General features: G+C 40.4%; 43 protein-coding genes (1 of these 43 only partly in view). 20 read left to right on the top strand and 23 right to left on the bottom strand.

Annotated elements, in window-relative coordinates:
* The 6 genes in view from HUW51_RS20520 to HUW51_RS20495 are tightly spaced (at most 44 nt apart) and all read right to left on the bottom strand, a layout consistent with a single transcriptional unit that may run on beyond the window.
* A protein-coding gene (locus tag HUW51_RS20520) for a glycosyltransferase family 2 protein (RefSeq protein ID WP_185271482.1) crosses the window boundary here: on the bottom strand, positions 1-968 show its 5' portion. Its footprint begins 28 nt before the window's first position; only the first 968 of its 996 coding nucleotides appear in the window; its start codon is at positions 966-968; the stop codon falls past the left edge of the window.
* A gap of 18 nt (positions 969-986) precedes the next feature.
* Positions 987-2,621, bottom strand: coding sequence for a T9SS type A sorting domain-containing protein (locus HUW51_RS20515; RefSeq protein WP_185271481.1), 1,635 nt, complete (start codon positions 2,619-2,621; stop codon positions 987-989).
* 44 nt (positions 2,622-2,665) lie between these two features.
* Entirely contained in the window at positions 2,666-3,688 is a 1,023-nt protein-coding gene (locus HUW51_RS20510; protein ID WP_185271480.1) for a glycosyltransferase family 2 protein, read from the bottom strand.
* Complete coding sequence (locus tag HUW51_RS20505) at positions 3,685-4,710, bottom strand: hypothetical protein (protein ID WP_185271479.1); 1,026 nt, start codon at positions 4,708-4,710, stop codon at positions 3,685-3,687. Before HUW51_RS20505 ends, HUW51_RS20510 begins: the two co-directional genes overlap by 4 nt.
* Positions 4,711-4,718: 8 nt before the next feature.
* On the bottom strand, positions 4,719-5,465 hold the full coding sequence (locus tag HUW51_RS20500; protein WP_185271478.1) for a DUF268 domain-containing protein: 747 nt from the start codon (positions 5,463-5,465) through the stop codon (positions 4,719-4,721).
* A gap of 13 nt (positions 5,466-5,478) precedes the next feature.
* Positions 5,479-6,756, bottom strand: a complete 1,278-nt coding sequence (locus tag HUW51_RS20495; RefSeq protein WP_185271477.1) for an oligosaccharide flippase family protein — start codon at positions 6,754-6,756, stop codon at positions 5,479-5,481.
* A 745-nt stretch (positions 6,757-7,501) separates the two neighbouring features.
* Here HUW51_RS20495 and HUW51_RS20490 point away from each other — a divergent pair.
* From HUW51_RS20490 to HUW51_RS20480, 3 genes are all read left to right on the top strand, one after another.
* Positions 7,502-8,515 (top strand): hypothetical protein, encoded by a 1,014-nt coding sequence (locus tag HUW51_RS20490; RefSeq protein ID WP_185271476.1) that lies wholly within the window; start codon positions 7,502-7,504, stop codon positions 8,513-8,515.
* A 235-nt stretch (positions 8,516-8,750) separates the two neighbouring features.
* Positions 8,751-9,899 (top strand): Gfo/Idh/MocA family protein, encoded by a 1,149-nt coding sequence (locus HUW51_RS20485; protein WP_185271475.1) that lies wholly within the window; start codon positions 8,751-8,753, stop codon positions 9,897-9,899.
* A 591-nt stretch (positions 9,900-10,490) separates the two neighbouring features.
* Positions 10,491-11,609, top strand: coding sequence for a fatty acid desaturase family protein (locus HUW51_RS20480; RefSeq protein ID WP_185271474.1), 1,119 nt, complete (start codon positions 10,491-10,493; stop codon positions 11,607-11,609).
* Between the two features lie 166 nt (positions 11,610-11,775).
* Here the strand turns inward: HUW51_RS20480 and HUW51_RS20475 are convergent, their stop codons facing one another.
* Complete coding sequence (locus HUW51_RS20475; protein ID WP_185271473.1) at positions 11,776-12,666, bottom strand: carbohydrate kinase family protein; 891 nt, start codon at positions 12,664-12,666, stop codon at positions 11,776-11,778.
* A 33-nt stretch (positions 12,667-12,699) separates the two neighbouring features.
* Positions 12,700-14,034 (bottom strand): sugar porter family MFS transporter, encoded by a 1,335-nt coding sequence (locus HUW51_RS20470; protein WP_185271472.1) that lies wholly within the window; start codon positions 14,032-14,034, stop codon positions 12,700-12,702.
* A 382-nt stretch (positions 14,035-14,416) separates the two neighbouring features.
* On the opposite strand from HUW51_RS20470, the gene HUW51_RS20465 reads away from it, so the two are divergent.
* From HUW51_RS20465 to HUW51_RS20455, 3 genes are all read left to right on the top strand, one after another.
* Positions 14,417-15,199 carry a phosphatidylinositol-specific phospholipase C/glycerophosphodiester phosphodiesterase family protein gene (locus HUW51_RS20465; RefSeq protein ID WP_185271471.1) on the top strand — a complete coding sequence of 261 codons (783 nt, stop codon included), beginning with the start codon at positions 14,417-14,419 and terminating at the stop codon, positions 15,197-15,199.
* A gap of 386 nt (positions 15,200-15,585) precedes the next feature.
* Entirely contained in the window at positions 15,586-15,885 is a 300-nt protein-coding gene (locus tag HUW51_RS20460) for a hypothetical protein (protein WP_185271470.1), read from the top strand.
* 91 nt (positions 15,886-15,976) lie between these two features.
* Entirely contained in the window at positions 15,977-16,870 is an 894-nt protein-coding gene (locus tag HUW51_RS20455; protein WP_185271469.1) for an AraC family transcriptional regulator, read from the top strand.
* A 10-nt stretch (positions 16,871-16,880) separates the two neighbouring features.
* Here HUW51_RS20455 and HUW51_RS20450 read toward each other — a convergent pair whose 3' ends face one another.
* The 4 genes from HUW51_RS20450 to HUW51_RS20435 form a co-directional block, all read right to left on the bottom strand.
* Positions 16,881-18,533, bottom strand: a complete 1,653-nt coding sequence (locus HUW51_RS20450) for an ArnT family glycosyltransferase (protein WP_185271468.1) — start codon at positions 18,531-18,533, stop codon at positions 16,881-16,883.
* Positions 18,534-18,581: 48 nt separating this feature from the next.
* On the bottom strand, positions 18,582-19,283 hold the full coding sequence (locus HUW51_RS20445; protein WP_185271467.1) for a lipid-A-disaccharide synthase N-terminal domain-containing protein: 702 nt from the start codon (positions 19,281-19,283) through the stop codon (positions 18,582-18,584).
* Complete coding sequence (locus HUW51_RS20440; RefSeq protein ID WP_185271466.1) at positions 19,276-20,043, bottom strand: glycosyltransferase; 768 nt, start codon at positions 20,041-20,043, stop codon at positions 19,276-19,278. The genes HUW51_RS20445 and HUW51_RS20440 overlap by 8 nt, the downstream gene beginning before the upstream one ends.
* Before the next feature lie 61 nt (positions 20,044-20,104).
* Positions 20,105-21,157 carry an NAD-dependent epimerase/dehydratase family protein gene (locus HUW51_RS20435; RefSeq protein ID WP_185271465.1) on the bottom strand — a complete coding sequence of 351 codons (1,053 nt, stop codon included), beginning with the start codon at positions 21,155-21,157 and terminating at the stop codon, positions 20,105-20,107.
* A 298-nt stretch (positions 21,158-21,455) separates the two neighbouring features.
* On the opposite strand from HUW51_RS20435, the gene HUW51_RS20430 reads away from it, so the two are divergent.
* Complete coding sequence (locus tag HUW51_RS20430; protein ID WP_185271464.1) at positions 21,456-21,833, top strand: dihydrofolate reductase family protein; 378 nt, start codon at positions 21,456-21,458, stop codon at positions 21,831-21,833.
* A gap of 293 nt (positions 21,834-22,126) precedes the next feature.
* On the opposite strand, the gene HUW51_RS20420 is transcribed toward HUW51_RS20430, so the two are convergent.
* Both HUW51_RS20420 and HUW51_RS20415 read right to left on the bottom strand, forming a co-directional pair.
* Positions 22,127-24,481 carry a M1 family metallopeptidase gene (locus tag HUW51_RS20420; protein WP_185271463.1) on the bottom strand — a complete coding sequence of 785 codons (2,355 nt, stop codon included), beginning with the start codon at positions 24,479-24,481 and terminating at the stop codon, positions 22,127-22,129.
* 16 nt (positions 24,482-24,497) lie between these two features.
* A complete protein-coding gene (locus HUW51_RS20415; RefSeq protein ID WP_185271462.1) occupies positions 24,498-25,085 on the bottom strand; it encodes a HupE/UreJ family protein in 588 nt (195 codons plus the stop codon).
* Between the two features lie 65 nt (positions 25,086-25,150).
* Here HUW51_RS20415 and HUW51_RS20410 point away from each other — a divergent pair, with 65 nt between their 5' ends.
* Positions 25,151-25,636 (top strand): DUF6702 family protein, encoded by a 486-nt coding sequence (locus tag HUW51_RS20410; protein ID WP_185271461.1) that lies wholly within the window; start codon positions 25,151-25,153, stop codon positions 25,634-25,636.
* 8 nt (positions 25,637-25,644) lie between these two features.
* Here the strand turns inward: HUW51_RS20410 and HUW51_RS20405 are convergent, their stop codons facing one another.
* The 7 genes from HUW51_RS20405 to HUW51_RS20375 form a co-directional block, all read right to left on the bottom strand.
* Positions 25,645-27,093: a DUF1501 domain-containing protein gene (locus HUW51_RS20405; protein ID WP_185271460.1), complete on the bottom strand. Its 1,449-nt coding sequence runs from the start codon at positions 27,091-27,093 to the stop codon at positions 25,645-25,647.
* 11 nt (positions 27,094-27,104) lie between these two features.
* Positions 27,105-30,350: a DUF1553 domain-containing protein gene (locus HUW51_RS20400; protein WP_185271459.1), complete on the bottom strand. Its 3,246-nt coding sequence runs from the start codon at positions 30,348-30,350 to the stop codon at positions 27,105-27,107.
* 11 nt (positions 30,351-30,361) lie between these two features.
* Positions 30,362-31,747, bottom strand: a complete 1,386-nt coding sequence (locus tag HUW51_RS20395; RefSeq protein WP_185271458.1) for a c-type cytochrome domain-containing protein — start codon at positions 31,745-31,747, stop codon at positions 30,362-30,364.
* A gap of 267 nt (positions 31,748-32,014) precedes the next feature.
* Positions 32,015-33,151 carry a tetratricopeptide repeat protein gene (locus HUW51_RS20390; RefSeq protein ID WP_185271457.1) on the bottom strand — a complete coding sequence of 379 codons (1,137 nt, stop codon included), beginning with the start codon at positions 33,149-33,151 and terminating at the stop codon, positions 32,015-32,017.
* Between the two features lie 36 nt (positions 33,152-33,187).
* Positions 33,188-35,725 (bottom strand): DNA gyrase subunit A, encoded by a 2,538-nt coding sequence (gene gyrA / locus HUW51_RS20385; protein ID WP_185271456.1) that lies wholly within the window; start codon positions 35,723-35,725, stop codon positions 33,188-33,190.
* A gap of 80 nt (positions 35,726-35,805) precedes the next feature.
* Complete coding sequence (locus HUW51_RS20380) at positions 35,806-36,054, bottom strand: hypothetical protein (protein WP_228466787.1); 249 nt, start codon at positions 36,052-36,054, stop codon at positions 35,806-35,808.
* A gap of 239 nt (positions 36,055-36,293) precedes the next feature.
* On the bottom strand, positions 36,294-37,142 hold the full coding sequence (locus HUW51_RS20375) for a prephenate dehydrogenase (RefSeq protein WP_185271454.1): 849 nt from the start codon (positions 37,140-37,142) through the stop codon (positions 36,294-36,296).
* A gap of 621 nt (positions 37,143-37,763) precedes the next feature.
* Here HUW51_RS20375 and HUW51_RS20370 point away from each other — a divergent pair.
* From HUW51_RS20370 to argH, 9 genes are all read left to right on the top strand, one after another.
* Positions 37,764-38,414: a GNAT family N-acetyltransferase gene (locus tag HUW51_RS20370; protein WP_394353965.1), complete on the top strand. Its 651-nt coding sequence runs from the start codon at positions 37,764-37,766 to the stop codon at positions 38,412-38,414.
* 100 nt (positions 38,415-38,514) lie between these two features.
* Positions 38,515-39,702 (top strand): argininosuccinate synthase, encoded by a 1,188-nt coding sequence (locus HUW51_RS20365; protein WP_185271453.1) that lies wholly within the window; start codon positions 38,515-38,517, stop codon positions 39,700-39,702.
* A 1-nt stretch (position 39,703) separates the two neighbouring features.
* Positions 39,704-40,690 (top strand): N-acetyl-gamma-glutamyl-phosphate reductase, encoded by a 987-nt coding sequence (gene argC, locus HUW51_RS20360; RefSeq protein ID WP_185271452.1) that lies wholly within the window; start codon positions 39,704-39,706, stop codon positions 40,688-40,690.
* A gap of 44 nt (positions 40,691-40,734) precedes the next feature.
* The gene (locus tag HUW51_RS20355; RefSeq protein ID WP_185271451.1) at positions 40,735-41,877 is read left to right on the top strand and encodes an aspartate aminotransferase family protein; all 1,143 of its coding nucleotides are present in this window, start codon (positions 40,735-40,737) and stop codon (positions 41,875-41,877) included.
* Entirely contained in the window at positions 41,874-42,824 is a 951-nt protein-coding gene (locus HUW51_RS20350) for a Rossmann-fold NAD(P)-binding domain-containing protein (RefSeq protein WP_185271450.1), read from the top strand. The genes HUW51_RS20355 and HUW51_RS20350 overlap by 4 nt, the downstream gene beginning before the upstream one ends.
* A 9-nt stretch (positions 42,825-42,833) precedes the next feature.
* Entirely contained in the window at positions 42,834-43,628 is a 795-nt protein-coding gene (argB, locus tag HUW51_RS20345; protein WP_185271449.1) for an acetylglutamate kinase, read from the top strand.
* Positions 43,629-43,707: 79 nt separating this feature from the next.
* The gene (proC, locus tag HUW51_RS20340; RefSeq protein ID WP_185271448.1) at positions 43,708-44,535 is read left to right on the top strand and encodes a pyrroline-5-carboxylate reductase; all 828 of its coding nucleotides are present in this window, start codon (positions 43,708-43,710) and stop codon (positions 44,533-44,535) included.
* 42 nt (positions 44,536-44,577) lie between these two features.
* On the top strand, positions 44,578-45,645 hold the full coding sequence (locus tag HUW51_RS20335; RefSeq protein ID WP_185271447.1) for a M20 family metallo-hydrolase: 1,068 nt from the start codon (positions 44,578-44,580) through the stop codon (positions 45,643-45,645).
* 198 nt (positions 45,646-45,843) lie between these two features.
* Positions 45,844-47,175, top strand: coding sequence for an argininosuccinate lyase (gene argH, locus HUW51_RS20330; protein WP_185274608.1), 1,332 nt, complete (start codon positions 45,844-45,846; stop codon positions 47,173-47,175).
* A gap of 475 nt (positions 47,176-47,650) precedes the next feature.
* Here the strand turns inward: argH and HUW51_RS20325 are convergent, their stop codons facing one another.
* The gene (locus HUW51_RS20325; RefSeq protein WP_185271446.1) at positions 47,651-49,291 is read right to left on the bottom strand and encodes a PAS domain-containing sensor histidine kinase; all 1,641 of its coding nucleotides are present in this window, start codon (positions 49,289-49,291) and stop codon (positions 47,651-47,653) included.
* Between the two features lie 613 nt (positions 49,292-49,904).
* Complete coding sequence (locus tag HUW51_RS20320) at positions 49,905-51,068, bottom strand: hypothetical protein (RefSeq protein WP_185271445.1); 1,164 nt, start codon at positions 51,066-51,068, stop codon at positions 49,905-49,907.
* A gap of 258 nt (positions 51,069-51,326) precedes the next feature.
* Here HUW51_RS20320 and HUW51_RS20315 point away from each other — a divergent pair, with 258 nt between their 5' ends.
* The 3 genes from HUW51_RS20315 to HUW51_RS20305 all read left to right on the top strand — a co-directional run bounded on the left by HUW51_RS20315 (position 51,327) and on the right by HUW51_RS20305 (position 57,356).
* A complete protein-coding gene (locus tag HUW51_RS20315) occupies positions 51,327-54,323 on the top strand; it encodes an AsmA-like C-terminal region-containing protein (RefSeq protein WP_185271444.1) in 2,997 nt (998 codons plus the stop codon).
* A 592-nt stretch (positions 54,324-54,915) separates the two neighbouring features.
* Entirely contained in the window at positions 54,916-56,331 is a 1,416-nt protein-coding gene (locus HUW51_RS20310) for a Gfo/Idh/MocA family oxidoreductase (RefSeq protein ID WP_185271443.1), read from the top strand.
* 104 nt (positions 56,332-56,435) lie between these two features.
* Positions 56,436-57,356, top strand: a complete 921-nt coding sequence (locus tag HUW51_RS20305) for a sugar phosphate isomerase/epimerase family protein (protein WP_185271442.1) — start codon at positions 56,436-56,438, stop codon at positions 57,354-57,356.
* Positions 57,357-57,671: the final 315 nt, after the last annotated feature.

Here is a 57,671-nt window from a genome sequence, read left to right as displayed (position 1 = left end):
CCATAAAATAATATCTTACCTAAATCAATAACCGGGAAATACTTATTTTTAAAAATATGATAAACAGCCCCCATAAAGGAGGATTCTTCGGTTACAATTTTTATTTTATCCTTAAATGAAGAACCTTTACCTAAAAAAAGGTCATACAAAGCAATTGAAATTAATATTTTTTTTAATTTTATTAATTGCGCATCAATAGTTTCTTCTATTTCCTTGTCATGAACCTGTTTTTTTAAATTTAATTTCATTTCATATTCTACATACCGCATAGACCAAATACTTTTACTCATACTGGTGCTATGAACACGGACTAAGGCCAAAGATTTTGGGAAGTCTACATATTGAAAATTTAGGTTATTTAAAGCGCATCTTAACCAAAATTCCCAATCTTCTAAAAACTTATATGATTCGTTAAAATAACCTGCCTTACTAAACACAGATTTCCTGATTAAAGGACAGTTGGAAGCAAAAATATTATTTTCAATTAAATGATTAATTACTTCTTTACCGGAACCCGATACATTCGGCATCCAATATTTATTGATTCTATTCATTGAGTACAGCCTTTCTTGAGGAAAATCTGTTCGAAAATAGCGAACAGAACTGTAAACAATATCTACTTCCGGATTATCATTCAGAAATTTATTATGAACTTCAAGTTTACAAATTTCTATAAGATCATCAGCATCAAGTAGTTGTATGTAAATGCCTTTGCTTTCTAAAATACCGGAATTGCGAGCAGAAGAAAGACCTTTATTAGTCTGATAAAGGTATCGAAATCTATGATCATTCTCGCCATAGCTTTTTATAACAGCGGAAGAATTGTCCGTTGATCCATCGTCCACAATAATACATTCCCAATCAGTAAAAGTTTGCTCTAAAAGGCAATCTAAGGTTTTAGATATAAATTTACCATAATTAAAGCAAGGAATAATTATTGAAATAGTTGGCATAGAAAACAAATCCATTTATCTAAAATACAGAAATCAAACTTTGAGTATTTTTAAGGCTTTAACTTTATTATTAGTTAGTAATATACAGGTATAAATACCTGGAGAAAAAAATGATAAATCCAGATTAGTATAATAATCTCCTGCAGCCTCCTTTTTACCTTGAACTAACAATTTAACTTCTTTGCCTACTGCGTTAATAACTTTTAAAGTTATATCACCTGGCTGATCCAACGAATATTTAACAATAGCCTGGTCTTTTATAGGATTAGGAATACAATAAAAACCTGCTGTATTTATATTAACTAAATTATTGCGGTTTAACTGGGATGAAAAATTAAAATTTGTTTCTAAAACTACCATTCCCCCTCCTTCTATTTTATCTATGTTTGTAACATATTTATTCATGCTATTTACATGAGTAAAATAAATTCCGGTTTTACCACTAGTTCCTTCTCCATGATTGATTGAACTGTACTTATAAATATCTACTAAATTACTAGCTTTGATATAAACATCTACATTATTTATTGATTCAAGGGATTTGTTTACTAAATAAATATAGAATTTGTTGCTATTCTTTTTGTCTTTGAAAATTCCTAATAAAACATTATCGTTAGATACATGGGAAATAATTGGCGTTCTTGGATTTAATACTTGATAATTCGGGTATTTATCATATTTATCTTGATTAGTTAAATGGAAGGTTCCCAAATACTCACTATTCATAGTAATAGGTCCTACAATGTCTTTTAAAAAACTGTTAATATTTTTTACAATGAAATACTTTTTAGTAGGCTTACCATTTCGATCAACAAGAGCATCCGAATATTTAAATTCATCTAAGGCGGGCACCGTTTCATAAGAAAAATGCAGAATGCCTTTAGCCCCATAAGCTAAAGGACAAAAAGACATAAATTTTAAATGTTTTTCTTCAGGCTCTAAATAATCTAAATGCTTTGAAGTATTTGTGTAAAACCAAAAAGGCCGGTCATTGGCATATTTTCTAATTTGCTCAATATTCTGAAAATATCCTAAACGGATTGATTTACTTAAAAAAGGATAAAAATCGTATGAAGCAACTTGAATATTAGAAGATAGCCCGGCAGAATCAGCCAAATAAGTTCTTAAATACTTATCATAATCTTTACTTTTTGTAAATGCATAGCCAGGCAATAGATTAACATAAGACATTTTAACCGGGTCAATATTATTAAAATATTTTACCCAAGGTTTAACAAATAAAGAATCAGATATTTGCGGTTCATCAATTAGTCGATATCCATACAATGCACTCCTTTGCGTTGGACTTAAATTTAAATAAAATTTTTTTACTAGATCCGCGGCTAATGGATTAAAAGGCTTTAAATGAAAAAAACGATCGTCAGCAACAATCATTTTCAATCCTAATTTATGCGCCAAATCTAATTGATACATAGTTTCCTGTTCGCTTCTATCTACTGTTTGATACCGATCATCTCTATATCCTGTTAATAAATTAAAATGGGCATTCTTGGCTAATAAAAAAGATAAAGAATCTTTTACATGATCTTTATCCGAAGATAATGATGGATCCAAGTATGTACCAATAACAAATTCTTCTTGCTTCCATTGAGCGGCCAATGGTAAACTAATTTGAATAAACCATATGAATAACAAATGTAACTTCATAAACCGAGTTAATTTGATAAACATTAATATACAATCTAAAAATTTTACATGGTTTTAGTTTGATACTTAATCAAACTTTTTAGAAGTATTTTACCTAGATCTTTATAGCCAATGTTGGCTAATCTAAATAAAGGAAAATTTAAAAATTTAAAAAACCCTTTTAAACCTGTACCAGAATTTCCGCAAATTACCATATAACGTTCAAGTATTACTTTGTGAAAAGCAGTAATAGGAAATTTATTATTTCTTAAATTAGCTTCGTATATTTTAATTAGCCAATTTTTGCTATGCTCAATAAATTCTAAACTTCTTTCTACTTTAAAACCAGCCACCTTTATATGAAGGTCAAACTCTTTTTCGGTTGGTGTAATTCCTAGTTCGCGTAATTGGTATAACAATATTTTTTTTACTGCCTCATCTGCTACTTTAGCCTTAGTAATTGAAATATTAGAATCATGCACTCTGTAATAAGTTAAGTTTTGTTGAATAATCTTAAACTTAGCTATTTCAGCTAACCGGACCCACAAATCATAATCTTCTGCAGGCGGGAACTCATCACGATAAATGATGCCCTTTAGAGCTTTTTTTCTGATCATTACCGAGGATTGGGCAATATAGTTATTAAAAAAAAGTTGTGCTTTAATATATTCTGAAGAACCTGTATACTTTATAGTTTTAACTTGATTATTGTTTGAGTCAATTATAATTATATTCGAACTAACTAACCCGCAATCAGGGTGACTATCCAGAAAATCTACTTGGATTTTAAGTCTGGCTTTTAAAGCTAAATCATCACAATCTAAAATAGCTATGTATTCTCCTCTGGCTTCCCGTAAGCCTTTATTCCTGGTAGAAACTAAACCTAAATTTTTTTCATTATGTATAATTCGTATTCGGGGATCATTAAAGCTCTCCACAATTTTGATACTATCATCAGTTGAACCGTCGTTAATTATTAGTAATTCAAAATTTTTAAAAGTTTGCTGTAGTACACTGCTAACAGATTGATGAATGTAAGCCTCTCCATTATAAACAGCCATTAAAACTGTTACTTTAACTGTATTCATCTATCTATTTTGGAATTAATAATATTTACTTTATCCTGCTTTCTTTCTACATATTCTAAAGCAACGTACTGGTGAACACTGGTATTAACAAAATGTTGCAATTTTAAAAAATCAATCTGATAACCTTCATTCCACTTTTTAAGAAAATACGCTACGTCTTCTTCCGCCGAAATATTATTATTTTCTTCTTGAACTTTATTGCATGGAATATTTAAAATTTTAGCTTTCCAGTACGCAACACCTTTTCTTTTTAAATACAAGGGAGCAAATGTTTGCATTTCTTCTTCCAAAGAATTTGGCGCTTTAAAATTCATTAACGGGAGCATACTTTTGATTTCAAATGTTGAAAATAAATGTCCATCTACCGAAAGGGGATAATGCCAATCCAAAGTACCTTCATCCCAGTTCCAGTAAATCTTATCGTCTGCAATCCCCGCTTCTTTTTCTTGAAAGAACAAAGGTAATGGTTGTTCTTTTTGCAACGTGTAACAGAAGTTTAAATGTTTGCCTAACCTTAGGGAAGCTACATACTGGTTTGTATTAATACTTACAAAATCCCTAATATTTAAAGGCTCAGTAAATACGATGTCATCTACCAGGAAAAAGATTTTTGTGGATTTAATATTTTGAATTAACTGTATTAAATCTTGCCGGAAACTTTGTTCTTTTACAAAATTAAAATTATGGCCAGCTACGCATTTTCTTACTTCTTGATAGCTTTTTTCTTGTTGATCAGAAGATGATCTATATAAAATATGAGTTTTAATTGGTTCTGAAAAATTGTAAATTATACTTTCTAATAAAGCATACAATTGCATCGCCCTATCTTTGGAAAAGATAATTAACTCTACTGATAAAGGTTCTTCTAAATTATGTTGAAAGTGCTCTGGATTAGAATTTAAAACTAAACTTTCTAAAAAGGAAATGTATTTGTTTTCGGCAGCTATTTGCTGACGACCTCTTACCTGAAGATGTGTTTCTTTTAAAATTTTATTTAAAATACGAAGAATAGATGCTTTCATAGATGAGTTTACTTCTTTTTAAACCAAAAGCAACCGCAGCCATATTCTTGCTTATCTGACATTTCTTGGGTAGCATTTGTTATTAATCCGGCAACTTTCGGATCATCAGGTACTAGCGAAAAACCAACTAATTCTAATTCTTTAAAATAACTCTGTATTTGCGAGAAAGAGTAAATACGATGGGCATTAAACATGATTTTGGGCTTACCAACTGGTGTTACAAACAATAATGTTCCATCTTTCTTTAAAACGCGTTTAAGTTCATTAATTGCTTTTAAATCTCCCTGCGGATCAATGGGTTCACCATATCTTCCCAAGCCAATATGCTCAATTACATGCATACAAGATAAAGAGCTTACGCTGTTATCAGCAAACGGCAGATTATGTAAATCGCCATGTTGTGAATCTAAATTAGATAAGTTTAAATGGGCTGGCCTGTAATCATAAAATTTAACAGGTATAAAAGCAGAAAGCATGGTACAAAAACTCAAACTGGAAGATATATCAATATGAAACTCCGGGTTTGTTTCTTTAATAATTCTGGCTGCCCAGGCCGGATGTAGGATGTAATGCCGGTCAAAATCAGTAGCAACTGTCCGGTCGTTCATACAAGGATAAATATTACTGGCACTTATTTCAAAACGGTTATCCGCTAGTAATTCAGTTTTCTTGCGAAACAATTTAAACTCATTCCAGAACGCAGGCGCTCGTTTAATAAATGCTATATTAGCGCAACGTAAAACTAAATCTCTCATTTTAGGTTAAAAATTAGTGGTAAACAGCAGCAAGTTTTAACTTCTGTTTTAATTTATAATTTTGAAAAAACGTAAGCAGAAACCAGGTAAAATTACTTAGTAAAAAAGCAGTAGCAACACCAAACAATCCAAAATATTTAATAAAAATGCAATTGATAAAAATATTAATTAACGATGAAATTAACACATTTTGAACCAGTAACTTAGATTTATTTTGATATATCATTAGGGCAGCAAAAACCTGAGCTAATAAACTAAAGGCAAACCCGAGTACTAATATAGGAATAAGGGATAAGGATTCACTAAAACTTTCATCTATCATTAAGTTTGCCCCTAAATAGCTTATAATACTTAGTAAGAAAAATATACAAATTACACCAACTATTAATTTTAAAGAATTTTGATTTAGGTTGTTTCTTTTAAATTTTTCAAAGATATAAGGATTATAAACACTCAATATTGGAGCAATCAAAAGAGGCTCAAACACTATTGCGAACTTAAAGGCAACAGAATAAATACCTACGCTTGAAGGTTGTAGAAAATAAGCAATCAACCAACGATCTGCTGCAATCATTAACCAGGACGAAAGCGAAGAGAGAATAAAAGGAATGCCCATTTTTAGAAGATCAGCTACCTCCTTTTTCTGAATTTTGTTTATACTGGCAAAGCTAAAATATTCTTTATTTTTGGTTATAATAAATAAAGCCGTTAATAGTAGTACTGCAAAGTTTGAAAATAATATTCCTGATATACCCAACCGATAGTAGTAGACTAATATGACATTAAGGACAAGTACCAGTATTCCGGAAAGTAATTTAAAATTAGTGAGAAATACGGCCTTTTTTTCTAATTGTGAAATTGAAAAAAAATTAAGTTGAAAAAACGTTAAAAATGCTGATAATAAAATTAACGTTATAATGCTAAACGAATTATTAGGTAAAGAAAAAATATTATTATTTAACAAAAAGATGGCAGTTAATGCAAATAAAGGCACAGCTAATCCTATATAGATTAAATTAATTTTAGTTAAAAAAGTCTTTTTTTCTTCTTTATTTAATTTAAAATATTTAATAAAAACGAGTTGTGTTAAACCAAACCCATAGATAATACTCAGGATACTAATTACTGTGTTAATTAATTCTAGTTGGCCAAATTCTTCTGGTTTTAATATTTTAGTGTATATGGGTATTAAAAAAAAAGTAACTCCTTTTAAAAAAATTGCACCAAATGAGTATACAAAAAAGTTTTTTATAACTTCACTTTTTATATACTTCTTTATTAAATCAATCATTAAAATTAAGATGAATTAGACTTTTCTATTGAAAAATCATTTTTATAAATTTTAAATTCGAACTAGTATTCAAATTATTTATTAACTTAAAATCTGTTTTATAGCTATAACTTTTTTAGAACTCTTTGCTTCGATATTTGCCTGTTACTAACTATTAAATTACTTTAAAGATGCCAGTGTTTTTGTGTGCTTTCCACTAAGCTCATGTAAATATTCTGGTGACTTTATTATTAAAAAAATTAATTTATTTGACAACTCTTGAAGTATTAGGTAAAAGGTTATATTATACTATTATTTTATAAAATTATTACCTATACTCTAGCTATAACATTTTAAACTAATTACTTTAAATTTAGCCTGAGTTTTTTAGTTAAATTAGTTGCAGGTTATTTTTGAGTGTAAGCTGCAAAGCTACTATACATTATGGATTTTTTAAAAATTTAATAATAAAGCACTTAAGCTATTAAAATATGTTTGTTTCATTATATAACAAATTATAAATATTAAATCTCCTTTAAAATCTAATACTTAATAATTTAGCTGTTTTAAACAATAATCTTTTGCTCTTTAATTAGTTCGTCGCTTATACCTTGAAATCAAATAAGGTTTAGTTTGCAACAGCTTAAACTATCAACTGTATTTTGCCATCGTAAAAGTGTAAAATTAAGTAATTTCCTAAGGATTTTTAAAATCCTATGTTTTCAGGCGGAAAAAACTATAAATTCGTATTTCATTTATTTTCCTAATGAATCATCCAGAGAATACTAAATCTAAAAGTCCGGATTCCAGTGAAGAAGAAATTGACCTCGGTAAACTATTCGTAGCCGTAGGTAAGGCTATAAGTAATTTTTTTAAAAATTTACTGAGGTTCTTCTTTTTAACTATTGATATAACTTTTGCTAAATATAAAATAATTCTTGCCTTAATTGTATTGGGGGCTTTGTCAGGAATAGGTTATTACTTTTATGTAAAGCCTTATTACGAATCCCGGATGACTTTAAATTCAGCCTATTACCGGGGTGAGTTTTTAGGTAACTCCATTCAGAACCTGGATCGGTTATGCGGTGAAGGCAATTACCGGGTATTGGCTAACCTATTAAAAATAAGCCCCGAAAAAGCTAAAACCCTTCGTAAAATTGAAGTGGATAAAATGATTTCGCCCAACATGAAAATGCTGATTGACCTTTATAAGAATAACGAGGGAAGTCAGCGCCGGCTAGATTCACTTATCTTAAACCACAGCGACTCTACTTTTCAGATTAAAGTGCAAGTGTATGATACTACCACGTTGGTGGGTTTAGATACTACACTTGTTAACTATATTAAAAACAACAAGTTTGTTAATAAACGTATTGCCATCGAAAGAAAAAACTTACTTAACCGCAGGGCCAAATTAGCTCGGGAATCCCAAAACTTAGATACCTTAAAAAGATACATGGCACTAAGTTATATTACCCGAGGATCCGGAAAAGAAGGAACCAACGTCACTTTAAATGACAAAGAATCTGATCCAATAAATGTTTACCGCGAGGATTTCCGGATTTATGACCAACAATTGCAAATAGACCGGCTTTTATATATAAATTCTGAAATCGAGATTATTGATCGGTTTATTACTTTCGGTAAACCTGCCAGCGGCACTATTGAAAAACAAGCAATTAAAGGTGCTATTGCCGGACTTTTAGTTGGTTTCTTATACGTGTTTTACCTTATTCTTCGAGATGGTTTAAGAAGGCTGCGCACTGTGGTAGAGGATTAATCTCATAATCTATAATTTACATACTGCTTTGCTTATTTAATGGAAAGTAAGCTTTAGGCTTCAGACGGATTTTTAAATATTTTTCAATTTTTTAGAAAAATATAGCTCGCTATTACGGCTATTACAATTTTTCTAAAGCCAAACCGCATTTCTACTTTTAAACTTAAAATTTATTGTTTGCAATCAGAGGAAAAGAATATATTTGAAGGTTCGTACCAATCCTTTATTCTAAATTATGAAAAAAATTAAAGTAGGTGTAGCAGGTTTAGGCTTTATTGGCCCTGCCCACATCGAAGCGCTCCGCCGCCAACCGGATATAGAAGTAATTGCTATTAACGATTTTAGCGAAGAATATGCCCGCTCCAAGGCCGATAGCTTAGGCATTGAAAAATCGTACGGCGACTTCGACAAAATGCTGGCTGACCCGGAAATTGAAGTGGTGCACATCTGTACGCCTAACTTTCTGCATTATCCAATGGCAAAAGCTGCTTTGTTGGCCGGTAAGCACGTGGTTTGCGAAAAGCCTTTGGCCAACACCGTAGCCGAAGCCGAAGAACTAGTGGAACTAGCCGCTAAAACAGGTTTAGTAAATGCAATTCACTTTAACCTGCGTTATTACCCATTAATCCGCCACATGCGGGCAATGCGGGTAAAAGGCGAATTAGGCAATGTGCACTCGGTAATTGGTTCTTATTTGCAGGATTGGCTTTTTTATGCCACCGATTATAACTGGCGGCTGGAACCAGATAAATCCGGCGAATCGCGGGCTATTGCGGATATTGGCTCGCACTTAATAGACTTAATCGAATACATTACCGGCTTAGAGATTACGGCCGTTATGGCTGATTTTGCTACGGTACACCCTAACCGGAAAAAGCCAACCAAACCTATCGAGACGTATTCCGGCAAAATGTTGCAGCCCGAAGATTACCAGGAGGTGCCCATCAATACCGAAGATTATGCTACCGTTATGATCCGGTTTAACGATGGCAGCAAAGGCGTAGTAACGGTAAGTCAGGTTTCGGCAGGACGTAAAAACCGCTTGGCCCTGGAAATTTCCGGATCAAACCAAACGGTATCCTGGGTTTCAGAATCACCAAACAGCTTATGGATCGGAAAACGTGATAGTGCCAATGAAGTGTTAATGCGCGATCCGGCCTTGGTTCACCGCGAAAGTGCCGCTTTAATATCTTTCCCAGGTGGTCATAACGAAGGTTTCCCGGATACTTCTAAGCAATTATTTAAAGAAGTATATGCCGCCGTACGCGAGGGCAAACAACCCGCTGAGCCAAGCTATCCTACCTTTGCCGATGGCTTACGCGAACTGGTTTTATGCGATAAAATTATTGAAAGCAACAAAAAACAAGCTTGGGTACAGGTTTAAAAATATAAAAAATTTAAAAAAGGCATATTCTGCTAGTCGGAATAGGCCTTTTTTATGTAGAAGCGGTTTAGCATTCTAAAATCGAGTTATTAAAGGTACCAACTAGTAGCAAGTAGTTATTTATGGAGCTATCCCGTTTTGGTAATGCAGACACCCCCAAAGGCAAGGTTGCCTCTTGTTTTATAAAGGTTTAACAGCTTCACAGTTAGCCCTAATAATTTTAAGTTAGTTATAACGTAAAAAATTTAATTAAACTTTAGCTACCTTCTTTATCATAAAGCGGCATTTTTTACGTTCTAGCAATGGAACCGTATTAATACGTAATTAAATGAATTAATACTTCTGTATCCTTGTTACTATAACTTATCCTTACACTTAAATTTTATTCACTTTCTAACTCTAAACTGTAAATTCCAACACCACTTTCGTAATGAGTTAAGCTTTTAAGTTTGCTCCACTATAAAAAGTCTTATACTTATTTCAGATTAAAAAGTGCCTGGCAGTTTAACTCCGCCTCCGCCCGCTTTATAAGTTGCAGTATTGTAATTCTTTCTATGATTACCCTTTTACTTTACAACGCAACTATTATTTATGTCATCAAAAATCAAGTTTACCAATACCCATAAATCCACTTTTTTTGCTACCACCCGGCTACGGGTCGAAAAGCATTTTCAGGAAAACGCTACTTCCAGGCACGCTAATATGGCCATGTGGGGAAAAACTATTTTTTACCTCACCGGATTTCTGGGGCTTTACTTGCTTATAATTTCTAACTATTTTTCTATCTGGCCCATGTTTTCCTTAGCTATCTTGCTTGGGGTGTTTAGTGCTTTTATAGGTTTTAACATTTGCCACGATGCTATTCACGGCTCTTTTTCTTCTAATACTAAAGTAAATAAAGTATTTAGCTTTTTATTTAATTTGATTGGCGCCAGCCCTTACATCTGGAATATTTCGCATAATGTAGTGCATCATACCTACACCAATATTCCGGGCCACGACGAAGATATTGAGGTGGCACCTGGCCTTATCCGGATTTCGGAAGAAGAAAAAGTTTTTAAAATTCAACGTTTTCAGCATTTATATGCTTTTGGACTGTACAGCTTAGCGTCCCTGTCGTGGGTTTTCCGGAAAGATTTTGTTAAGTTTTTTCAAAAAAAGATTGGTGAACATCCTACCGTAAATCATCCGAAACGGGAATATTTTAATTTGTTTTTTTATAAAGCCATTTATTACTTCTTATTTATCGCTTTGCCCTTATTGCTGATTGATATTACGTGGTGGCAGTTTGTGATTGGCTTTGTAGGCATGCACCTGGCGGAAGGCCTTACCATGGGTTTAGTATTTCAATTAGCGCACGTGGTAGAGGGTACTGATTTTCCGGTACCCAACGAACAAGGCAATATAGAAGAAGCCTGGGCAGATCACCAGATGCGCACCACAGCTAATTTTGCTACTAATAGTAAATTAGCGGGCTTTTTCTTAGGAGGCCTTAACCGGCAAATTGAGCATCATTTATTCCCGAAGGTGTGCCACATTCATTATCCGGTAATTGCCAAAATTGTAAAACAAACAGCTTTAGAGTTTAATATTCCCTACATCGAAAGCCCTACTTTTTTTGCTGCCTTGCAATCGCATTACCGCATGCTAAAGAAATTTGGCCAAACAGCCTATAAAGAACAAAATTCATTAATCCGGGTGGCCGCTTAATGCATAAGTTGGTTTGATCTAAAATTTTAAATTTAGCCTAAATAAAAACCTCTTTATTCTACATAAAGGGTTTTTATCTGGGCTTTTGCCTTTACAAATCCCTTTGCTGTATACTTTGGTTTGTAAGCCGAACCATAACGGTAAATAAACTATTCTGCATTAAAATTTAAATAATACTACCAGCAAAGGATTTTACCACTTCTTGCGGAGTATACTGCGGCGTAGCGCCCTGACAAGTGGCTACATAAGCGCCAATTAAACAAGCTTGGCGTAAGCAAACAGCCAAAGGTTGGGCTTGCAGGTAATTACTCAGGAAGGTAGCTAAAAAAGCATCGCCGCTGCCAATAGTATCTTCTACTTCTATTTTAAACCCCGGATGTTCCAGGTATTCTTCCGAAGATAAAACGGCCGCTCCATTTTCGCCGCGGGTTAAGATGAGCAATGGGATGTTAAAGTTCTTTTGAAGATAAGATAATTTTTGTTGCTCATTACCAGTAACTTGTACCCATGATGATAATATTTGTAACTCCTGATGATTGAGCTTTAGCACATCGGCAAATTGTAACAGCACCTGGATACGTTCCGGGGTAAAGTGTGGCGGACGCAGGTTTACGTCAAATACTTTTAATTTGGCTAGCGGCAAGTAGTGCAACAAGGTTTCGCGGGTGGTAGCGCTACGAGCGGCCAAACTTCCGTACACAAAAACGTCTGAATCTTTTACGAGCCCGGCGGCTTTTGGCTCGTATTGGATGTAATCCCAGGCAACGGGTTCTACTATTTCATAAGTTACTTCATTCCGGTTATCGACGTTAACTTTTACTACTCCGGTTAAATGCGTTTGGCTTACCTGCACGTAAGCGGTACTCACTTGCTTTGATTTTAAAAATTGCAATAAAGCTGCGCCTAAATCATCGATTCCTACGCTGCTAATAACCAGAGGCTCGTAGTTATTGTATTTTAGATGAATGGCAACATTCATGGGCGCTCCTCCGGGTAATTTGCCACTGGGTAACATATCCCATAAGGTTTCCCCGAAACAGATAATTTTATGATTCATGATATCCTGAGTATTTAAGTAGAAAGTTGCCAATTAATGCATTACCACGGTGTGCCCGATTTCTTCCAGCGAAGTTCCCTTGGTTTCGGGCATCAGGCGCCAAACAAACAGCAATTGCAGGATCATCATGCCGGTAAAAATCAGGAAAGTATTGCCGCCGCCTAGAGTTTCGGTAATATACGGAAAAGAAAAAGCAATAAGAGCGGCCATAATCCAATGCGTAAAGCTACCTAAAGCCTGACCCGAGGCGCGAACCTGGTTCGGAAAAATTTCGGAAATAAATACCCAAATAACAGCCCCCTGCGAAAAAGCAAAAAAAGCAATATACACAAACAGGTAAATAGGTACAGCTATGCCGCTAAACTCTTCTAAATAAAAAGCTTTTGCTACTAAGCCTAAAGTTATTATTAAACCTACAGAACCAATAAACATCAGGGTGCGACGGCCAAACCGGTCAATGAAATTTACGGCTAATAATGTAAACAAAAAGTTTACTAACCCGATACCCGCTGAAGAAAGTAAAGCAGAACTTTTGCCTAAACCTACCATTTCGAAGATGCGGGGCGCGTAATAAATAATGGCGTTAATACCCGACATTTGATTAAAAAAGGCAAACAACACGGCCAAAGAAATAGGCGTGGCATAAGCTCCGGAAAACAAACTGGTTTTGCTGACCTGACTTGATGCATTTTGCCCGGAAGCTTGTATCTCCGCAATCATTTGGCTAATGTCGGCTTCGGGGTTGGCGGTGCGTAAGGTTTTTTGGGCTTCGGCTAAACGGTTTCTTTTTAAAATTAGCCACCGCGGACTCTCCGGCACAAACAATACCGCTACCAAAAATATAAAGGAAGGCACCGCCTGGATGCCCAGCATCCAGCGCCAATCTTGCTCGCCGGTGCCGGCGAATAAGTAATTAGATAAATAAGACACTAAAATGCCAAACACCACATTAAACTGAAACATGGCCACCAGTTTACCTCGGGACTTAGCCGGCGCTATTTCTGAAATGTACAAAGGAGCAGTAACCGACGATACTCCTACGCCAATGCCGCCTAAAAATCTAAAAATTAAAAAAATGATCCAGTTAGGCGCCAGGGCCGTACCTAACGATGAAAGCAGATACAAAACGGCAATCCCCAATAAGGTAACCTTGCGGCCAAATTTATCCGACGGAAAGCCGCCTACAAGTGCCCCCAAAACAGTACCGATTAAAGCAATGGCAACCGTAAAACCATGTTCGAAGGTAGTTAACTGCCAGAGTTGCTGAATAGATTTTTCGGCCCCCGAAATTACTGCGGTATCAAAGCCAAATAAGAAGCCACCCAAAGCCACTATAATTGACCAGAAAAAAACCTTTTTGTTTGACATTTTAAGATGTATGTTAAAATTAGGGAACGCACTTTAGGGATAGAAAAATTATTTCTGGCTTTAGCTATTACCTGATTGTATTTACAAGTAAAGCCAGAAAAATTAAAAATTTAAAAATAAAGACACCAGCCGTATTTTACATTTGGCTAAAAAAAGCAAATTACCGGTTGCTGTAATAGCCCGCCATTGTTAGCAGGAATTTATGGGATTTAAATGGTAATTCGAAATTTTTTAAACCGCGCTGTTTAAGCATTTTAATTTAAGAACTATTAGGGCAGGCAAAATTAATAACAGAAACTTCATTAAAATAAAAGTAGCAGATAGGGTTTGCTTTTAGTTACTTGCAACTAGGCAAGCATTACTAACAAAGCACCCAATTCCGATGAAAAAACTCAGTGGCATTACTTTGTTTCTCTTACTTTTTGGGCAAATAGCACAGGGCCAGGCACGCTATACCTCAGCCAACGTGCATTCGCATAACGATTACCAGCAACCTGTTCCTTTTCATAATGCTTACCAGCACAAAGTAGGCTCTATTGAGGCAGATGTTTTTTTAAAAAATAACGAATTATACGTTGCCCACGAGCTAAAAGAAATTGCCCCAGAACGGACCCTGGATGCACTGTATTTAAAACCTTTGCAGCAGCAAATCCAAAAAAATAACGGAACAGCCTACCCTAATGCGCAAGCTGTATTACAAATATTAATAGATTTAAAAACGCCCGGGGCTTCTACTTTGCCCGTTCTGGTGCGAAAGCTGGAAAAATATCCCGAAATCAAAAATAACCGCACCATTCAAATTGTTATTAGCGGCGATAAGCCCGATCCATCAACCTGGGCTACGTTTCCAGGGTTTATTCATTTTGATGGTCTGCCGGGGCAGGTTTACAATCCGGAACAAGCCAAACGAGTATCGCTGGTGAGTGCTAATTTTCGGAAATACTCGCGCTGGAACGGTAAAGGCAAAATTGAAGCGGCCGAACTTACCAAAATTAAGCAGCTTATTGACAGCGTGCACCACCAAAATCAAAAAATGCGTTTTTGGGCTACGCCGGATAACGAAGATTCCTGGAAAACCCTCATGAACCAGGGCGTGGATTTTATTGGTACCGATGCTGTTACGGAGTTAACCACTTTTTTAAAAAATTACCGCCCAGCAAATTAAAATCTGCTTCGCCGGGCCATTCTATTTATCGGCCCCAATACCCGAGTAACCACCCACTGAAAATAGTAAAAGTCTTAACATTGTTGAGCGGTACCCTAAGCCAAGTTTACGTTGCCGGTAATTATAAAACCTGTAATCCTGCTTCTTTACTGGCTCCGGTATTTACTTCCGGCCTATTTTTAAATTTATAGAAGAGTTTACGAAAACACGGCCTTATTCAAAAAATAATGCGAGTAATCCGAAAATACCCTTAACTTTAAGAAACCTCTCCCCTCTGCGTTAAATTTAAAAAGCAGTGTGGGATATACTCAGAGCAAAAATTTTTAAAATAATTTTAATTTAGTCAAAGGGCATCAATGCTTCTATCGACTAAAAATGCTGTTTCTATGGATAAGGGCGCCGAAATGGAGAGAATAAAATTTCAGATTAATTTTTTACGGTACAGTCGGGGCAATATATTAGTACTTCGTAGTTTAATTGAAGATGCGCTGCAATTGCTCACGCCCCTTGAAGATCAGCTACAAAATTTTAGCCCGTTTACTACGCTTACCCGCAACCCGGAAAAATACTTATCGGTGGCAGCCATCAAAAACGAAGCTCATTTACAAGACAATTTTATTTTATCGCAACAACAAGCCTTGCAAGACATCGATCAGCTTCTTCATTATTTAAAAGAACATCATTAAACCAGTTCGGGTTATACTTAATTTGCCCGTAAATATTATTTTTAAATTTCAGCAATAATTATCCCGATTACTATTTACCGTAGCTACCCCTATGAAGCGCTACATTCAATACGAACCATTTAATATTTATCTTTTTACAGCCGAAACGTGGCAGCATCCGGTGCATAAGCACAGCTACTTCGAGATTATTTTTATCCGGAGCGGTACAGGTCAGCATTTTATTAACGGCAATACCTTTGACTATGCGTCCGGCGATGTTTTTCTGCTGGGTCCGGAAGATTACCATTATTTTGAAATTGAAGAAAAAACTACTTTTTGCTATTTGCGCTTTACCGAAGCTTTTGTACAGGACCCAGTTTCGTTTGCCGGTTCTAACTGGTCGCGCCCCATTCAATTATTATTAAACGCCCCGTACCAATCCTGCGGCAGCCTGGTTTCGGATGCCCAAGAAAAAGAACTGCTCGAACATTTACTTACGGTATTGTTGCAGGAATACGAACGAAACCTGGATAGTTCCTATGAGTTGATTATGAATGGTTTAATGAAAGCTATTCTGGGGATTTTAGCCCGTAATGTGGTGCAGGAAAAAGGCATTGCCACCAAAGATCCCAAAAGTGCTCAGCTCATTGAAGAAATTCTCTCGTATATCAGCCAGAATATTCAACAACCTGATTTATTGCGCGTTGACCAGTTAGTAGAAAAGTTTAATTATTCGCCGGCTTACTTAAGTATATTTTTTAAACGGCAAACCGGCGAGTCGCTGCAACAGTATATTTTAAAATATAAGTTAAAAATGATTCAGCATCGGTTACAATTCAGCAACCGGAGCATTTCGCAAATTACCTACGAGTTTGGTTTTACGGATGGCAGCCATTTAAATAAATTATTTAAAAAATATTACGGGGTAACACCTGGGGAGTTCCGCAGCAAGTTAGCCGAAAAAGCGAAATCCGAAACTCCTGCCCTAAATAGCATGGCCGGCTAAGTGGTTTTATCTATTTATTGGGAGTTAATAAATACAGATAATATACTTGCTCCGGATGCCTGCGGTCGTACTGATAACGGCCAATTTCTTTTAAGTGAACAGTAGTATTGGGTAAATGCGTGGCTTGTAAGGCGAATTTAGAGAACAATGCAGCCGGCAAAGTTTCAGGATTTTCGACGTGCTGCTGATCCCATGCTAAGGCATTTACTTTTTTACCCACTTCCCAAATATGCTCCGGCGACATTTCCTGCACCACATAAAACGGAATTGATTTTAATTTTACTTGTTGCCTTACCTGGTTTAAACCATAAAATTTTTTTAATGGCCGAACCATGTCGCCGAAACGCGGCATTAACACGTAAAGCGCTGCCACATGTAACACCACCGCTGCGATTACAAATTTTTTAAAATTTTGCTGATACCAGATTACCGCAAAGCAAAACGCCAGCATCAGAAACAAGGCGCTAAAGAAAATTAAAAATGCGGGTGCTATTAATTGGTTTTTAAAGGCAAAAAAGTAAAGCAGCACCGGTATACCAATACAAAGAATGATATAAACGATTGCGTTAATCCGAAATAAAATGCGATCAGGTTTGGTAGTGGTTTTATTCTGAAATGCTTCCCACAAATACCGCAGGTAATACGCCGTAAGTAAAGCCAGAGGCATTAATAAAGGCAGTAGGTACCTTTCTTTTTTTTCGGGAATTAAAGAAAGTAAGATAAAACAGCTAATTACCCAGCCGCTCAAAAAACGGTAATTGCCAAAAGAACTTATCCGGCGTTGGGCATACGGAATAGCTAAAGCAGCTACTGCAAAAATGGCCCAAATACCCACTTGCCACGGAAAACTAATATAAAACCAGAAAGGCTTTACGTGCCGGTTTACCCAAGCGGTACTCTCATTGGAAATATTGGTGGCCATGCGGGCCGGCTCCTGGAAGTACACGTAAATGGGCCAGGCAAAGCTTACCACTAAACAAACAATTACCGTAATTAAAATACCAGAACCTTGTTTCCTAAACACTTTAGAGCCGTAAGCCCAGGCATAACTAATTAAAAAGGGCAATAACAAAGCGTAAAATGATACGGGACCTTTACTTAAAAAAGATAATCCCATTAAAAATCCGCTACCAGCAAATAAACCAATACTGTTCCGTTCTTTTTTTAAACCAGCCATAAGCAACCATAACCCTCCCATCATAAACGAGTGGCAGTAAATATCCCAGGTGCCTTGCCGGCCAATGTTAAAAAACGAAAACGAAGTAGCTAAAATTAAACTCGCCAGAAAAGGAATAATGCGGTCGTTGGTGAGCATACGGGTAAATAAATATAAAAAGATTACCAGCAACGCCGAGATACAAGCAGCCGGAAACCGCAGTGCCGCTAAGTTGTACAAATCGCCATCTACTAAAACCGAAATAGCTGTAAGCCAGGTGGGTAAAGGTGGTTTAGCTAAACGGGGTTCCCCGTTTAAAGTAGGTATCAGCCAGGTGCCATTTTCCATGATTTCCCGCACGGTAATAAAATTGCGGGCTTCCATTAACGATGGTTCCAGGGCTTGCAGGTTCTGAAAAAAAGTAGCGTAGAGCACTACCAAAATTAATAATACCTGTACCGAAGTTTTGTGCAGTAAAGAATAAGGTGAATTTAATACCTGGGGCATTTAGTGAAAAGTTAATAAAAAAGTGCCATACCACTGGCCAAGTAAAAATTATTTTGGTACCCGAACAGAAGTTTTTTTCGCGATCGTTTCAGCAGTTGAAACATCAGACAGGTTTATCTCTTTGGTTGGTTCTCGGGAGCCAATTATAAAATTCCGTACGTAAGCCACTACCCCAAATATCTGCCCAATAAAAAGAATGGGATCTAGCCGGAAAACGGCATACGACATAATCATTAAGCTGCCTACCAAACTGATTAGCCAAAAGCCATTCGGGATAACGGACTGATTCTTTTTTTCGGAGTAATACCACTGGTAAACAAACCGTAAAGTAAAAATAACCTGCCCCAGGCCTCCCCAGGCAATTAAAACTCCGGAGATTTTACTGTGCTCCATTAAGTTAGACCAGGTATGATTATCGTAAAAAAGCAGCCAGGCAAAACTAATAAACGGAAAAAGAATGGCTAACCACCGGATAACAAATGGGATATCTTGCCAGAGATTTTTTAATTTTAAATTGCGGAGGTAAATAAAATACGAAATAACCTGTCCGCCAATGATAACTACATCGTTGCGCAGGGCGCCGTACAACATCAACAGAACCGAAGCCAGGATGCTGGTAGTCCAGAACGAACCCGGCGACAATACCTTCCCGGCTTTTTCAGATTGTACCCATTGCACTAATAATCGCGCCGAAAATAACAACTGCGCCAGCAAACCAATGCCAAAGATAAGGTAGTTGGTTTTAGTCATGTTGCGGTTGCAGGGTTGTCTTGGGCATTTGTTCAGCTATCTGGTAGCGAATGTACCGTTTCCGCATCCACCGGAAGGCAAAAGTATCTTGCAGTGGCCCCCAGAGCCGGTTAAATAAATGGTATTTAGAATAACCCGCCAAACGCTCAAAGTGCTGAACCGGGATTTGTTTTACTTTGGCGCCCTGTAATTGAAACAAAGCGGGCAAAAAGCGGTGCATGCCCGTAAAAAAAGGTACGCGCTTGGCGTAAGCCGCATCCATAATTTTCAACGGACAACCCGTGTCAGCAATGCCATCCTGAATCATGCGTCGCCGGAAACTATTCGCAATTTTCGACGAGATTTTTTTAACGAAAGTATCTTTACGCTTTTGGCGGATGCCGTTTACCATCTGGTATTCGGGTAAATAAGGGAAATAAAGTAAAAAATCCAGCGGCGAAGTCTGTAAATCCGAATCGATGTAACCAATGTAAGTGGTTTTGGCATAATCAATGCCGGCTTTAAAGGCAGTGCTTAAGCCATAATTTTTATCCAGCGAAATATAGCTGTAGGCAGATTTGGTATTGCAGATATGCTTAATTTCCCGCAAACTATTATCCCGGGAGCCATCGTTCACAAAAAGCACCTGCGTTGGCATCGGCGATTGCTCCAGAAATGGGTCCATGGCATCGCAAAACCGCACCAGGCATTCTTCTTCGTTATAAACCGGAACAATAACCGTTAAAGAGGGCTCTTGCGTATTAGAAGGAATAAAGGTCATAAAAAACTAAATTCAACACTGCGGGTATTTAAGATCGGTAAAGGTACGTATTAATTTTTTCTTACCGTACGGGTAAATATTTGTTTTGGTAATAATGTTTATACCAGAAAACAAACTGAGAAAGACCAACTTCTAAAGTGGTGGTGGGCCGGTACTGCGTTAGAAGTTCCAGTTCCTGTACATCGGCGTAGGTAACCGGCACATCGCCGGGCGGCATGGGCTGTAAATCTAATTTGGCTTTTTTATCGAGTAGTTTTTCGAGTAAACTTACTAACTCCAGCAAGTGTTCGGGTTTACTGTTGCCTACATTTAACAATTTAAAAGGCACGGCCGGGGCAGCGCTAATTTTGGGCGGCAGGGTAATCAGGCGCGTGATACTTTCCACGACATCATCAACGTAGGTAAAGTCGCGGAGCATGTTGCCATGATTGTAAATTTTAATGGGCGTTTCTTCCAATATAGCTTTGGTGAAAGAAAAGTAAGCCATATCGGGCCGCCCCCAAGGACCGTATACTGTAAAAAACCGCAAGCCGGTAGTAGGTATTTTATACAAATGGGCGTAGCTATGCGCCATTACTTCGTTGGCTTTTTTGGTTGCCGCATAAAATGAAACCGGCGTATCGGTGGGGTGTGCGGTTGTGAACGGAATATTCGCATTGTTGCCGTAAACCGAGCTGGAAGACGCGAATAAAAAGTGTTTTATTTTAAAATTCCGGCAGCATTCGAGCAAATTGGCGAACCCCACTAAATTGCTGGCTACATACGATTGCGGTTCTTTCATGCTGTGGCGCACGCCCGCCTGCGCCGCCAGATTGATAACCATATCAAAAGCCTGTTCGGTGAAAAGTTGGGTAAGGGCGGCGGTATCGGTTAAATCGAGCCTGGTAAAAAATAGGTTTTCGTGGTATTTGCTTTTAACCAGGTTACCGGCCCTCGTGTCGTCAACCTCAATCCCTTGTAGTTGTAAACGCCCCGATTTTAACTCCGGATCATAATAATGATTGAGGGAGTCTAATCCATAAATTTCGTAGGGCATTTTAACTAAGGCCATTACCAGGTGATGACCAATAAAACCGGCACTACCTGTTACTAATATGCGCTGTGGAGCGTTCATGCTATCAATTCTCCGCTAATCCAAACCGAACGGCTAGAATAAGAAATTTTTAAAATTCTACTTTTATAAAGGTGTTTACCAGCTTTATATTGCTTTGCTAGTTAAACCTGTATAATTTAAAAAGGTAATTTATTCATTTAAAAATTATAATCAGATAAAAAGCCGGATTTATCTTGCCCATGCCAAACCTGGAAAAGCGAAATTACGGATTAGATTGCCCGAAGTAAACCAGTTATTTTTTAAATTTTAAGCTAAGTTCATATTGTTCTTTTTAAACGCCTATTTAGATAAAACTAACATGGAAAAGCGAAAAGTAAAACTGTACATTGCAACAAGCTTAGATAATAAAATTGCCCGCCCGGATGGTGCTATTGATTGGCTGCCTGGAGTAGATGAAGGAGAAGATTATGGGTACCAGGAATTTCTGGAAACAATAGATACCTTGCTTATGGGGTATAAAACCTACGAGGTATGCGCTGGTTTTGGCGAAAGGCCTTATCCGGATAAAAATACCTTTGTATTTACCCGTGATGCCTATAAACCAGTTATTCCGGAAGCCGAGTTAATCACCCAGGACCCGGTAAGTTTTGTGCGCGAGCTGCTGACGCAAGACGGCAAAGATATATGGCTGGTTGGCGGCGGAGCGATTAATACCTTGCTGCACGATGCGGATTAATTGATACGTACATTCTGGCATTTATTCCTTTAGTTTTCGGCGAAGGCATTTCTTTATTCCCGAAGGTGCAGAAACAGGAAAATTTAGTTTTAGAAAAATCTAAGGCTTACCCGAACGGAATAGTTATGTTGTACTTACATAAGCAACCCGCAAACTAAACCTCAAATTTTTAAAATTTTTAGAGGCATGACTCTTGGTTAGCTGAATGCATTATTGCAGCCAGGCTATAAACAAAAACTCCCTCCTGGAGTAACCAATCCGGGAGGGAGTTTAATTTTTAAAAATTTTAAATTTTATTGTTTGGCTTCGCTGGCGTTTGGTGCCTGCCGGTTTATTTGCATCGGGTTTGGCCCAGTGGAGGATCCCCGAGGTGCAGTTCTTTGTTTAAATAACTCAAACTTAGATGGTGTGTATTCCGTTGGCCAGGAGTTATTGTTTTCTTCGATGTCGGCCGTTTCGCGATATGGATCGAGCTTCAAGCTTTTTACTTCTTTGGCTTTGGCAAACACCTTGGTAATTTTATTCTCGTTCTTCCGCCAGATGTACGCCGAAATACGTTCGGTTTCTTTGGTGCCATCTACGTAAGTCCATTCTAAAATCAAAGGAGCAACTAAACCACCCACGTTTAAAAATTCTACTTCGTAAAAATTGGTTTTGCTGTCGTATAAAGCTTTTTCTTCGGGCGTTAAACCGGCATAAAATTCGTTAAAGGCTGTGCGGGAAGCCGGAGTTACCGCAAAACGGTCCCACTTGTTGTAAAAATCCTGTAAGGCGGTGTCTTGCTCCACGGCAAACTTGGTTCCTGCCCGGCGGTTACGTTCCCGGCCAATGTTATACTCCATACGTTCCCGTTCTGCTTTGGCTTCCAGGTTTTCAACTTCTGGATTTTTGGTATCCATGCGGTAGTATTTTACACTGCCAATAGCAATATCAACCGGATCAATACCGAAGAACCAACCGCGCCAGAACCAATCTAAATCTACGGCCGAGGCATCTTCCATCGTCCTAAAAAAGTCGGCGGGTGTTGGGTGTTTAAAGGCCCACCGGCGGGCGTATTGTTTAAAGGCGTAGTCGAATAACTCCCGGCCCATTACCGTTTCCCGCAGAATATTTAAAGCAGTAGCCGGTTTAGCATAGGCATTAGGCCCAAACCGTACGATGTTCTCGGAGTTGGTCATAATGGGTTCCAGTTGGTCCTTAGGCAAGCGCATGTAGTCCACAATTTTGTGAGCTGGTCCGCGTTGCGAGGGGTATTTATTGTCCCACTCCTGCTCGGCTAAATATTGTAAAAAAGTATTTAAACCTTCGTCCATCCAGGTCCATTGGCGCTCGTCGGAGTTCACAATCATCGGGAAAAAGTTGTGCCCTACTTCGTGAATAATAACGCCGATCATGCCGTATTTGGTGGCTTCGGAATAAGTACCATCTTTTTCGGCGCGGCCGTAGTTAAAGCAAATCATCGGATACTCCATGCCATTAGCTGCTTCCACCGAAATAGCAACCGGATATGGATACGCAATGCTGTGCTTCGAGTAAGATTTTAAAGTATGCGCTACTACTTTAGTGGAATAGCGGTTATATAAAGGATAAGCCTCCGGACCGTAGTACGACATGGCCATAACTTTTTTGCCTTCTACGTTGGTGCCCATGGCATCCCACACAATCCGCCGAGATGAAACAAAGGCAAAATCCCGTACATTGGTAGCCACATAAGTCCAGGTTTTCTTTTTCGTGGACTTGGTTTTCATCATGTCTTTTACCTCGTCCAGGGTAACAACCTCTACCGGTGCAGTAGCGTTTTTGGCTTGATTCCAGCGCTTTAATTGGGCTGGCGTTAGCATTTTGCTGTAGTTCTGGCATTCGCCGGTTGCTCCTACTACGTGGTCGGCGGGTGTGGTAATATTTACTTTATAGTTACCGAAGGTTAAGGCAAACTCGCCGCGGCCGGTAAATTGTTTGTTTTGCCAACCCTGAAAATCGGAATAAACGGCTAAACGCGGGTACCACTGGGCAATGGTATACAGGTAATTACCGTCTTCGGCAAAATACTCGTAACCGCCGCGACCGCCAATGGTCATCCTATCCGAAATATTATAATTCCAGTTTACCTTAAAACGGAATCGTTCACCGGGTTTTAAGGTTTTGGGCAGTTCTATGCGCAGCATGGTTTGGTTAATGGTATACTTTAGGGCTTTGCCACTGCCATCGGTCAGTTTTTCAATCTTAACCCCTAAATCCTGATTATGGCCCATGATGGCTTTCACGTCGGCAATCGACATTTTTTCCTTCATGCTGCTCTCATCAAACTTTTGGTTATCGCTCTTGGGGTTGTGCTCGTTTTCGTCGAGTTGCAACCAGATGTAGCTAAGTTGGTCGGGTGAATTGTTGTAATACGTAACAGTTTCGGAACCAATAATGCGTTGTTTCTGATCGTCGAGTTCTACGTTGATGTCGTAGTCGGCCCGCTGTTGCCAGTAACGAGGCCCAGGCGCCCCAGAAGCCGAACGGTACATATTGGGGTCCTGGATGATTGTACCGAGTTGTTCAAATTTATTGCCGTGGTTTGATTCGGGATTGTTTCGCAACTGGGCAAATACCGGAACACTTAAACCACCTACAAACAAAAGAGTTAGAAAGCAATTTTTCATTAAAATATCTAAAAGATTAATTCAAAAGATTGGCCAGGCGCTCCAGGGCCATCATAAAAGCAACGCCAAATATGGCCGACGACAAGAATAAATTCCATTCCCGTTGCGGGGCTTTTAAAATTTGTGTAAAAATAAAAGATAAAAATAGAATAACCAGCACAATTATGAGCTGCCCCCCTTCTAAACCGAGGTTAAAACTAAATAATTCCGCTACAATATTGGAGTTACGCCCCAACAGACTTTTGAGGTAGTTGGAAAAACCAAGGCCGTGAATAAAGCCAAACAGCATAGCCATAGAGTAAGGCACCCGCATGGAATTGGCAGACTTTCTTTTTTGAAGAATATTCGTTAAACACGTGATAACGATAGTCACCGGGATTAAAAATTCGATCCAATCAGAAGAAATTTTTAAAAAATTTAATACGCTCAGCGCTAAAGTAATGGAATGACCAATCGTGAAAGCGGTAACCAGAACCAACACCGAACGCCAATCGCGCCAGGTGTAAATGCCGCACAGAGCCGAAACAAATAAAATATGATCGTAGCCTTGCCAATCCAGAATGTGTTCCCAACCTAACTGAAAGTACAATGGAAAATCTGTCATGAATTTCTTTTTGTATTTTGGCGTTAAATTAAAGAGAATACCCCAAATTACCGGATTATAAACTTATGTTATCTTATATTTTTATATTGTTCCTGAATGTAAACGCTTGGCTGCACCCATTTTATGTTAGCGTAACCGAAATCAGGCAAAACGAAAAAAGTAATAATTTAGAAATCAGCAGCCGGATTTTTTTTGATGATCTGGAAAAAGCTTTGGAAAAAAAGTACCAGGTAAAAGTAAATATTTTAAAACCCGAAAATCCCCAGAAGGTGAATGAGCTTATTGCTGCTTATTTAAAGGAACACTTACAACTGCGCGTGAATGGCAAGGTGGTACCGCTTAAATACCTGGGGTTTGAAATAGAAGAAGAAGCTGCCTGGTGTTATTTAGAAGCGCCGCAAAGCACCCCTTTAAAACGCCTGGACATAGATGACGCTATCTTGTTTGATGCGCACCCCTTACAGCAAAACATGGTACACGTAACCGTGGGCAAAAAACGCCAAAGTACGAAACTGGATAATCCGGAAAGCCGGTATACTTTTAATTTTTAAATTTTTACTTAAGCCAGCACATCTTTCACCACTTTGCCGGCCACATCGGTTAAGCGATACCGGCGACCTTGATTTTTAAAAATTAACTGTTCGTGGTCAATGCCCAGCAAGTGTAAAACGGTGGCCTGAAAATCGTGCACGTGCACCGGATTCTTGATGATGTTGTAGCCAAATTCGTCGGTTTCGCCGTAAGAAAAACCTTTTTTAATTCCAGCGCCAGCCATAAAAATAGTAAAGCAGCGCGGGTGATGGTCGCGGCCGTAGTTTTCGGGCGTTAATTTACCCTGCGAATAATTGGTGCGGCCAAATTCACCGCCCCAAATTACTAAAGTTTCGTCGAGTAAGCCGCGTTGTTTTAAATCTTTAATCAGGGCTGCCGAAGCCTGATCTACTGATTTAGCCATCAGCTTAATGTCGTTTGGTAAGTTGCCGTGCTGGTCCCAACCCTGGTGATACAGTTGCACGAAACGCACATCTTTCTCGATCAACCGGCGGGCCAGCAAACAATTGGCAGCAAAAGTACCGGGCTTCTTCGATTCTTCACCGTACATGTTATAAATATAATCCGGCTCTTTGCTGATGTCTAATGTGGCTGGAACGGAACTTTGCATGCGGTAGGCCATTTCGTACTGCGAAATGCGGGAGTTTATTTCTTCGTCGAGCACGTGTTTTACCTGAGCCTGGTGCAGTTGGGCCAAATGATCGAGCATACGCCGGCGACTTAGTTTATCCATACCGCCCGGATTGTTCAGGTAATAAACCGGATTATCGCCGGATCGGAAAATCACACCCTGGTGTTCGGAAGGTAAAAAGCCATTGCCCCACAATTTAGCATAAAGCGGCTGGTCTCCTTCCCGGGCCCTAGATAACAAAACCACAAAAGCCGGTAAATTTTGATTCTCGCTACCCAAACCATAACTCAACCAGGAACCAAAACTGGGGCGGCCAGCTTGTTGACTGCCTGTTTGAATAAACGTTACGGCCGGGTCGTGGTTAATGGCCTCAGTGTGCATGGATTTAATAAAACATAATTCATCCACGATTTTGCTGGTATGCGGCAGCAACTCCGACATCCAGGCTTGACTTTTTCCGTGCTGGGCAAACTTAAATTTACCCATTGCTAACGGGAAAGATTTTTGGTTAGAAGTCATGCCGGTGAGGCGTTGATTGCCCCGGATAGAAGCCGGTAACTCTTGTCCGAATAACTCCTGCAACTTGGGTTTGTATTCAAATAACTCTAACTGCGACGGGCCGCCACTTTGAAACAAGTATATAATCCGTTTTACCTTAGGCGCGAAATGGGGTAGTACCGGTTTGGGATTAGAGTCGGCAAAAACGCTTTGGGGCAACAGCGACGATAAAGCCGCCAATCCTACACCGGCCAAGCTGGTACGCGTTAAAAATTCCCGCCGGTTCATTTGGCTGGCAACTTGCTGATGATGGTGATGATGACACATAGCTGGTATAATTAACGCTTTATAACAAATTCATCGAAATTCATGAGAGTATTGGCAACTACCGCACAAGTAGCTACCTCCTCTTGCGGTAGTTTTTTATTTACCGGGTACGCTCCTTCTTGCAATAATTGTGTAGCCCGATTCGGCGATTTTTTAAAATCCTGGTATTCCTGTTCGTACAGATTTTTTAAAATTTTTAATTCGTCGGGTCTCGGGAAACGGCTGGTTAAAGCCCGGAAAGCGTAAGTAATCTGTTGCTCCGGAGAAGCTCCGCCTTCCTGAATCATACGTTCGGCTAAAATCCGCGCTGCTTCCACGTATTGCACATCGTTCATTAATACCAAGGCTTGCAAAGGCGTGCTGGTTTTTTGTCGCCGCACACTGCACATGTAGCGGTCGGGCACGTCAAAGTTAATCATGGCTGGGGGTGGCGAACTGCGTTTCCAGACGGTGTATAAACTGCGCCGGTATAAATCAGGGCCTTTGCTGGTTTCGTAATGCGTGGCGTTACGGGTGGCTAAAGCTTCCCATAAACCATCTGGTTGGTAAGGATACACGCTCTTTCCGCCTACTTTGCGCGTTAATAAGCCACTAGCCGTTAAAGCATTGTCCCGGATCATTTCGGCAGATAAACGGTATGAGGGTGCACGGGTAAATAACCGGTTATCGGGATCTTTTGCTTTATTTGCAGCAGTAGGTATGGATGCTTGCCGGTAAGTGGCCGACATAACCATGGTTTTTAACAAAGCTTTCACGTTCCAGTTACTTTCCCGGAAAGTAACGGCTAAATAATCCAGTAATTCCGGATGGCTAGGTAAATCGCCCTGGTTGCCAAAATCCTCCGCCGTTTTAACAATGCCTTGCCCGAAACATTGCTGCCAAAAGCGGTTAACCGCTACCCTCGGGAACAAAGGCTGCTCTTTACTTAACAACCATTGCGCTAAACCTAAGCGGTTGCGCGGCATTTTTTGATTAAAAGCCAGAATATTTTCGGGGGTATTGGGGTTCACGCGTTCCTTGGGGGCATCGTAGGCGCCCCGGTCCAGGATAAAAGCGGCACGGGGCTGAGGCAGTTCCTGGTACACCATTACTTCTTCCTGATTGGTCAGTAACTCGTTTTCCTGGCTGCGGAGCTGCTTTAATTCTTTTAATTTAGCGGCATACTGCGTATCAAAAGCTAAAAGGTAATATTCCCGTAAGTAGTTTTTCTGGTCGGCACTCAAGTTAGCTACGGGAGTTTTTAGCAGATTTTTGATTGCATCTTTCTGGCCGGCTAATTCTAAAACTTCTATGGGGGCCAGTTGTCGGTTGTACGCCCGGAACTCATCAAAAGCAACGTTGGAAATAGATTTAATCGAAGCTTGTCCTAATTTAAAATTTTGAATTCCCCAGTTGGCTTTATCTTTGGCGTACAGCATGCTTTGCTGCAGGTTATCGTTAATTGTTTTAACCGGAACTAATTTACCATCCAGGTAAAACTGAATGCCTTGCGCCCGACTGCTACCATCATACACTAAAGCTAAGTGGTGCCAGGTTTTGGGGGTAAGATTTTGAGTAGTTTGCACCTCAATGGCATTGGCCGGGTAAACGTGCACAAATTTTAAAGACATCGTGCCGTCTTTATTTAAACCGCACAGGTAACCGCGCCAATTATCAAGTTCGCCGTTGGTGCGGTTAAATAAAGGTCCTTGCTCGCCTGGTTTTAAAACGTTTACCCACAAACTAATGCTAAAAGGCTCGTACCGGTCGAAGGTTAATTCTTTACTAAACTCTACGCCCATATCGCCACTAACCTGCACTGCCTTACCAAACTTACCCGCTATCGCATTAGGATTCCGGTCTTTGTCGCCGCTGGTATAATGGGCGGTTAAAGTGTTTTTAACTTTGTTTTGGGGTTCTTTTTCATCAAAAGTAAAATGCCCCAGTAAACCATCTTGTTTCGGGAAAGCTGCCGCCGGATTATTTTGCGCCTGAATGAGCCATTTTTTAAAATTTTCTTCGTAGTTAGTTTTTGTTGAGTGGTTTTGTTCCAAAGGCTTTAACTGGGTCCGAATAAAATGTAGCTTCTCCTCTACTTCGGGTTTCGTTAAAATCAAAGTGGGACTTGCTTCGCCGGTGTAGGGTATTTCACCGGTTTCGTTATTGTTATTAAAAAATGCCGAAAGCTCGTAATAATTTTTTTGGGATATAGGATCGTACTTATGATCGTGGCAACGGGCACATTCTGTGCTTTGAGCCAAAAAAGCCTTTCCGAACGTATTTACCCGGTCCGCTACGTATTCTACCCGGTATTCTTCGTCCACAATCCCGCCTTCCTGGCTTTGCGGATGGTTGCGTAAAAAGCAGGTAGCAATGAGTTGTTCACGGGTGGGTTGCGGTAGTAAATCGCCGGCCAGTTGGTAGGTAATAAATTTATTATAAGGAATATTGCGGTTAAACGCTGAAATAACCCAGTCGCGCCACGGGTAAGCATTTCGCAAGCCATCGTCCTGGTAGCCGTGGGTATCGGCGTAGCGGGCCACATCCAACCAATCTACGGCTAAACGTTCGCCGAAATGCGGCGACTGTAATAACCGGTTTACCACCCGTTCGTAGGCTTGCGGGCTTTTATCGGCTAAAAAAGCATCTATTTCGGCAATGGTGGGAGGCAAACCCGTTAAATCAAAAGAAAGCCGGCGAATTAGAGTTTCTTTGGAAGCTTCCGGATTAGGCTTTAAGCCATTTTCCTCCAACTTTTGCAACACAAAGTAATCAATGGAGTTTTTAGCCCAGCTTTTATTCTTGATTTCGGGCAAAGACGGTTTTTGAGGAGCCACCAACGACCAATGCGGTTTGTAAACAGCCCCATCTTTTATCCATTTAATTAAAATGGCTTTCTCCGAAGCACTTAATTGTAAATGCGATTCCGGAGTGGGCATTAAATATTCCGGATCGGTGCTGACAATGCGGTGAAATACTTCGCTTTTAGCCAGATTGCCCGGTACTAAGGCTTTACGGCCCGTATCTTCGCTCTGCTTGTCATAAGCCAATGCCCCATCTAAGCGTAAACCTCCTTTTTGTTTGTTTTTATCCGGACCATGGCAGGCAAAGCAACGATCCGATAAAATCGGTTTTACGTGCAAGTTGTAATCAATTTTATCCGGAACCTGCGTTAAAGCTTGCTCCACTTCGGGCGGTAAATCCGGCTCGTGGCAAGCCAGTAAGGCCAGTAGCAAAAAGCTGCTTATTAATCCGTAAATTTTTAAAAAATTTTTCATGGCACGTGGTTTTATAAAGTGTCCATTCCAAAATTAATTTCAACTTCGCTGCCTATTTTCTGCTGCAACGCTGCAACGCCCTGGGCGGTAACTTTGGTTTGCCATAAGTAAATGGATTTTAAGTTTTTACAATCGGCTAATTGAGATATTCCTTGATCTGTAACTTGCGTTCCGTATAAGTTTAAATATTTTAACCGGGACAGGTTTTTTATAAAAGGAATGGCCGCGTCCGATATAGTAGTTTGATCTAAACTCAGGCGCGTTAAATTTTTAAAATTTTTTAATTGCGCCAAGCCATTATTTGAAATTTTAGTTTCCGACATATCCAGCCAAACTATGTTTTCGCTTAGCTCGGTTAATAAAGCCATGTCGCCATCCGAAAAATTCGGGGCATTTACCATGTTTAATCCTACATAAGCATTATCGTGGCTCAACGGACTTACGACTACCCCTAAGGCTTTGATTTTTGCCAACATAGCCGGTGTTGGTGCTTTTATTTTTACATTCGGAATCTCCGATTCTTTTGTGGTGGTAACGGTATTCGCGACGGGGTTCTTGGTTAAACTGGCTAATACTACTTTTATCTTATCGTATTGGGGTAAATCGGCCACCTTCTTATTAAAATCAGCACCTCCTTGTTCAATCCACCAATGAATTACTTTTATTTCAGATTCGGTAAGCTGGGGTTTGCCTTTTGGCGGCATGCGGTCGTCATCTTCTTCGGGTAAAATCAGGCGTTTATACAAATCGCTTTCTTCGGCTTTCCCGGCATTCACGATGGTTCCGTGTTCGCCACCTTTCAGTAAATGTTCAGGGCTATCTAAACGTAAATCGCCTTTTTGTTTTTTTGAGCTGTGGCATTGGTAGCACTTTTGTTCCAGAATAGGCTCCACCAGATCGGTGTAAACAAGGGCATTTTTTAAATCGGTAATAGGGGGGTGGGCTTTTTTACCGGGGGTTTGCCCAATTATAGCATAAATGGGTTCAGCTAAATAATTTTCTCCGTGTGTTAGGTTGCCGCCATAATGGCCGGTGCCCATTAACAATAAGGTAGCCGTGATAACCGCCGGCCAAAGCAACTTTTCAGGAAATCGACCGCTTTGAATTAAAAAAACCAACCCACTAACAATCGCCAAGGCAATTCCTAAAAACTGATGCAGGTCTACAGCTTCCGGATCGTAACCGCCGCTTAATTTTAATAAAAAACCAGCCAGACAAGCCATTACGGCGGTAATAAAACCGGTAAACCACAAAAAAGGTAAAAACGCTTTAAAAGAGGCAAAACGCGGAAAGCCAATTAATACATGCAAGGCTATAGCCAGCATGATAATACCAATAGGTAAATGAACCACTAAAGGATGTAAACGCCCAAAAAACTGAATCAGGTATTCGCTCATTTCAAAATGATAGTGGTTTAGTGATCGCTTTTAAAGTTTAAAAAAGAAAAAAATTAAAAATTGATGTAGATGCCTAAAAAGCAATATACCAAAAGCAATTAAAATCAGGAAATTATATCGATAAAACTATTGCCGGTTATAAAGCTAAACTAGTTCTATTTCCGGAATAAAACTTTTGTAAGCACAAAATTGGTTTTTGATAGACAAGGCCGTAAAACAAAAAAGGAAGCCTTGCAGCTTCCTTTTTTGTTTTGATTTTTTAAAAATTTACTTTTTCAAAGCATCCACTTTTTTGTTCATGGCTTCTGCTTCTTTGGTTTTACCCATTTGTATGTACACGCGAGCCAAAGTTTCCATGGTGCTTACATCTTGTGGGTTTGATTTATGCGCAGCTTCAAAGTAAGGAATAGCGGCATTAAAGCTTTGTTTGCTATCGGCGGCCATTTTGGCTCCTGATTTTTGCTGATTAGCGGCACTTAACTTACTTAATTTATTATTGATATCGGCGCCTTTGTTATAGTGGTATACACCCAGGTTAAAGTTTGCGTCGAAGTTAGCCGGATCAATTTTTAAAGCGGCTTCGTAGTTCTGACGGGCTTTGTCCTTCTCGCCGGTTTGGTCGTATAAAGAACCTAATACGTTATACAAGTTAGGGTTATTCGGGTCTACTTTAATGGCGTTTTCAAGTTTACCAATGGCTTCTTTGCCTTTGCCAGCTTTTACGTACAGGTTTAACTCTTCCAACATAAAGTCTTTGTTATTCGGAAAAGTTTTAACGGCATCTTGTAACAAAGAAGCAGTTTCGGCTTCGTTTTTATCCACCTCTTTCGCAAAATAAATTAAACGGTTGTAAACCATGGGTGTTTTGTGGTTCATGGCCAACAGTTTTTTATAATTTTCTTTTGCTAAAGGAAAATCTTGTTTAGCCTCCGCAGCGTAAGCTGCATAAACATATGCAGTGGTATCCTGCGGACGAATGTTCTGAGCCATAGTGTAAGCTTTTATTGCTTCGTCATAGCGTTTTTCGTTGTAGGCGTTTACCGCGTTGTTAAAAGCACCGGCATACAAATTATCTTTTTTAGCGGCGGCTTGTTTCCCCCACTCGCCGTCTTTATCTAAAGCAATGGCTTTGTCGTAAGCTTGGAAAGCTTCTTCTACGGCGTTAGGTACTTGTTTACCAAAAATAGGATTATCAATGTAGGCGGCGTAAACTTCTCCTTTGGTAAACCAAGCTTTCGGGTCGTTCGCTGTTTTTTCGTGCACAACAGCTTTATCAATCGAAGTTTTTGCTTTATCTAAGGTTCCGTTTTTTAGGGATAGAAGTGCATTCGTAACTTCAGATTTTTGGGCCATTGCCAACTGCATACTTACCATGGCAACGGTGGTTAACAAAAGTTTTTTCATACAAAAAATGACTCTTTAAGTTTAAGTTAGGGTTTATTAATTTTCATTTATTAAGTCCGGATCTGTTAAATCCGGATTTAATGATTCATCCGCCGGCAACTCCGACTGGTTCAGGACTATTTCGGTTTTGTCTTCGTATTCAATTTTAGCAACGGATGAGATTTCATCTCCTTCGTTGATTTTGATTAAGCGTACGCCTTGCGTAGCGCGGCCAATTACCCGCAAATCACTTACCCGCAACCGGATAGTAATACCCGAGCGGTTGATAATCATCAGATCATCGGTATCAATTACGCCATGTATGGCAACCAGCTTACCGGTTTTCTCCGTAATATTTAAAGTTTTAACTCCTTTACCACCCCGGTTGGTAATGCGGTATTCTTCTAAAGCCGAGCGTTTGCCAAAACCTTTTTCCGATACTACCAGCAAGTTCATATTAGGGTCGCTTACGCAAACCATGCCCACCACTTTATCCTGTTCGTTAGCTAAGGTAACGCCTCTTACACCGGCGGCATTCCGGCCCATGGAACGCACTTTGTCTTCGTTAAACCGCACCGCCCTGCCGGACTTAAGCGCCATAATAATATCGTTAGAGCCATTTGTTAAACGCACATCTAACAAACGGTCGCCTTCGTTGATGGTAATAGCGTTGATACCGTTTAAACGAGGGCGGGAATAAGCCTCTAACGGCGTTTTCTTAATGGTACCTTGCTCAGTACAGAATATGAGGTAATTATTTAAAACGTAATCTGGATTTTTTAAATCGTGCACGTTTATGACTGCCCGTACTTTATCTTCTTTATCAATATTAATTAAGTTTTGAATGGCACGGCCTTTAGCGGTTTTGCTGCCTTCCGGAATTTCGTAAACTTTTAACCAGAATACCTTACCCGATTCGGTAAAGAGCAGCATGTAGTTATGCGTGTTGGCAATAAATAAATGCTCGGTAAAATCGTCTTGCTTAGAAGCGGCCACCCCACGAGAACCAACCCCACCCCGGCTCTGGCTACGGTACTCCGTTAAAGCGGTGCGTTTAATATAGCCTTCGTGCGAAATGGTGATTACCATGCTCTCGTCCGGAATCATGTCTTCCATGGAGAAGTCGCTCGACGACATTTCGACACTAGTGCGCCGCGGATCGCCGTAACGGTCACGAATATCAGTGAGCTCGTCTTTAATAATTTGCATGCGCAGCTCTTCGCTGGCCAGAATTGCTTCTAAATGCGTTATTAACTGCTTAATTTCTTCGTATTCCTTAACAATTTTATCGCGTTCCAGACCAGTTAAACGCTGCAAACGCATTTCCAGAATAGCTCTGGCCTGAATTTCGGTTAATTGAAAACGTTCAATTAATCCAGCCCGGGCTATATCCGGATCGCGGGAAGAGCGGATTAAATTAATAACTTCGTCGAGGTTGTCCAGGGCAATTAATAAACCTTCCAGAATATGAGCGCGTTTTCTGGCTTCGGCCAACTCGTACTCGGTCCGGCGAATAACTACTTCGTGGCGATGCTCTACAAAGTACCGGATTAATTCTTTTAAATTGAGGGTAAGCGGCCGACCGTTTACGAGCGCCACATTGTTTACCCCGAATGAAGATTGTAATTGGGTGTATTTATAGAGGTTATTCAGAACCACATTAGGCATAGCGTCTCTTTTGAGATCGTATACCACTCGTAATCCATCCCGGTCCGATTCGTCCCGTAAGTCCGAAATACCTTCTATTTTTTTCTCGTTAATTAAAGAAGCGGTTTTTTCGATCATGGCCGCTTTATTTACCATGTAAGGTATTTCGGAAACCACAATTTGCTCTTTACCCGAAGGCGTAGTTTCAAAGGTAGCTTTGGCCCGCACAATTACCCGGCCCCGGCCGGTTTCGTAAGCAGAGCGTACGCCTTCGTAGCCATATATAATACCACCCGTCGGAAAATCCGGGGCAGTAATGTATTGCATTAAATCAGCAACAGTAATATCGTTATTATCAATATAGGCAATGATGCCGTTTACCACTTCGTTCAGGTTGTGCGGAGCCATATTGGTGGCCATACCAACCGCAATACCCGAAGTACCATTTACTAATAAGTTAGGCAATTTGGCCGGCATAACGCTAGGCTCTTTTAAAGAATCGTCGAAATTTGGAACAAAATCAACGGTATTTTTTTCCAGATCGTCCAGTAATTCATCGGCAATTCTTTTTAAGCGGGCTTCGGTATAACGCATAGCCGCCGGAAAATCGCCATCGATGGAACCAAAGTTACCTTGCCCATCCACCAACGGGTAGCGCAAAGACCAATCCTGGGCCATCCGCACCATGGTATCGTACACCGAGGAATCGCCGTGCGGGTGGTATTTTCCTAATACTTCGCCCACAATACGGGCTGATTTTTTGTAGGGTTTGTTGTAAGTAACCCCCAACTCCGACATACCGTACAATACGCGGCGATGCACCGGCTTAAGACCATCACGTACATCGGGTAAGGCCCGGGAAACAATCACCGACATGGAATAGTCGATGTACGCTCCCCGCATTTCATCTTCAATATTTATGGGTATTATTCGTTCGCCTTCAGTCATTTTATGCTAAAAAGTAGTGTCATGTATAGAAAACCATGGCCTGCAAGTTACAGAAAAATTAAGCTATTTTACCATTTTTGTTAAGGCTTCTTCTTTTTGAAATCGGGCTTTTCCTTTAATTCCTTCGGTACTCCTTCCCCAATATGCGGGTTTTGTTTCTTCCAAAGCGGTTGTCCCCGGTAAATTTTACCGCCATGGTGGTGCACTTTCCGGACAGCGCACGAAGCAATCGGGCAACTGGGCCGGCAACCGGAAAAAAGGAGTAGTACGATTAATAAGATTCCCAAGCGGGAGCGAAGAAACATAGCAGCAGCAGTTAACTTAACCAAAGTATTTTAGTAGGAGCAATAAGGCAAAACTAAGATTTAGTTGAGTTGCAAACTAAAAACTTAAGCTATTAACGATCATTTTTCTATTTTATTTAACAGACATTCATGTATATTTAAAACAACACTTAGTCCATTATAATTCAGATAGGTCTTGTTTTTAACCTATTGTAAGAGCAAATGCGTTGGTAACAAATTTTAGAAATTAAGATGTAAGCGAACAATCTTAAATACTATACTTATTAAATTCCCTGCAAAATCCGGCGAATTTCGTTGGCTTCTTTCATGAGCGTATAGCTGCCGGTTTCATCTTGCTGATCAATGATTTTTTTAAAAATTTGCAATTTTTCGATATAACTGGTTAAGGCTTCCGAAATGTTTTTGCCATTCTGGGTAAAGATGGGAGCCCACATTTCCGGTGAACTTTTGGCTAAGCGCACGGTAGAAGAAAAACCGCTACCCGCCATATCAAATATATTTTGTTCGTTCTTTTCTTTGTCCAGCACGGTAATGCCTAAGGCAAACGAACTAATGTGGCTTAGGTGCGATACGTAGGCTAAATGCAAATCGTGCGAAGCAGCATCCATGTAGCTAATTCGCATTTCTAATTTTCGGCAGAGTTCCTCCACCATTTGTACGGCTTCGGGGTTGCTGTTTTCTTTTTCGCAGATAATCATGGTTTTGCCGGGTAACAACGACGCAAAAGCTGCTTCCGGTCCGGTATTTTCGGTACCCGCAATGGGGTGAACCGCCACAAATTGTTTTCTTTTCGGATGGTCCTTTACTGCCGTACAGATTAATTCTTTGGTAGACCCTAAGTCGATAACTACTCCTGCGGGCGAAATCAAATCCAAAACCTGGGGCAGCAAAGAAACGATGGCATTAACCGGTGTGGCCAAAACAATTAAATCTGCTTGGGCAACGGCGGCTTTTAGAGGTAAAATTTCCTGTACAATGCCCAAATCCAAAGCTTTTTGGGCATGTTCCGGATTAGAATCTACCCCAATTACCGTTAAACCTGGAAACTTATCTTTTAAACCAAGGGCAAAAGATCCACCCAATAAACCAATTCCTACAATACAAAGTCGCATTTTACTTATTACGAATACCAGAGCGGCATTTAGTTTTAAAATCGCCAAAGTAACACATTTACTTACTAAATCTTAATTAAAAATGGTTTTACCTGCTAAAAACAAATTCCAGCATGATATTTTCTTCATCAGTAAGAAAGACTTTGTTTGTATTTTGGCAAGTAAATTGCGTAATAATTAGGGCAGGTACTGTATTATTTCAATTAAAGACGAAAGAGTAAATTTTACCCGTAATTCTAATTTTAACCTGAGTTGGTTACACCGGCACTCTTGCTGGTAAAATAAACCAGGTTAAAGTTTTACATAAAATTTACAAACAAATTAGAACCAAAACTTTGCTTTTTTAGTATTTTAATTACATTTGCACCGAATTAAAAAAAATGGAGAAATATTATTCTTACACTTTAGCAACATCTACGCTACCCAGCCTTCCGGTAGCGGCGGTTGTGGCGTCTCCATTATATAGGCCTGCTTGTAAACAGGTATTCCCCGTAAGGGCGTAGTCTGTTCCAGGGTAACTTACGCAGTAACCCGTTTTCCAATCTCTTTTTATTTTACCATTTTTTTAAAAAATCTTTTAGCAGGATTACTTCCTTTAATTCTTTTATAATCAACATGATAATGATTGAAGATAAAAAAACTGATGTTCCTCTGGTAACTTCTTTGCCAGTAGCCGACGATCAGTTTATTATAAGAGTGGCAACCGCCGCCGATACCATATGGGCGCAAACTATTTGCGACGAAATGGAAGCTTCAGCTAAATCCCGGGGCACGGGCATTGCCAAACGCTCGCCGGAATACATAAAATTAAAAATGCTGGAAGGCAAAGCCGTAGTGGCCCTTAGCAAAGACGGGGAATGGGCCGGTTTCTGTTACATCGAAACCTGGGGTCATGGCGAATACGTGGCTAATTCGGGCTTAATTGTATCTCCCAACTTCCGTAAAGGCGGATTAGCGAAGCGTATAAAACAAGAAGTTTTTGCGCTATCCCGGAAAAAGTACCCGGACTCTAAAATCTTTGGCTTAACTACCGGTTTGGCCGTGATGAAAATTAACTCGGATTTGGGTTATCGTCCGGTTACTTACTCGGAACTTACCGACGACGAAGAATTCTGGAAAGGATGCCGGAGCTGCGTAAATTTTGAAATTTTAACATTAAAGGAGCGCAAAAACTGCTTGTGCACCGCTATGCTTTATGATCCGGCCCAGGAAAGGGAACGCAAAATAAAAAATCTGCTCAGCGACTCCGAAGAATCTTCTTCTGATTTATAATACCCGCGAGAGCAGCCCACAAAGCTGCTCTTTTTGTATTCTTAAAATTAATAATTTTTAAAAATAATTTTTATATCTGATTTTCAACAAAATAACACGAATGAAAAAAGTAGTTTTAGCTTTTAGTGGTGGCCTGGATACCTCCTATTGCGTTAAATATTTAGCTGAATCCTTAAACCTGGAAATTCACGCGGCCATTGTAAATACCGGTGGTTTTAACGAAGCCGAACTAAAGGAGATTGAAAGAAGAGCCTACGCTTTAGGCGTTAAATCATTTGCTGTTCTGGACGAAACAGATAATTACTACGATTCATGCATTAAGTACCTGATTTTTGGCAATGTTTTAAAAAACAATACCTATCCTCTGTCGGTAAGCGCCGAGCGGGTATCGCAGGCGGTAGCTATTGCCAATTACTGCAAACAAGTGGGCGCCGATTACGTGGCGCACGGCAGCACCGGTGCCGGTAATGACCAGGTGCGGTTCGATATGATTTTTAACATTTTAATTCCGGAAGTTCAAATTTTGACTCCCATCCGGGATAATAAGTTATCGCGCCAGGAAGAAATCGACTTTTTGAAAAGCCACGGCGTAGAAATGAACTTTGAAAAAGCCAAATACTCCATTAATAAAGGGTTATGGGGTACCTCGGTAGGTGGCGCCGAAACTTTAACTTCTTATGGCTATTTGCCCGAAGAAGCCTGGCCCACGCAAGTTACCAAACAAGATGCTGAAGAAGTGACGCTAACCTTTGTAAACGGCGAACTAAAAGGTATTAACGAAGAAGTTTTTGAAAATTCGGTTACCGCCATTCAGAAACTCACCGAAATTGCTGCTCCATTTGGTATTGGCCGCGATATTCACGTGGGCGATACTATTATTGGCATTAAAGGCCGCGTTGGTTTTGAGGCCGCTGCTCCTATTTTAATTATTAAAGCCCACCATGCTTTAGAAAAACACGTGCTAACCAAATGGCAATTATATTGGAAAGATCAACTGGCGGTGTGGTACGGTAATCTGCTGCACGAAGGTCAGTTTTTAGATCCGGTAATGCGCAACATCGAGAAATTCCTGGCCGATACGCAAAGTACGGTTACCGGTAAAGTAACGGTTGCTTTAGCGCCTTATCGCTACCACGTGGTTGGTATTTCTTCTGACCATGATTTAATGTCGTCGAAGTTTGGTTCTTACGGCGAGATGAACAATGCCTGGACCGGCGAAGATGTAAAAGGTTTCTCCAAAATTTTTGGTAATCAAACCATGATTCATCATAAAGTAAACAGCCTTTAAGATGAATGAGCAAAAAATAAAAGTAGGCATTGTGGGGGCCGCTGGATATACCGGCGGAGAACTTTTGCGCTTGCTCATTTTTCATCCGCAGGTTACCATTGTTTTTGCCCATAGCAACAGCAGTGGCGGCAAACCCGTGGCTTCGGTGCATACCGATTTAGTGGGTGAAACCGACCTGGCATTTAGCCAGGAGATGACCGGCGATATTGACGTGTTATTTTTATGCTTAGGCCACGGAGTTTCGCAGAAGTTTTTAGCGCAGCAATCTTTCCCCGCCAGTATAAAAATAATCGACTTAAGTCAGGACTTCCGGGTAAATCCTACGTTTGGGGATCGGGAATTTACTTATGGTTTGCCCGAACTGGGCGCCGATAAAATCCGGAAGGCGCAGAACATTGCCAATCCGGGTTGCTTTGCCACGGCCATGCAGTTAGCTTTACTCCCTTTAGCGGAGCAAGGATTACTGCATTCGGATGTACATATCAGCGGCATAACCGGCTCTACTGGGGCGGGACAGAGTTTTTCTGAGACCAGCCATTTTAGCTGGCGCGATAGCAATGTTTCGGCTTATAAAGTTTTAAATCACCAGCATTTAAACGAAATGCGCCGGACCTTGGGAACTTTGCAAATCAACCAAGCTATTCCCCGCATTAACTTTGTGCCCTACCGCGGCAATTTTACCCGTGGTATATTATGCACCTCCTACTTAACATGTAACTGGAGCCTCGAAGAAGCTTACGAAAACTACAGGCGGTTTTACCAGAATGCCGCTTTCACCCACGTCACGAATAAAAATCCGCACGTGAAGCAAGTGGTAAATACAAACAAATGTTTGCTCTACCTCGAAAAACACGAAGATCAATTGGTTATTATCAGCTTAATTGATAACCTTTTGAAAGGAGCTTCGGGGCAGGCAGTTCAAAACATGAACTTGCTTTTTGACTTGCCGGAAACAACTGGACTGTTGTTAAAGCCATCCGGATTTTAAGGAAGTTGTAGGTTTATTTTTTAAAATTTTAAAATTCTGGTAAAATGAAATTATTCGATGTATATCCACTTTTTGATATTACTCCGGTAAAGGCTCAAGGATCTTACCTGTGGGACGAATCGGGCACCAAATATTTAGACCTTTACGGCGGCCACGCGGTTATTTCTATTGGCCATAGCCATCCGCAATACGTGCAAAAAATTACGGACCAGCTAGCGCAAATTGGTTTTTACTCTAATTCTGTTAAAATTCCGCAGCAAGAAGAACTGGCTACGAAGCTGGGGGAACTATGCGGTTATCCCGATTACAATTTATTTTTAATAAACTCCGGTGCCGAAGCCAACGAGAATGCTTTAAAAGTAGCCTCATTTTACAACGGACGAAAAAAAGTTTTAGCCTTTACGAAAGCGTTTCATGGCCGTACTTCGGCTGCCGTGGCCATTACGCCCGATCCCTCTATTTTGGCTCCCTTAAATGCCAATCATGAAACTGTGTTTTTGCCGTTTAATGACCTGCAAGCACTAAAAAATTTAAAAAACCCGGAAGATATTTGCGCGGTAATCATTGAAGGCATTCAAGGTGTGGGTGGCGTAAATATTCCTTCACCGGAGTTTTTGCAGGCACTACGTACTTTCTGCGATGCGCATAATGCTGTATTAATCCTCGATGAGATTCAATCGGGTTATGGCCGTTCGGGTAAATTCTTTGCCCACCAACACAGCAACGTGCAGGCCGATATTGTAACAGTGGCGAAAGGTATGGGCAACGGTTTTCCGGTAGCGGGCGTGTTAATTCATCCCAAGTTTCAGGCAAAACACGGTATGTTAGGCACCACCTTTGGGGGGAATTACTTGGCTTGTGCGGCCGCTATTGCGGTGTTAGATGTAATTAAAGAAGAAAATTTATTGGCGAATGCCGCCGAAATGGGCAACTACCTAATGCAAAATCTTAGCGGCTTTGATGGAATTGCCGAAATACGCGGTCAGGGCTTAATGGTTGGGGTAGAATTACCGGATAATGCCGCTCCTATCCGCAAACAATTACTGGAAGAGCATCATATTTTCTTGGGTTCTTCTTCAAATAAAAATACCATCCGTATATTGCCGGCCTTAAACCTGCAAAAACAAGAAGCTGATTTATTCCTGGACGCTTTTCAGGCGGTATTGGCAAAAACCTACGCACTATGAGAAATTTCACTTCGGTAGCCGATGTAACCGATATAAACGCTTTAGTAAACGAAGCTTTAGAATTAAAGAAAAATCCCTTTGCTTATTCGCAATTAGGTAAACAGAAAACTTTAGGTTTAATTTTCTTAAATCCGAGTCTACGCACCCGCTTAAGTTCCCAAAAAGCCGCTACTAATTTGGGCATGGAAGCCATTGTGATGAATATTGATAAAGAAGGCTGGGCCTTGGAAACCCGGGATGGGGTAATCATGAATGGTACCACCGTAGAACATATCCGGGAAGCGGCCGGGGTAATGGGTCAGTATTTTGATGTGTTGGGTATCAGGTCTTTTCCGGGATTACAAAACCGCGATGAAGATTACAGTGAAGATATTCTGCAAAAGTTTATTCAGTTTGCGAAAATTCCGGTGGTGAGTCTGGAATCGGGCACCCGCCACCCGCTGCAAAGCTTAGCCGATTTAATTACTATTACTGAGCATAAAATTAAAGCCCGACCCAAAGTGGTTTTAACTTGGGCGCCGCACGTAAAAGCTTTACCCCAGGCCGTGCCTAATTCCTTCGCCGAATGGATGAGCCAGGCTGACGTTGATTTTGTGATAACGCACCCCAAAGGTTATGAGCTAGCTGAAGAATTTACCACAGGAGCCACCATTACGCATAACCAGGAAGAAGCGTTGGAAAACGCTGATTTTATCTATGTTAAAAACTGGTCGGCTTTTCATGATTATGGCAAAATTCTGAGCACGGACGCTGCCTGGCTTCTTACTAATGATCGGCTGAAAACAACCAACCAGGCCAAAGTAATGCACTGTTTACCAGTGCGCCGCGACCTGGAACTTTCGGCGGAAATCCTGGATGGGCCAAATTCTTTAGTTATTCCGGAAGCGGCGAACCGGGTGTTTGCGGCACAGGTGGTTTTAAAGAAAATACTGGAAGCAAATTTTTAAATTTTGGTAATGCAACCACTTTATATTATTAAAATTGGCGGCAATATTATTGATGCCGAAAGTAAATTAAGCCACTTCTTGCAGCATTTTTCGCAAGTACCCGGCGCCAAGATATTAGTTCACGGGGGCGGAAAAATAGCGACGGAAGTAAGTAAGGCTTTGGGCATAGAACCACAGTTAATTGATGGTCGCCGGATAACCGATGCCGGTTCTTTAAAGGTGGTTACTATGGTTTACGCCGGATTAATTAACAAAAACATTGTAGCGCAGTTACAAGCAAATAAATGCAATGCCATTGGATTAACCGGCGCCGATGCAAATTTAATTCCGGCAAAAAAAAGACAGATAGGTGCCATTGATTATGGCTTTGTTGGCGATGTTGAATCCGAAAGAGTTAATGCTACTATTCTGAAATCTATCTTGAGTGCTGGTTCAACCCCGATTGTAGCTCCTATTACTCACGATGAAGCCGGTAATTTACTTAACACCAACGCCGATACCATTGCCTCTACCCTGGCGGTTGCCTTGGCTAAGTCGTATGCAGTAAGCTTAATTTACTGCTTCGAGAAAAAAGGAGTTTTGCGGGATGTGAACGACGATAATTCGCTAATCCCTGAAATTACCCCAACTAAATACCAGGAGTTGCGGGAGAATGGGATTATTGCCCAAGGTATGATACCCAAAATGGATAATGCCTTACAAGCTTTACAATCCGGGGTAAAAGCGGTGCACATTGCGCATGCCGATGATGTATTAACGATTACTAACCACAAAGAGCCGGCGGGTACGGTCCTGCACTTGTAAATGCTTCATTTAAAAGGATCACAAGGTTGAAGGTAGTTTTTACCTTATCTCAATTTTTTAAATTTTTAAAATTTTAGGAATGTCTTCTGCTACTAATCAAAACAACATAGCCATTTTGGGTGGCGGCAATATCGGAATTGCTTTGGCCAAAGGTTTGGTAAAATCCGGTAAATACGAATCAAGTCAGGTTACAATTACCCGCCGGAACGTACGTTCGCTGCAAGAATTATCCAGCCAGGGTTTTCAGGCTACGGATAATAATTCGCTGGCCGTTCGGCAATCTAGCGTAGTAGTAATTGCGGTTTTACCTCAGCAATTGGATACTTTACTGGATGCTATCCGGGAAGAAGTAAATCCTGAAACCCACGTGTTAATTTCGGTAGCTTCGGGGGTTACCGTAGCCGATATTACCAACCGTTTGGGTAAACCGGTGCAGGTAGTACGAGCCATGCCCAACACCGCCATTGCAATTCAGGAATCCATGACTTGCCTGGCCTCCAACAATGCTTCCAAAGAAAACATGGCCTTGGTTAAAGAGTTGTTTGATACGGTAGGCGAAACCATTGAAATTCACGAAGAATTAATGACCTCGGCTACGGCTTTATGCGCCTGCGGCATTGCGTTCTTTCTCCGTTCCATCCGGGCGGCCTCGCAAGGTGGTACCGAAATTGGTTTTCACGCGGCGGAAGCCTTACACATGGCGGCGCAAACCGCCAAAGGAGCGGCCGCTCTGTTATTAGCTACCGGTAACCACCCGGAAGGCGAAATTGATAAAGTTACCTCGCCTAAAGGTTGCACCATTGCCGGCTTAAACGAAATGGAACACGCGGGCTTCAGCTCGGCCATGATTAAAGGCATTCGTTTATCGGCCATAAAAGCCGGTGATTTGTACGTAAAATCAAACTAAAACAGAAAACTTCCGGATTACCTGATCCGGCAAAATTGCTACATGCCACAAGATAGCCTTTACGAGGAAGCGGTTCAATTATTAAAATCTTTAATTGCGACGGAATCGTTTAGCCGCCAGGAAGAAAATACTGCTGACATTCTTCATAATTTTTTTAAAAAAAATAACATTGAAACGCATCGCGAACGCAACAATCTGTGGGCATTTAACAAACATTACCATCCAAATAAACCAACCATCCTGCTTAACTCGCACCACGATACCGTAAAACCCAACAAGGATTGGACGAAAGATCCGTTTACGCCTATTGTGGAAGAAGATAAGCTGTATGGTTTAGGTAGCAACGATGCCGGCGGGTGCCTGGTAGCATTACTGGCAACTTTCCGGCACTATTACGATCAGGAGAACCTGGCTTATAACCTGATAATGGCCGCTACCGCCGAAGAAGAAGTATCGGGGGTAAATGGGATAGAATTGATTATCCCACAACTGGGCCCTATCGAGTTTGCCATAGTGGGCGAACCAACGCAAATGCACTTAGCCATCGCTGAAAAAGGATTGATGGTATTAGATTGCTTGGCTAAAGGTACTTCGGGGCACGCGGCCCGCGAAGAAGGCGACAATGCGATTTACAAAGCTTTACCGGATATAAACTGGATTCAAAATTTTAAATTTCCAGTGGTTTCCGAGTTATTGGGCCCGGTTAAAATGAGTGTTACCGTGATAAAAGCTGGTACCCAACACAACGTGGTTCCGGATACTTGCCAATTTACGGTGGACGTGCGGGTAACCGATGCTTATACCAGCGAGGAGGTTCTGGAAATTATAAAAGCGCACGTTGCCTGCGATGTAAAGCCCCGCTCCATGCGACTGAAACCTTCGCGTATTGGGAAGGACACTCCGGTGGTGCAAGCGGGTTTAGCTTTAGGTCGAAAATTATACGGTTCCCCCACTACCTCCGACCAGGCTTTGCTCACGGTGCCATCTTTAAAATTAGGGCCCGGCGATTCTGCCCGTTCGCATACCGCCGATGAATTTATTTATCTCTCCGAAATACAGGAAGGAATTACCTTATACATTCAACTTTTAGATAAAATTATTTATGAGTAGCAGGTAACAAGTATTAGGTAGGAAGTAGCAGGTATTAAGTATCAAAACTAAAATTTTAAAATTTCATTATTTGGAATGATCTATTTAAATCTGTTCCATAATCTTTATGAATAGCTTAGACCCAACATCTAATATTTACCACCTAATACTTATAACTTATTACCTACTACTAGTTACCTACTTACTACTTAAAACATGATGAAACTCTGGCAGAAAAATACGACCACCAAAGCAGAAGTAGAACAATTTACCGTGGGCCGCGACCGCGAACTGGATGTATTACTCGCCGAATTTGATGTACTAGGTTCTTTAGCGCATACCCAAATGCTGGCTTCTATTGGGTTGTTAGATAGCTCCGACCTCACGATTTTACAACAAGAATTAAAAAATATTTACCGGGATATTAAAGCTGGCAATTTTACCATTGAAGAAGGCGTTGAAGACGTCCATTCCCAGGTAGAACTATTGCTAACCAAACGATTAGGTGATGCCGGCAAGAAAATTCATAGTGGCCGTTCGCGCAACGACCAGGTGTTGTTGGATTTAAAGCTGTACATCCGGAGCGAAATTCAAAAAACAGTAGAGAGCACGCAGGCGCTTTTTGAACAATTAATTAAGTTAAGTGAAGAACATAAAGATAAGTTGTTGCCCGGTTATACGCACCTGCAAATTGCCATGCCATCGTCGTTTGGTTTGTGGTTTGGGGCCTACGCCGAAAGCTTAACAGATGATTTATTGATGCTGCAAGCCGCTTACCACATCAGTAATAAAAACCCGCTTGGCTCTGCTGCCGGCTACGGTTCTTCTTTCCCTTTAAACCGGCAACTTACTACCGATTTATTAGGCTTTGATTCTTTAAACTATAATGTAGTTTACGCGCAAATGGGGCGGGGAAAAACCGAAAGAAATGTGGCGTCGGCTTTAGCCTCTCTGGCGGCTACGTTAGGGAAGATGGCCATGGACATTTGCCTGTACTTAAATCAGAATTTTAGTTTCTTAAGTTTACCGGATAATTTAACTACCGGCTCCAGCATTATGCCGCATAAAAAAAATCCGGATGTTTTTGAAATCATGCGGGCCAAATGCAACAAGCTTCAAGCCTTACCCAACGAAATTGCTTTTATCATCACCAACTTACCTTCGGGCTATCACCGCGATTTGCAACTGGTAAAAGAAAGCTTTTTACCGGCCTTTCAGGAACTGCAAGGCTGTTTACAAATGGCCACTTTCATGCTGCAAAATGTAATCGTAAAAGACAATATTCTGGATGATGAAAAGTATAAGTACTTGTTTAGCGTAGAGGTAGTAAATAATGAAGTTTTAAAAGGAGTACCATTCCGGGAAGCTTACCGGAACATTGGTTTGGCCATTGAAGAAGGTAATTTTAATCCCGCCCGCGAAGTGCACCACACCCATGAAGGCAGCATTGGCAACTTGTGCAACGATCAAATACAACAAGCAATGGCTGCAACTATTGCAGGTTTTAATTTTGAACAAGTTCAGTTAGCCATTGCGAAATTGGTGGCCTAGTCAATTTTTTAAAAATCCGTAACTGAATGTTTACCAATCGGTTTACGGATTTTACCAAGGTTGCGGTAAGATTTAAAACGAATAAATGTAACGGGAATAACGGTGGCTCTATGATGAAGCGGATTTACTTCTGTCATTTGCAAATCATAAAATAAATTCTCATTCGCCTAGCTGCAGTTGTTTCGTAAAGTTGCTTCATTGCTGAGTGTATGGCTTTTTGTCTGGCTATAAATACCCTTCCGCCTACGGCACCTTCCCTAAAAACAGGGAAGGAGATGCGGGTATTCTGGAATAGTTATTCTGGAACATATGATATATCCTGATGCTAAAAACTTGCTGACCAATGGACCAATTTAGCGTCAGCTCTTGCATTTGGAACAGCTACTTGTGGCATAGTTGGTTACCAGAATTTTAAAAATTTAAAAATTTCTAACGTTACTTGGCCTTAGTACTTACCAGGTACTTAATTTGGTAATCAAACTTGATTTAAAAAAAAAACGGTGAAGGTAGACCCTACTCCTAATTCGCTGCTGACAGTGATGTAGCCGCCGCTATTTTCAATAATCCGTTTAATAATGTATAAGCCTATTCCGGAACCTTCTACGTGGTCGTGTAAGCGGGAAAACATGGAAAATAACTTATTCCCGTTTTTATTTAAATCAATTCCTAAACCGTTATCCTGAATAGCTAAAGTAACCCCATCTGCTACTCTTTCGGTATAAATTTTTATCATGGGAGCCCGGTCCGGTGATCGGTATTTAATGGCGTTGGTAATCAGGTTAGATACAATACTTTTTAAATTTACATAGGAAAAATAGATAGTATCGCAAGCCGAAAAATCATAACTTAATTGGACATCGTTTAATTGTTCCGCAATACTTTCGGTAATTTCAATTACAAGTTCTGGCAGATCAATATGTTCGGTTTGGTACTCTAATTGTTTTTGTACTTTAGCTACTTCGCCTACAGCCTTTACCGATTTTTTCAGGCGGGCCACCGATATTTCAATTTTCTCCAGTATTTCCAGAGCATCTTCGTTGGTATTGCCAATACTTGATTCTAAAATTTTAAGCAAAGCCTCCAAGTTGGTGATGGGTACTTTTAAATCGTGGGAAGCTATATGAATAAAATTATCCAGGTTAATGTTCAGTTTCTGTAAAGCGGCGTTGGTAAGGTTAAGTTCTTGATTTTTAGCTAAAAGTTCTTCGGTACGGGCTGCTACGCGCGACTCCAATAAGGTATTCGCTTCTTTTAACTTTTGTTCGGCTTCTTTTAAATCGCTGTACGCTTGCGATAATTCCCGGTTTTTGTCCAGTAAGTTTTTCCGGTTTTCCCGGCGCATGGTTATGTCCTGAATAACAATTACGGCTCCCCGCACTACGCCGTTTTTACTTACAATCTGGCGTCCGTTCGCCAGTAAAACAAAACACGTATTATCCTCTGCTTTAACCAGGATTTCCTGGTTTTTAACTTCTTCGCCTCTTAAAGCCCGGAACAAAGGAGTATCGTGCAGAGGAATGGGTTGATCGTTGCCCGGGTAATAAAACTGATAATGGTTAAACCAATTTTTCTTTCTGTCGGGTTGAGCCGAAATAAGTTTTTTATTCCGGGCTGAATGATTGAAATAGGTAATTTCCCCGTTTTCATCGCAGCCAATAATAGAATCTTCGGCGTTATCCAAGATGGCTTGTAAAAAGTCGCGCTCTTTTTCCAGGTTATCTTCCCATTTTTTACGTTCCGATACATCTCTGATTATTACCGAAGAATAAACGTGCCCATTTGCTTCTTCCCAAACGGCCAGCGATATTTCTGCCGGAATAATAGTACCATCTTTACAATAGCCCAGTACTTCCGTAATGGGGTTAAATGCCTTGGCTTTGTAATTTTTTATAAACCTCGAAAATTCAATGGCGTAAATATCGCGGTAAGGTGGAGGCAACAGAATAGTTAAAGGCTTTTGCAAAACTTCTTCGGGCAGGTAACCAAAAGTAGAAAAGATTTTATTATTGCTGAAGATGATATTATTTAAATCATCCGCAATAACTATGGTATCTGACGTATTTTCAACTAAGGCCCGGAATTTACCATCTATTTCAAACGCGCCGCTATCTGCCATAAAAAATTTTGTAAAATATTTTTAGTAAAGGAGGGGCTCACTTCTACAAGGGCAAACAATTTCAATTGCTTACCATCTTAGAATATTTTATAAATTAATTAAAATGTTTATACTATCCTAATTTTAAAAAATTTTTCCTAAATAAATTAGGTTACCCGCACCACAAATGCAAAAAGCATTAAGCCCTCTACAAAAAGTAAAAAATTGGAAAGATTAAGTTTAAATTAAAAGATCGTTTGTTTGGCTCAGTAAAATCTATTGCGTTATACCTTGCTAACTTGCGCGCTAATTTAAATGACGGAGTAAATACAATTCTTACGTATTTCTACTTAATTATACTGATTTAAAATATAAATATAAAAATATTTTAATATTTATATTTGATTAATACCATAACCAAAGCTCAGCAGGTTCTTTATTGCTACATGCGGCACCAGCCTTACGCAAAAGAACTCGTTATTTGATTATGAATGTTAACGGCGGTTTGTTCGGTGCAACCGGAATAAAAAAATCTAACCAGTAAGTACCGGTTAGATTTTTTTATTTTTTAATGATAAGCGGTATCAACCAGAAGAACCACTTTTAAATAAATTCCTTGTTTTAGTTTTGGTACTTAAATGATTGGTGCCCGTTTAAACTCCTTGGTCTCGTCGAAAAGCTTACGGTAAGTAAAGTGGGTTTTATAAATGTGCGCATCAATTTGTTCGGCCACCCGCATCATCTTCGGATTAAAATCGCCGATCCAGTTCATTACAATATCTTGATAAGGTAAATTAGGAACACTGCGATAGTACTTACTGCTGGCATAAATCATAGCGGCTTCCACTCCTTTCCGCTGATGGTCCGGGGCAATGCCAAACACAATGCCGCACATACGGGTGCAGCTTCCCTTCCATTTATGATATAAAAATTTAATTTTTCCGATTAAATCGAGCTTGCCATTTACGTACCGGAACAATTGGTTTAACTCCGGAATAGATATGAAAAAGCCGATGGGTTCATTTTTGTAGTAAGCAAACCACATAATGCGCTCGTCCAGGATAGGCTTCATTTTTTGCATAATTAACGTAGCCTGTGCCGAGCTCATTTCTTTTACGCCTTGGTGTTTGCCCCAGGCCAGGTTATAAACTTTCCGGAAATCTTCGGTGTATTGCGCTAATTTTTTGCGTTCCAGGTGCCGGAAAGAATAATCGGGATGAGCGTAAATTGCTTTGGCTTTATCAATGTACCGGTCGCTTAACGGAGCCATTACCTGGCGGTAATAGGTAAATTGCTTAAAGTAAACCTGAAAGCCGTAGTTTTCGAACAATTGGCGGTAATATGGGAAGTTGTAGTTGGTATTGTAGGAGGCCGGCGAAAATTCTTCTACCAGCAAGCCCCACCATTTATCCCGGTCACCAAAATTAATGGGCCCATCCATGGCTTCTATTCCCCGGGCCTCCAGCCAGGTTTGGCATTGTTTAAACAACAAGTTAGCTGCCGACTGGTCGTTAATGCATTCAAAAAAGCCCATGCCGCCGGTGGGCTGTTCAAATTTAGGGGCAGTCCGTTTATCAATAAAAGCGGCCACTCGGCCTATGGCCCGGCCTTGTGGGTTTAATAATAGCCAACGGATGCATTCGCCGTGCCGAAAGTATTTATTTTGCTTGGGATCAAAAACCTGCTCAATATCTTTATCTAATGGCCGGATAAAATTTGGATCGCCTTTATACAAATCAACGGCTACCTGAATAAATTGTTTGGCCAGGGCCGGTGTAGTAACTTCAACAAGCTGCATTTTAAAATTTTAAAATTGAGCGGTACCCGAGTGGTACCTGTTATTAAGGCGTAAATTACGGGTAAAAAATGAATATTTTGGATTATAAAAGTTGCTAATTATTCCTGCAGCAATGTGGCTACATAGTACCGCTTGGATGTTTAATCGAAAAAACAAGCTGCAATACGTTATTCTTTAATTTTAGCCAATTATATAGGTTTTTACGTATGATAAATTACTAACCTGAAAAACTGGTTAAATACTGATAACCTTTATTGCATGCGCCTCAATGTAAAAACTAAAAAGTATGTACTTATTTTTGTGCTATTATTAAGCATTTTAAGTATAGCTTTTGAAGTAATTGCCAGAATATACCGGCAAAAAGCCAGTTCTTATATCCGTACCCGCTTCGAGTTACAATCCGACTTAGTTTTGGAGCCGTTTTCTACTTCCTTTTCCATCTGGAAACATTTCCCGCGGGCAACTTTTACTTTTAATAATTTATCGCTGGTTGATACCGTTGGTACAGCCCGGCTACAGGTAGCCGCTGTAAAGAAGGCAGAAATCATAATACCGCTTACTCAGTTTAATTTGCACCGCATTAGAGTAGCCCGACTGGTTTTAAACGATTTTGTTTTTCGCCAGTTTATTAATGAGAACGGGAATAAAAATGGGTTACGCTTCCGGCAGGTAGTCCGGCCCGATACCACAGCCGAAAAGTTCTTATTTCGTATTAAAAATGTAGTTATAAACAATGGGCAGTTTATCAGCGAAAATCGGTTTAAAAAAAACTCCATTGCCATTAAAATAAACCAAACCAAACTGGCTGTGGAACGCACCGCCGACGAATTAAATATTAGTGGCAACTTACAAGGAGCAATCACGCATTATGTTACGAATCGCCGGAAATTGTTTCAAAACGAGGCTATTGCCCTTAATGCGCATTACCGCTACGATTTAACTAAAAAACAAGGCCAGATTTACCAGACCCAGGCCATAGTAAACAATAGTACCTTACATGTAAAAGGTACGCATACCTCATTAAGTACAGGCGTAGGCGCTAACCTGGATATTACCATAGCGGGGTATCAACCCATTTTACAAATATTCCGGCAAATTATGCCACCTACAGCAGTGCATTCCTTAAATAAATTAAGATCAAACAGCCGGGTGTATTTAATTGGCCGGTTTCAGGGAGAAAGTGGCCCCCGTTTCCGGCCCCGCAGCATTGTTAAATTCCGGCTAAATAATGGCGAATTATTCTTGCCCAGTATCAACAAAAAAATAAACAACGTAATGCTGGCGGGTATCCTGGACAACGGCACTAAACATTTGCCGGAGTCCAGCCGGTTGTTATTGTCACGTATTAGCGCGCAAATGGGTAAAGGCCAGGTGCAAATGCATATAGATTTAAAAAATTTTACTAAACCGGAATTTACCCTAGCCGGCAAAGGCCAGTTAAACTTGCCGGAGCTTACCCAGTTGCTGTCATTGCCCATCAGCAAAGTAAACCAGGGAGAAATTACGGGAAATCTAAAAATTAGCGGCGTATTACCCGATTCCTTGCAAGGAAGCTCTCCGCAAGTTTCGGCGCACGGCGAAATTGAGCTAAAACAAGCGGCTTTTCAACCGGAAGGCTTTTTAGTGATGTGCCGTAACGTAACTGGTAAAATTTTATTTACCGATAAAGATGTAAGCCTAAAAAATTTAGGCGGCCTTTTAGCTGGCAAACCATTTAATTTAAACGCTTCTATCCAAAACTACTTGCCTTACTTGTTTAAGCAGCCTGGTTTACTGCGGGCTAAAGTAGATTTTACCGCTGCCGCACTGCATGCAGATTGGATACAAGGTAATTTGTACGCATCTAATGGCGGACGCCTGGCGGCTGACTTAAACCAGGCGCAGGCCTATAACCAAAGTTCAAGCATTTACCGGCTGGCAAGCTATCGTCCAACGGGAGAAAGTGCTTACCGCTTAGTTAAAAATTCACGCCAAATGCAAAAAGGAAGTAATACCACACAAACTCGAACCGAACCAGAGGTAAACCAGGTATTACTGTCATTGCTACGAGCGGCCAGTTCGCAAATAAACGTGCGGGTTGGTGTTTTAAATGTAACCAGCAAAGAAGCGCTCCGGAATTTAAAATTTCAGGTAAATCAGTTAGGCCAGCGGGTTACTTTAACAAACATGCGGTTCACTTCGTCCGAAGGTGGTAATGCTACTGCTACGGGTGGTTTTCAGTTAACAAGAGCCGGCATCCGATCGCCTTACCTGCAAGCAAATCTGCATTACGATTTTTTAAATTTACAAACTTTTATGCTGCACCTGGCCGAGTTAAAAAAATTAGTGCCACAATCTGAAGGTAATACCCGGCAAAACAGTAAACGCCGGAAAGCAAATCTGCAAAAAAACAGCTTTTTTGCGGCTTTAAAGGTAACTGCCCATCGGGTGCAATACGAGTATTTACATGGGTCAAACTTGCTTTTGCGGGTAAATTTAAATAAAGAACGGGCGCAGCTTAGTCAGTTATCTTTAAATGCATTTGGCGGACAAATTAACAGCCATGGTAATTTACAAATAAACAATGCGCATAATATTTACCCTTTGCGGCTACAAGCCCAGGTAAAAGGCATTAATTTACAACAACTATTTGCAGTAGCAAACCAAATGAACATGGATGTGCTCAGCAGCAACAGCATCCGGGGCGAAGCAGAATGTCAAGTTTCGCTTACAACCGCGTTAGACCAAACTTTTTCGCCGGCATTTGAGCGAACGGCTGCTTATGCCAATGCTACTTTCCGAGGCATGGAGTTAATTGAAGTTGCCCCTATTCAAAATGCCCTTCGTTTTTTAAGAAATGAGCGAACCCGCCACTTGTTCTTCGACGATGTAACCACCCGGTTTGTGATGCAAAACAACCAGTTTATTACGCCAAAGGTGCGCATGAACAGCAATTTAACCGATTTTGAATTAAGCGGAAAATACAAAATGGGAGGTAGCGCCGATTTAAATATGGATATAAATGTATTTAATGTGCTTTTTGGAAATAATAAAAAACGCATCGAGAAAATCCAGGATTCTACGGCTACTTTGTCCAGCTCGAACCTGCAACATTTAATTTTAACGCGCGAACAAGACAAGTATAAAGTAAAATTGGGCAACAAAAAAGATCGGATAACGAACAACAAAGCTCTCTTGAGCGAATTTAACAACGTCCTTCGCCAGCATCAATTAGATACCTCGTTTACATTTAACCAACCCCTCACTGCTAAATAACCTAACGCTGTGTAGTTTTAGAATTACTCTAAAGTCTTGCTTAATACCTAATGGCATAATGCCTATATGGACAATCTGGCAAATGCTAAATTTTAAAATTTAAAATTTTAGAGATTTATCGTTTTAAAGTTTGATTAGGCAACCATGTAAAATGAGGTGTTTACCCAAGGTCACCAGCTGTAAATTAACTCCATAAACCTGCTTCAAGATTACCGCAGTATATCTTGAAGCTACTTATTATGGCCAGTTTTCAACTGACCAGAAGTTGAAAACTTCCCTCTATTAATGCCCGACAGCTACCCGCTGGCGGGAGATGCTACTCAATTTCCTACATCTTTCTTTTTAAGTTGATTTCTGGGTTTTACCGGCAAGTCTACGGCTGTTAAGCTATTAAAGGGCGTTAAGCCATGGCAAGTATTTCATTTTTATTTCCTGTTCTTCCGACCAGAAAAGTTGCTTCTTAAAAGTTGACTGGTAAGATAAACCCGGTATAATCTTACTTTTATTTAAATATCTTTTTATATTGGATGTTGTAAGCCCGTAGCGGGCTCTAAATTAAACAGCCCTTGTTTCATCATTTAAAAATAACAGCATGTCAGTTTTTTCTTCGCGCCGAAAATTTATTCAACAACTGGGAGCGTCTTCATTATTGTTAGCGGGTGGTTCGGTGCACGCTTTGGCCGAGTCGGAAGAAAGCCGGGAACAGCGGATTTTAGCTGCGGAAAAGAAAATTTCGGCAAACGACAAAATCCGGGTGGCTTGCATTGGCATGGGCATTATGGGATACAACGATGTCCGTTCGGCCTTACAGGTACCGGGAGTAGAGTTGGCGGCAGCCTGCGATTTGTACACCGGCCGTTTAGAAAGAGCCAAAGAATTATTTGGGCCGGATTTAATGACCACCCGCGATTATCGGGAAATTTTAGAACGCAGCGACATTGATGCCGTAATAATTGCCCCCAGCGATAACTGGCACGCCCGCATGACCATTGATGCTTTAAATAAAGGCAAAGCTGTGTATTGCGAAAAGCCCATGGTGCAGAAAATTAGCGAAGGATTACCGGTAATAGAAGCGCAAAAAAAGAGTGGCAAGCCCTTGCAAATTGGTAGCCAGTGGGTAAGCGGTATGTCGGTGCAAAAAGGCCGGGAATATTACAAAGCCGGCGAAATCGGGCAACTTACTGTAGTAGAGGCCTCCACCGATCGTCAAAGCGCTTTGGGTGCCTGGCAATACACCATGCCCTTGGATGCATCGCCCGAAACCGTAGATTGGGACCGCTACATTGCCGGTATGGGTAAAATGCCTTACGATCCGAAAAAATTCTTTTGGTGGCGTAACTACCGCGATTTTGGAACCGGCATGGCCGGCGATTTATTCGTGCATTTATTATCTACCATTCATACGGTAACGGGTTCTTTGGGGCCTAACCGCATTTTTGCTTCCGGGGGCTTAACTTACTGGAAAGACGGGCGCGATGTTCCGGATATCATGACGGCCATTATGGAATACCCGCAAACGCCGGAACATCCGGCCTTTGAAGTAATGCTGCGCGTAAACTTTGTGAGCGGCATGGGCGATGGAGGCACCTCGCGGTTTGTAGGCAGCGAAGGTGTAATGGAAATTGGCGGCAATTCGGTTAAAGTAAGTCATAGTAAAATGAGCAAAGCCCCGGGTATAGGGGGTTGGGATGCCCTGCAGACTTACCCGCAGGCCATGCAGCAAAAAATACAAGAACAATACAACCAAAAATATTCAGCAGAAGATCAAAGTCCGGCCCTTAAAACGTCTTTTGTTTACCAAACCCCTAATAGTCATAATATGCATTTAGCCCACGTAACCAACTTTTTCGATGCAGTACGCAACAATAAGCCCATTCAGGAAGATGGCGCTTTCGGTTTCCGGGCGGCCGCTCCCAGCCTGGCCTGCAACGACAGCTACTTCGAAAAGAAGATTATTAACTGGGACCCGGTAAACATGAAAATTGCTAAAACCGGTAAAAAGAGCTAATTTTTAAAAATTGTTTTTATCCACCTATCAGTTTTCGTTTATTACTAATTGATTGCAGCTTACTAAACCTGTTCATAAATTTAAATTTTAAAATTCATTTAACCATGAAATCTACCCGCAGAACTTTTCTTAAAACCAGTGCTATGGCACTGGCAGGTTCCAGTTTATGGGCGCGTGAGCTACTGGCCGCTAAACCCCCGAAAGAATTACTGGGCATTCAGTTGTATTCGGTGCGGGACGAAATGAAAGCCGACCCACGGGGTACTTTGCAGCAAATTGCCAAAATGGGTTACAAGCACGTAGAACACGCCGGATACGCCAATGGTAAATTTTACGGCTCTACTCCAGTAGAATTCAAGAAAATTTTAGCTGATTTAGGCTTAAACATGCCCACCGGTCACTCTGTTTTAGGCAAACAACATTACGATGCTGCTACCAAAGATTTTACCGACAATTGGAAAAAAACGGTAGCCGATTCAGCAGAAGTTGGGCAGCAGTTTGTAATTAGCCCCTCGATGGATGAAAGTTTACGTAAAGATTTAGATGGTTTAAAGCGATTTCTGGAGGTTTTTAATAAATGCGGGGAATTATGTCAAAAATCAGGCGTTAAGTTTGGTTACCACAATCACGATTTTGAGTTTTACACCAAGCTCAACAACATGACTATGTTTGACATTATCATGCAGAACACCGATGCAAAACTAGTTGCCCAGCAACTGGATATTGGTAACATGTACGGTGCTGGCGGCCGGGCTTTGGACATCATGAAAAAGTACCCCGGGCGTTTTGAATCCATGCACGTGAAAGACGAAATTAAAAGCGACCAAGGCTCGATGAGCGGGTACGAAAGTACGATTCTGGGTAAAGGAGTAGTTCCGGTAAAAGAAATAGTAGAACTTGGACGTAAAATGGGTGGCACCAAACACTTTATTATTGAACAGGAATCTTACCAGGGTAAAACGCCTTTGGCCTGCATACAAGAAGATTTAGAAATAATGAAAGAGTGGGGTTTTAAATTTATTTAAATTTTAAAATCAGCAGAAAACAACAGCAGTTCTTGTTGTTTTCTGTTGATTTTAAAATCCTGCTTCTAACTTCTGGGAACGCCCCATTATAGCGCGAATTAACTTTCGTGAATTGCGATTCATAAAGCACTCTATGGCGCGGAAGTTACTTCCGTGACTTGCAAATTAAGGCTGAAAGATAAAAGCTATCGTTCGCATAGCCTTAGCTGTTGCTTTATATCAGATTGAAGTTGTTTCATAGTTTAGGTCTTGTTCTTTTTGTCTTGATACAAAAAGAACCAAAAAAATCAAGACGCTAAAAACTCGCTGACCGCT

It is taken from the genome of Adhaeribacter swui, from assembly GCF_014217805.1.
In the GTDB taxonomy this organism is placed as follows: Bacteria; Bacteroidota; Bacteroidia; order Cytophagales; family Hymenobacteraceae; genus Adhaeribacter; species Adhaeribacter swui.
This window is presented reverse-complemented; position numbering and strand designations above follow the sequence as displayed.

What these genes read in the sequence shown, in the direction of transcription:
- HUW51_RS20515 (WP_185271481.1), bottom strand. Translation starts at nt 2,621, where the DNA reads ATGAAGTTACATTTGTTATTCATATGGTTTATTCAAATTAGTTTACCA.
- HUW51_RS20510 (WP_185271480.1), bottom strand. Translation starts at nt 3,688, where the DNA reads ATGAATACAGTTAAAGTAACAGTTTTAATGGCTGTTTATAATGGAGAG.
- HUW51_RS20505 (WP_185271479.1), bottom strand. Translation starts at nt 4,710, where the DNA reads ATGAAAGCATCTATTCTTCGTATTTTAAATAAAATTTTAAAAGAAACA.
- HUW51_RS20500 (WP_185271478.1), bottom strand. Translation starts at nt 5,465, where the DNA reads ATGAGAGATTTAGTTTTACGTTGCGCTAATATAGCATTTATTAAACGA.
- HUW51_RS20495 (WP_185271477.1), bottom strand. Translation starts at nt 6,756, where the DNA reads ATGATTGATTTAATAAAGAAGTATATAAAAAGTGAAGTTATAAAAAAC.
- HUW51_RS20490 (WP_185271476.1), top strand. Translation starts at nt 7,502, where the DNA reads ATGAATCATCCAGAGAATACTAAATCTAAAAGTCCGGATTCCAGTGAA.
- HUW51_RS20485 (WP_185271475.1), top strand. Translation starts at nt 8,751, where the DNA reads ATGAAAAAAATTAAAGTAGGTGTAGCAGGTTTAGGCTTTATTGGCCCT.
- HUW51_RS20480 (WP_185271474.1), top strand. Translation starts at nt 10,491, where the DNA reads ATGTCATCAAAAATCAAGTTTACCAATACCCATAAATCCACTTTTTTT.
- HUW51_RS20475 (WP_185271473.1), bottom strand. Translation starts at nt 12,666, where the DNA reads ATGAATCATAAAATTATCTGTTTCGGGGAAACCTTATGGGATATGTTA.
- HUW51_RS20470 (WP_185271472.1), bottom strand. Translation starts at nt 14,034, where the DNA reads ATGTCAAACAAAAAGGTTTTTTTCTGGTCAATTATAGTGGCTTTGGGT.
- HUW51_RS20465 (WP_185271471.1), top strand. Translation starts at nt 14,417, where the DNA reads ATGAAAAAACTCAGTGGCATTACTTTGTTTCTCTTACTTTTTGGGCAA.
- HUW51_RS20460 (WP_185271470.1), top strand. Translation starts at nt 15,586, where the DNA reads ATGGATAAGGGCGCCGAAATGGAGAGAATAAAATTTCAGATTAATTTT.
- HUW51_RS20455 (WP_185271469.1), top strand. Translation starts at nt 15,977, where the DNA reads ATGAAGCGCTACATTCAATACGAACCATTTAATATTTATCTTTTTACA.
- HUW51_RS20450 (WP_185271468.1), bottom strand. Translation starts at nt 18,533, where the DNA reads ATGCCCCAGGTATTAAATTCACCTTATTCTTTACTGCACAAAACTTCG.
- HUW51_RS20445 (WP_185271467.1), bottom strand. Translation starts at nt 19,283, where the DNA reads ATGACTAAAACCAACTACCTTATCTTTGGCATTGGTTTGCTGGCGCAG.
- HUW51_RS20440 (WP_185271466.1), bottom strand. Translation starts at nt 20,043, where the DNA reads ATGACCTTTATTCCTTCTAATACGCAAGAGCCCTCTTTAACGGTTATT.
- HUW51_RS20435 (WP_185271465.1), bottom strand. Translation starts at nt 21,157, where the DNA reads ATGAACGCTCCACAGCGCATATTAGTAACAGGTAGTGCCGGTTTTATT.
- HUW51_RS20430 (WP_185271464.1), top strand. Translation starts at nt 21,456, where the DNA reads ATGGAAAAGCGAAAAGTAAAACTGTACATTGCAACAAGCTTAGATAAT.
- HUW51_RS20420 (WP_185271463.1), bottom strand. Translation starts at nt 24,481, where the DNA reads ATGAAAAATTGCTTTCTAACTCTTTTGTTTGTAGGTGGTTTAAGTGTT.
- HUW51_RS20415 (WP_185271462.1), bottom strand. Translation starts at nt 25,085, where the DNA reads ATGACAGATTTTCCATTGTACTTTCAGTTAGGTTGGGAACACATTCTG.
- HUW51_RS20410 (WP_185271461.1), top strand. Translation starts at nt 25,151, where the DNA reads ATGTTATCTTATATTTTTATATTGTTCCTGAATGTAAACGCTTGGCTG.
- HUW51_RS20405 (WP_185271460.1), bottom strand. Translation starts at nt 27,093, where the DNA reads ATGTGTCATCATCACCATCATCAGCAAGTTGCCAGCCAAATGAACCGG.
- HUW51_RS20400 (WP_185271459.1), bottom strand. Translation starts at nt 30,350, where the DNA reads ATGAAAAATTTTTTAAAAATTTACGGATTAATAAGCAGCTTTTTGCTA.
- HUW51_RS20395 (WP_185271458.1), bottom strand. Translation starts at nt 31,747, where the DNA reads ATGAGCGAATACCTGATTCAGTTTTTTGGGCGTTTACATCCTTTAGTG.
- HUW51_RS20390 (WP_185271457.1), bottom strand. Translation starts at nt 33,151, where the DNA reads ATGAAAAAACTTTTGTTAACCACCGTTGCCATGGTAAGTATGCAGTTG.
- gyrA (WP_185271456.1), bottom strand. Translation starts at nt 35,725, where the DNA reads ATGACTGAAGGCGAACGAATAATACCCATAAATATTGAAGATGAAATG.
- HUW51_RS20375 (WP_185271454.1), bottom strand. Translation starts at nt 37,142, where the DNA reads ATGCGACTTTGTATTGTAGGAATTGGTTTATTGGGTGGATCTTTTGCC.
- HUW51_RS20370 (WP_394353965.1), top strand. Translation starts at nt 37,764, where the DNA reads ATGATTGAAGATAAAAAAACTGATGTTCCTCTGGTAACTTCTTTGCCA.
- HUW51_RS20365 (WP_185271453.1), top strand. Translation starts at nt 38,515, where the DNA reads ATGAAAAAAGTAGTTTTAGCTTTTAGTGGTGGCCTGGATACCTCCTAT.
- argC (WP_185271452.1), top strand. Translation starts at nt 39,704, where the DNA reads ATGAATGAGCAAAAAATAAAAGTAGGCATTGTGGGGGCCGCTGGATAT.
- HUW51_RS20355 (WP_185271451.1), top strand. Translation starts at nt 40,735, where the DNA reads ATGAAATTATTCGATGTATATCCACTTTTTGATATTACTCCGGTAAAG.
- HUW51_RS20350 (WP_185271450.1), top strand. Translation starts at nt 41,874, where the DNA reads ATGAGAAATTTCACTTCGGTAGCCGATGTAACCGATATAAACGCTTTA.
- argB (WP_185271449.1), top strand. Translation starts at nt 42,834, where the DNA reads ATGCAACCACTTTATATTATTAAAATTGGCGGCAATATTATTGATGCC.
- proC (WP_185271448.1), top strand. Translation starts at nt 43,708, where the DNA reads ATGTCTTCTGCTACTAATCAAAACAACATAGCCATTTTGGGTGGCGGC.
- HUW51_RS20335 (WP_185271447.1), top strand. Translation starts at nt 44,578, where the DNA reads ATGCCACAAGATAGCCTTTACGAGGAAGCGGTTCAATTATTAAAATCT.
- argH (WP_185274608.1), top strand. Translation starts at nt 45,844, where the DNA reads ATGAAACTCTGGCAGAAAAATACGACCACCAAAGCAGAAGTAGAACAA.
- HUW51_RS20325 (WP_185271446.1), bottom strand. Translation starts at nt 49,291, where the DNA reads ATGGCAGATAGCGGCGCGTTTGAAATAGATGGTAAATTCCGGGCCTTA.
- HUW51_RS20320 (WP_185271445.1), bottom strand. Translation starts at nt 51,068, where the DNA reads ATGCAGCTTGTTGAAGTTACTACACCGGCCCTGGCCAAACAATTTATT.
- HUW51_RS20315 (WP_185271444.1), top strand. Translation starts at nt 51,327, where the DNA reads ATGCGCCTCAATGTAAAAACTAAAAAGTATGTACTTATTTTTGTGCTA.
- HUW51_RS20310 (WP_185271443.1), top strand. Translation starts at nt 54,916, where the DNA reads ATGTCAGTTTTTTCTTCGCGCCGAAAATTTATTCAACAACTGGGAGCG.
- HUW51_RS20305 (WP_185271442.1), top strand. Translation starts at nt 56,436, where the DNA reads ATGAAATCTACCCGCAGAACTTTTCTTAAAACCAGTGCTATGGCACTG.